The 53,974-nt window shown below is 54.4% G+C and carries 40 protein-coding genes; 18 read left to right on the top strand and 22 right to left on the bottom strand.

Features of this window, described 5'->3' with window-relative positions; all coding sequences use genetic code 11:
• The 3 genes from VFE46_00505 to VFE46_00495 all read right to left on the bottom strand — a co-directional run.
• Window positions 1–1,547 (bottom strand): DUF4340 domain-containing protein (locus tag VFE46_00505; GenBank protein ID HZZ26455.1); only part of this gene is annotated, 1,547 nt, incomplete at its 3' end.
• Between the two features lie 148 nt (window positions 1,548–1,695).
• Window positions 1,696–4,647 carry a Gldg family protein gene (locus tag VFE46_00500; protein ID HZZ26454.1) on the bottom strand — a complete coding sequence of 984 codons (2,952 nt, stop codon included), beginning with the start codon at window positions 4,645–4,647 and terminating at the stop codon, window positions 1,696–1,698.
• A 94-nt stretch (window positions 4,648–4,741) separates the two neighbouring features.
• On the bottom strand, window positions 4,742–5,482 hold the full coding sequence (locus VFE46_00495) for an ATP-binding cassette domain-containing protein (GenBank protein ID HZZ26453.1): 741 nt from the start codon (window positions 5,480–5,482) through the stop codon (window positions 4,742–4,744).
• A 333-nt stretch (window positions 5,483–5,815) separates the two neighbouring features.
• Here VFE46_00495 and VFE46_00490 point away from each other — a divergent pair, with 333 nt between their 5' ends.
• Together VFE46_00490 and VFE46_00485 are read left to right on the top strand one after the other, a co-directional pair.
• A complete protein-coding gene (locus VFE46_00490; protein ID HZZ26452.1) occupies window positions 5,816–6,427 on the top strand; it encodes a hypothetical protein in 612 nt (203 codons plus the stop codon).
• A gap of 125 nt (window positions 6,428–6,552) precedes the next feature.
• Entirely contained in the window at window positions 6,553–7,140 is a 588-nt protein-coding gene (locus VFE46_00485; protein ID HZZ26451.1) for a DNA-3-methyladenine glycosylase I, read from the top strand.
• A gap of 61 nt (window positions 7,141–7,201) precedes the next feature.
• On the opposite strand, the gene VFE46_00480 is transcribed toward VFE46_00485, so the two are convergent.
• Window positions 7,202–7,720 (bottom strand): GNAT family N-acetyltransferase, encoded by a 519-nt coding sequence (locus VFE46_00480; protein ID HZZ26450.1) that lies wholly within the window; start codon window positions 7,718–7,720, stop codon window positions 7,202–7,204.
• A 719-nt stretch (window positions 7,721–8,439) separates the two neighbouring features.
• Between VFE46_00480 and VFE46_00475 the strand changes: the two genes are divergently transcribed.
• Window positions 8,440–8,739: a hypothetical protein gene (locus VFE46_00475; GenBank protein ID HZZ26449.1), complete on the top strand. Its 300-nt coding sequence runs from the start codon at window positions 8,440–8,442 to the stop codon at window positions 8,737–8,739.
• 691 nt (window positions 8,740–9,430) lie between these two features.
• Here the strand turns inward: VFE46_00475 and nadB are convergent.
• The 6 genes from nadB to cyaB form a co-directional block, all read right to left on the bottom strand.
• The gene (gene nadB / locus VFE46_00470) at window positions 9,431–11,035 is read right to left on the bottom strand and encodes an L-aspartate oxidase (GenBank protein ID HZZ26448.1); all 1,605 of its coding nucleotides are present in this window, start codon (window positions 11,033–11,035) and stop codon (window positions 9,431–9,433) included.
• Between the two features lie 166 nt (window positions 11,036–11,201).
• Entirely contained in the window at window positions 11,202–15,857 is a 4,656-nt protein-coding gene (locus tag VFE46_00465; protein HZZ26447.1) for a hypothetical protein, read from the bottom strand.
• 191 nt (window positions 15,858–16,048) lie between these two features.
• Entirely contained in the window at window positions 16,049–20,209 is a 4,161-nt protein-coding gene (locus tag VFE46_00460; GenBank protein HZZ26446.1) for a CHAT domain-containing protein, read from the bottom strand.
• Window positions 20,202–21,932: a protein kinase gene (locus tag VFE46_00455; GenBank protein HZZ26445.1), complete on the bottom strand. Its 1,731-nt coding sequence runs from the start codon at window positions 21,930–21,932 to the stop codon at window positions 20,202–20,204. The genes VFE46_00460 and VFE46_00455 overlap by 8 nt, the downstream gene beginning before the upstream one ends.
• A gap of 135 nt (window positions 21,933–22,067) precedes the next feature.
• On the bottom strand, window positions 22,068–23,051 hold the full coding sequence (locus VFE46_00450) for a dockerin type I repeat-containing protein (GenBank protein HZZ26444.1): 984 nt from the start codon (window positions 23,049–23,051) through the stop codon (window positions 22,068–22,070).
• A gap of 186 nt (window positions 23,052–23,237) precedes the next feature.
• Window positions 23,238–23,789 carry a class IV adenylate cyclase gene (gene cyaB, locus VFE46_00445; GenBank protein HZZ26443.1) on the bottom strand — a complete coding sequence of 184 codons (552 nt, stop codon included), beginning with the start codon at window positions 23,787–23,789 and terminating at the stop codon, window positions 23,238–23,240.
• 141 nt (window positions 23,790–23,930) lie between these two features.
• Here cyaB and VFE46_00440 point away from each other — a divergent pair, with 141 nt between their 5' ends.
• Window positions 23,931–24,623, top strand: a complete 693-nt coding sequence (locus VFE46_00440) for a TlpA disulfide reductase family protein (protein ID HZZ26442.1) — start codon at window positions 23,931–23,933, stop codon at window positions 24,621–24,623.
• A gap of 6 nt (window positions 24,624–24,629) precedes the next feature.
• On the opposite strand, the gene VFE46_00435 is transcribed toward VFE46_00440, so the two are convergent.
• The 4 genes from VFE46_00435 to VFE46_00420 all read right to left on the bottom strand — a co-directional run bounded on the left by VFE46_00435 (window position 24,630) and on the right by VFE46_00420 (window position 27,329).
• Entirely contained in the window at window positions 24,630–25,736 is a 1,107-nt protein-coding gene (locus VFE46_00435; protein ID HZZ26441.1) for a thiamine phosphate synthase, read from the bottom strand.
• 113 nt (window positions 25,737–25,849) lie between these two features.
• Window positions 25,850–26,422, bottom strand: a complete 573-nt coding sequence (locus VFE46_00430; protein ID HZZ26440.1) for a hypothetical protein — start codon at window positions 26,420–26,422, stop codon at window positions 25,850–25,852.
• Between the two features lie 320 nt (window positions 26,423–26,742).
• Window positions 26,743–26,988: a hypothetical protein gene (locus VFE46_00425; GenBank protein HZZ26439.1), complete on the bottom strand. Its 246-nt coding sequence runs from the start codon at window positions 26,986–26,988 to the stop codon at window positions 26,743–26,745.
• 65 nt (window positions 26,989–27,053) lie between these two features.
• The gene (locus VFE46_00420; GenBank protein ID HZZ26438.1) at window positions 27,054–27,329 is read right to left on the bottom strand and encodes a hypothetical protein; all 276 of its coding nucleotides are present in this window, start codon (window positions 27,327–27,329) and stop codon (window positions 27,054–27,056) included.
• Between the two features lie 503 nt (window positions 27,330–27,832).
• On the opposite strand from VFE46_00420, the gene VFE46_00415 reads away from it, so the two are divergent.
• From VFE46_00415 to VFE46_00395, 5 genes are all read left to right on the top strand, one after another.
• Window positions 27,833–28,354 carry a hypothetical protein gene (locus tag VFE46_00415; GenBank protein ID HZZ26437.1) on the top strand — a complete coding sequence of 174 codons (522 nt, stop codon included), beginning with the start codon at window positions 27,833–27,835 and terminating at the stop codon, window positions 28,352–28,354.
• A gap of 154 nt (window positions 28,355–28,508) precedes the next feature.
• Entirely contained in the window at window positions 28,509–31,094 is a 2,586-nt protein-coding gene (locus VFE46_00410; protein HZZ26436.1) for an ATP-dependent Clp protease ATP-binding subunit, read from the top strand.
• Window positions 31,095–31,429: 335 nt separating this feature from the next.
• On the top strand, window positions 31,430–32,239 hold the full coding sequence (locus VFE46_00405; GenBank protein HZZ26435.1) for an ABC transporter permease: 810 nt from the start codon (window positions 31,430–31,432) through the stop codon (window positions 32,237–32,239).
• Between the two features lie 22 nt (window positions 32,240–32,261).
• Window positions 32,262–33,074 (top strand): ATP-binding cassette domain-containing protein, encoded by an 813-nt coding sequence (locus tag VFE46_00400; GenBank protein ID HZZ26434.1) that lies wholly within the window; start codon window positions 32,262–32,264, stop codon window positions 33,072–33,074.
• Window positions 33,075–33,137: 63 nt separating this feature from the next.
• Window positions 33,138–34,205, top strand: a complete 1,068-nt coding sequence (locus VFE46_00395) for an MlaD family protein (protein HZZ26433.1) — start codon at window positions 33,138–33,140, stop codon at window positions 34,203–34,205.
• Window positions 34,206–34,296: 91 nt separating this feature from the next.
• Here VFE46_00395 and VFE46_00390 read toward each other — a convergent pair whose 3' ends face one another.
• The gene (locus VFE46_00390) at window positions 34,297–35,010 is read right to left on the bottom strand and encodes a PEGA domain-containing protein (GenBank protein HZZ26432.1); all 714 of its coding nucleotides are present in this window, start codon (window positions 35,008–35,010) and stop codon (window positions 34,297–34,299) included.
• Window positions 35,011–35,514: 504 nt separating this feature from the next.
• Between VFE46_00390 and VFE46_00385 the strand changes: the two genes are divergently transcribed.
• Window positions 35,515–36,789 (top strand): protein phosphatase 2C domain-containing protein, encoded by a 1,275-nt coding sequence (locus VFE46_00385; protein HZZ26431.1) that lies wholly within the window; start codon window positions 35,515–35,517, stop codon window positions 36,787–36,789.
• A gap of 126 nt (window positions 36,790–36,915) precedes the next feature.
• Complete coding sequence (locus VFE46_00380; GenBank protein HZZ26430.1) at window positions 36,916–38,097, top strand: LptF/LptG family permease; 1,182 nt, start codon at window positions 36,916–36,918, stop codon at window positions 38,095–38,097.
• Between the two features lie 32 nt (window positions 38,098–38,129).
• Here the strand turns inward: VFE46_00380 and VFE46_00375 are convergent, their stop codons facing one another.
• Window positions 38,130–38,660: an isoprenylcysteine carboxylmethyltransferase family protein gene (locus tag VFE46_00375; protein HZZ26429.1), complete on the bottom strand. Its 531-nt coding sequence runs from the start codon at window positions 38,658–38,660 to the stop codon at window positions 38,130–38,132.
• A gap of 395 nt (window positions 38,661–39,055) precedes the next feature.
• Here VFE46_00375 and VFE46_00370 point away from each other — a divergent pair, with 395 nt between their 5' ends.
• Both VFE46_00370 and VFE46_00365 read left to right on the top strand, forming a co-directional pair.
• Window positions 39,056–40,783 (top strand): HAMP domain-containing sensor histidine kinase, encoded by a 1,728-nt coding sequence (locus VFE46_00370; protein ID HZZ26428.1) that lies wholly within the window; start codon window positions 39,056–39,058, stop codon window positions 40,781–40,783.
• Window positions 40,784–40,866: 83 nt separating this feature from the next.
• Window positions 40,867–42,408 carry a sigma-54 dependent transcriptional regulator gene (locus tag VFE46_00365; protein ID HZZ26427.1) on the top strand — a complete coding sequence of 514 codons (1,542 nt, stop codon included), beginning with the start codon at window positions 40,867–40,869 and terminating at the stop codon, window positions 42,406–42,408.
• 716 nt (window positions 42,409–43,124) lie between these two features.
• Here the strand turns inward: VFE46_00365 and VFE46_00360 are convergent.
• The 3 genes from VFE46_00360 to VFE46_00350 form a co-directional block, all read right to left on the bottom strand.
• Complete coding sequence (locus VFE46_00360; GenBank protein HZZ26426.1) at window positions 43,125–43,553, bottom strand: DUF1810 domain-containing protein; 429 nt, start codon at window positions 43,551–43,553, stop codon at window positions 43,125–43,127.
• Between the two features lie 33 nt (window positions 43,554–43,586).
• Window positions 43,587–44,531, bottom strand: coding sequence for a hypothetical protein (locus VFE46_00355; protein ID HZZ26425.1), 945 nt, complete (start codon window positions 44,529–44,531; stop codon window positions 43,587–43,589).
• A gap of 786 nt (window positions 44,532–45,317) precedes the next feature.
• On the bottom strand, window positions 45,318–45,608 hold the full coding sequence (locus tag VFE46_00350) for a hypothetical protein (GenBank protein HZZ26424.1): 291 nt from the start codon (window positions 45,606–45,608) through the stop codon (window positions 45,318–45,320).
• A gap of 463 nt (window positions 45,609–46,071) precedes the next feature.
• Here VFE46_00350 and proC point away from each other — a divergent pair, with 463 nt between their 5' ends.
• The 3 genes from proC to VFE46_00335 all read left to right on the top strand — a co-directional run bounded on the left by proC (window position 46,072) and on the right by VFE46_00335 (window position 47,708).
• On the top strand, window positions 46,072–46,884 hold the full coding sequence (gene proC, locus VFE46_00345; GenBank protein ID HZZ26423.1) for a pyrroline-5-carboxylate reductase: 813 nt from the start codon (window positions 46,072–46,074) through the stop codon (window positions 46,882–46,884).
• A 29-nt stretch (window positions 46,885–46,913) separates the two neighbouring features.
• A complete protein-coding gene (locus VFE46_00340) occupies window positions 46,914–47,156 on the top strand; it encodes a hypothetical protein (GenBank protein ID HZZ26422.1) in 243 nt (80 codons plus the stop codon).
• A gap of 69 nt (window positions 47,157–47,225) precedes the next feature.
• Window positions 47,226–47,708: a hypothetical protein gene (locus tag VFE46_00335; GenBank protein HZZ26421.1), complete on the top strand. Its 483-nt coding sequence runs from the start codon at window positions 47,226–47,228 to the stop codon at window positions 47,706–47,708.
• Between the two features lie 41 nt (window positions 47,709–47,749).
• Here VFE46_00335 and VFE46_00330 read toward each other — a convergent pair whose 3' ends face one another.
• The 3 genes from VFE46_00330 to VFE46_00320 all read right to left on the bottom strand — a co-directional run bounded on the left by VFE46_00330 (window position 47,750) and on the right by VFE46_00320 (window position 50,746).
• The gene (locus VFE46_00330; GenBank protein HZZ26420.1) at window positions 47,750–48,091 is read right to left on the bottom strand and encodes a DUF971 domain-containing protein; all 342 of its coding nucleotides are present in this window, start codon (window positions 48,089–48,091) and stop codon (window positions 47,750–47,752) included.
• Window positions 48,088–49,374: an AMP-binding protein gene (locus tag VFE46_00325; protein HZZ26419.1), complete on the bottom strand. Its 1,287-nt coding sequence runs from the start codon at window positions 49,372–49,374 to the stop codon at window positions 48,088–48,090. Before VFE46_00325 ends, VFE46_00330 begins: the two co-directional genes overlap by 4 nt.
• A gap of 109 nt (window positions 49,375–49,483) precedes the next feature.
• Entirely contained in the window at window positions 49,484–50,746 is a 1,263-nt protein-coding gene (locus VFE46_00320; GenBank protein ID HZZ26418.1) for a PQQ-binding-like beta-propeller repeat protein, read from the bottom strand.
• 196 nt (window positions 50,747–50,942) lie between these two features.
• Here VFE46_00320 and trpD point away from each other — a divergent pair, with 196 nt between their 5' ends.
• A complete protein-coding gene (trpD, locus tag VFE46_00315) occupies window positions 50,943–51,971 on the top strand; it encodes an anthranilate phosphoribosyltransferase (GenBank protein ID HZZ26417.1) in 1,029 nt (342 codons plus the stop codon).
• A partial coding sequence (locus VFE46_00310) for a heavy metal translocating P-type ATPase (protein HZZ26416.1) occupies window positions 51,952–53,974 on the top strand: 2,023 nt, incomplete at its 3' end. The genes trpD and VFE46_00310, both read left to right, overlap by 20 nt.

Genomic DNA, 53,974 nt, shown 5'->3' with positions numbered 1-53,974 from the left:
TCGTTTTCATCTTTGGCTGCCGCGCCCGATTTGGAATCATCCTTCTTGGCGTCTTTCTTGTCGTCTTTCTTGTCCTCGCTTTTGGCGTCCGATTTGCCGTCTCCTTTTTTGTCGGCCGATGCAGCTTTTGCCCCTTCGGTTTTTGTCGGCTCGGCGGTTTTGCCGGTGGTTGCTTTCTCGGGCGCTTTTTTGATTTCCGGCAACGGTTGCAATACGGGCTTAGGAATTAAATCGGGATTGAACTGGGCCATCACCATGATGTACCGACTCAGGCCGCCTGTCTTGCTCGATTTCTCCCCTCCGCTTTTGTCGGCCTCGTCGGCAATTGACGCCTCCGACTTCTCGCCAGCGGTTTCGCTCTTTTTGCCTTTCTCGTCTTTTTTGCCGTCCGACTTGGCATCGGCGGTTTTCTTTTTGTCGGCCTCGGCGCCGGAATCGATTCCCGCCACCTCGCCAAACCGCAGCACGTATTGCACGCCGTCCTTCATCGAAACAATGGCCTCGCCGTCATTCGAGACAAGCTGGAATTGATTGTGCACCATCGCCGGCAGAAAGCCGCGGCGCATTAAATCTTCCATCCCTTCGTCGCGTATCGCTCCCTTTTCCGTCTTTAAGTCGGCGCTCAGTTGCGGCGGTTTGCGGGCCACGTCGATAATTTTCAAATTGCTGAGCGCGGTTTTTAAATCGTTCAATTTGGTCGTGTTCAATTCCTCCGCGTCGGTCAGCTTCACTTCCTTGGGCTTGCTGTCTTTGTATTCTTCCAGTTGCTTAAGATTCCACTTGTTCGATTTATCGTCGAACGACAAATCGATGTCGGCCCGCGGCATCATCACCGGCGTCACTTCGCCCGTGGGAGTCAGCTTGTCGGCCACGGAGTAATCGTGGAGCTTGATATCCGTTACATCCCAGGGACTAAGCTTGAGCAGGTCGGTTTCGATCCAATCGGCAAAATTGGTGCTGAATTTATCGGCATTCATTTGCACCCGATACACCTGGTCCTGGCCCGGAATGCGGACAAACCGCAATTGCGTTTGCGAGCCGGCGAACTCGTCGCTGTGCGTGGGCTTATCTTCCTTGCCGATGATGATCCGCGCCAGTGGCTTGCTGTTTTCATCTTCAATGGTGACCAGCTTGCCCACTCCTTTTTGTCCGAACTGATCTTCGGAAGATTTTGGCTCGACCACGCCGTACAGTGCATGATCGCGGGCATCGTTGCTGACGGCGGCCAACACTTTCAGATCGACCAGCGACGCCGCGGCGGAAGCCATTTGGTCTTTGGCATCGGCCGGATAGTTTTTGTGCGACGGCAACGACCAGGCGCCGTTCACTTGCGCCACTTCGAAATCTCGAACCTGGCTGGTTCCCTCGTCGAAGGTGACAATTCGCATGCGCTTGGCCTTGAGCGGATCGTCCAGCGCGGGAAATAACGACTTGCCGACCAACGCGTCGGTTTGCACCGGCGGCGGGACAGGCCGAATCACCCAAGCCAAGAACAGCACGGCAACTGCGGTCATGACAAACGAGATGGTTTTGCTGGTTTCGTTCATAGTTTTCGTAGCAATTAGCAATTAGCGGCTAGCGATTAGCCAGATGGAAATATGGTTTGGTTTCATCGAAAGGTTTCACGCATCACGGTTCATGTCCGATTCAATTTTTGCGAATGAATGCCGCCAGTTGCTAACGGCTAACTGCTCGTTATCGGAGCCGCGCTTTGGCCACTCCTTCGCGCTCCTTCGTGCGGCGATAAAAATACACGAAAAAGGCCACCAGCAGCGGAGGCACGGGAGGCAAAATCACGCTCCATAATTTGTAAGTGTCTTGCACGCCGTGCACGGAGGCCACTAATTCGCTATTGGCTTTTTCAATTTGTTTTTGAGTTTCCTGCCGCAAATGCTCCTCGGTCACTTCCTTGCGCCGGCTGGCCACTTGCAGCTTGAGCGACAAATCGATTCCTTTCTCGCGCAGCACGTTGGGATCGGCGTTGTCCTGCTTCTGCAGCTCGGTTAACTGCTTGTTCAGCTCTTCCTTCGTATCGGTCAATTCTTTTTCCAACTGCTCCTCTTGTTCCTGGCTGGCTTTTTTGAACTGGTTGAGCGCTTTTTCCGTTTCTTTGCGCGCATCTTCCGTTTGCTTTACAATTTCCTCCAGCGGGCGGTGCATGGGCCGCTTGTTTCGCAGTTGCACAAAGCGCATGTCGCCGGCCAACACATCCAAGGCATTGAGCACGAACGTGACATTGTCGGTGTCGATTTGCAGCTCCGTATCGGGGGAACGCCGGGCACGGCTGTCGAAAAACAGTGCAGCCAGCATGTCGATATCGGCCACCAGCACCACATTCAATTGGGAATTGGCGTCTTCTTTGTGATCTGTGGCGGCATCGGACGATGCTCCTTTGGCATCCCCCTGCTTTTCGTCTTTTGCGCCGCTTTTGGCGTCTGTTTTTGCAGCGTCCATTTTTTTTGTGTCGTTCTTGGCGTCGTCCCCTTTTTTGCCGCCGGCTTTATCGCCATTATCCTTGGCGCTTGTTTTTGCGGCGTCTTCTTCGTCCTCAGTCGCTTTCGCCTTGCCTGTAATCCGCGCCGCTAAAACATATTCCTCGTTGGTCGGCGCGCCTTCGCGGCTGCGAATATCCAGCGACGCCCGCGCGCTTATCAAATCTTTCACCATAATCAGGCCGGTGTTGCTGCCGGTGTGCACCAGAGGCACAAAATCGGTGCTGGCGGCGTTGAGCTTGGTCAATCCACCGGGCAAAGGCAGAATCAACTCTTGCAGGCCGGCCGTGATTGGATTCTTTTCGTTGAACGGCTCAAAGGGCTCGCTGGTATGCGGCGCCTCGGCGCTAATGAACACGTACTCCGGTGTAAGCTGATCGATTCCCGAGAACCTTTCCGGCTTGAAATTTTGCCACACCACGGCGTAACCACTATCCAAATCGCCGAGCAGTCCGCTGCGGCGACTCTTTTGCACCAACTCCACTCCGAGCAAATCCCACAGTTCTTGGATGTTCCCCTTCGGCTCCGCTTGCGGCTGCTGGAAGGGCATCATCGGGTTTTGCCGTGAGCGGCGGGGCTCGCCGGTGCCGACGGCGCCGGCAATGTAAGCCGGCAACGGATCTTCAAAAATGGCCGTCGGCTGGCCTTTGCGCACGGCATCGATAAAGTTCGTCATTTGCGGCTGCGTCAGCGATGAAGGCTGCACTGCCAGCAGCACGTCGTAGCGCTCCGTGATGGGGTTGGTCGGATCCACGCGCACCACTTCGTATTGCTTGCCCAGTTCTTCAATCAACCGTTCGTTGGGGCGCTGCCGGGGCATGCCGCCGCTGAAATCGAATCCGCCGAATAATTCTGCATCGGTCTGCAGCACCCCCACGCGCTTTCGCTTTTGCTGCGTGATGGTCGCCAACGAGCGCACCAATTCGTACTCCACGGGCACGCCGCGCTCAAAAAACGGGATCACCATTTTCTCCAGCCCACAGGTGATCGCCGCGCCCAAATAGATGTTTTCATTTTTGAACACGCCCCGCGATTGCGTGAAGACTTCCTGCGGCGCGATGCCGAATTGTTGTTCGGCGCGTTGGGCTTCGTCGGTCAGCGGCTCCACGTCGGAATGCACGTTGGTGCGAATTTTTCCGCCGGAAAGCTGCTGGAATTCCCGCAGCAAATTCAGCAAATCGAGCCGGGTTTGCACAAATTCCTCCGGCACGTTCGCGCTGATGAAGGCTTCAATCACCACCGGATGTTGCGGATCGAGACCAGAAATTAGCTGCTTGGTTTCCGGCGCAATCGAATTCAGCCGTTCCTGGGTGACATCCGCCCGAATGTTCACGTTCTGCACCAGCAAATTCACTCCCACGGCCAGCGCCACCAGCGCCAGGGCGCGAATCACGTAATGGGGCCCCATCGATTTGCCGCCGCGGCCCCCTAGCCAATGCCGCCGGCCAATCAGCACCATGCACAAATAAAGCATGGCCACAACGATCATTAGAAAGTAGCAAATGGCGGGCAGGCTAATGACGCCGCGGCCAAAATCGCTCATTTGCTCTCCCACACTCCAACCCTTGGCAGTGGCGGTCCAGGCCGAGCCACGCACAATGACATCCAGCACATTCAAAAACACCAGCGGCGCGTTGAAGGCCACGCCCAAAATGAACGCCACCGTTAAATTGGACGTTAAAAACGACGCCACCATGCCAATGGCCAACATCGCCAAGCCCACCATCCAATAGCCGAAATACGTGCCCAAGAGCAAACCGACATCGGGAGCACCCAGCTTTCGCAACACCGACAAATTGCAAATCAGCGAGAACAGCAGCGACACGCTGAAAATTGCCACCGCGGCAAAATATTTTCCCAACACCACGTCAATATCGGCCGCCGGAATGGTCAGCAGCAGCTCGTCGGTCCCCTGCCGGCGCTCGTCGGCCCAAATGCTCATCGTGATGGCCGGTATAAACACCAGCATGATGTAGGGGAACCAATGATTCAGTTGCTCCAAGTTCGCCAGGTTGGCGTTGAAAAACTCGTCGGGCCAAAATGCTGAGAACGATCCCAGCAGCACAAACACGCAAATAAAGACGTAGCCCGTCGGGTTGCTGAAATAGCTGACAAAGTTCCGCCGGAAAATCGCGCGAATAACGTGGTAATTCATTGCAGATGGTAACGGTTCAAGTGTTGGGTGAATTTTTTATCGTATCGTTGTTCTGCTAATTGCTAGCCGCTAATTGCTAACCGCTCATCGCATTTCACGCTGGCGCCGTCGCGGTAAGCGCTCGAAAACGTTCATCCAGCGAGTAACCGTCTTTGGTCAATTCCGCGGGCGCGCCATCGTACACCAATCGACCTTCGTTAATGAACAACACCCGATTGGCAATCGCTTCCACTTCCTGCATGATATGGGTCGAAAGCAAAATGGTTTTTTCGCGCCCCAGCCGGCGAATGGTTTCCCGCACTTCGCGAATCTGGTTCGGATCCAATCCTGCCGTGGGTTCGTCAAGAATTAACACGTCGGGCTCGTGCAACAGCGTTTGCGCCATGCCTACACGTTGCCGATAACCTTTCGATAACTTGCCAATGGCCTTGCCAATCACTGCGCCTAAAGCGCACTGTTCCACGACGGCATCAATGCGCTGTTTTTTCCGCGCCGGCGACATGCCGCGCGCGTCGGCAAAAAATTCCAGTAGGCTGCGGGGAGTCATGTCGACATACAGCGGGCCGTTTTCCGGCAAATAACCCAACCGGGACGAGGCCGCCAAGCGATCGCGGGCCATGTCGTGCCCGGCAATGCGGGCGGAGCCGGCGGTGGGAGCCAAATATCCGGTCAGCAGTTTCATGGTGGTGCTTTTGCCGGCCCCGTTCGGCCCCAAAAACGCCACCACTTCCCCCTGGTTCACATGAAACGAGACATCATCAATGGCCGCGAAATCGCCGTAATATTTCGACAACCCGACCGCCTCGATCATTGCTTGCCCGTTGGTTTCACCCATGTTCCCTCAACTCCCTGTGGCTCGGAATGCGGTTGGCGCTGCAATTGCCAAAAAAACACAACTTTAGTTTTGGCAATAGTTTACGGCGTTACTTTCGAGGTTGCCAGGGTCCCCTAGAGTGTTGGCAGCTATTCACTCAACCACCATCTGCCCAAGAACTTACAACGCCAGGAACGAGTTTGTCCAGACCATCTCCCCTACGCAATAAACCAGCTCTTGGATCGCTGCCGGGCGTGATACAATTTCACAGCTTATCATGGCACAATGTAACTATGCTCGAATCCCAGCCAGAATTGCCAGTTCTCTCGATTTCCGCCGAAGAGATGCAGGAGTTTGAAGCTGCCGCCCGGCGGCCTTTGCGCGAGCGGTTTAAGTACGCTTTTATCCGCACGTACAAGCCAGTGCTCGACGACGCCACTTTCCGGGCCTTCGATACCATGGCCGACTATCGCGCCTGGTGTGAAAAAAATCTTCCCGATTGGCTCGGCTATGGGCGCATTTGAGTATCGCCAAGCGGAGGAAATCCGCGATGCCTTCGCACGGCATGGCGTAAGATATCTGTTCATCGGAAAATCGGGCGCCATTCTACTTGGCTTTCCCGACACAACGCAGGATGCCGATCTGTACGCGGCAAAGACCGAAGGGAATTGCAAAGCAATTAATTTGGCGCTCGCTGATTTAGGCTTCCAATTGTCCGAAAATCAACTTCGGGAAATAGAAAGTGGCAAGGACTTTGTGCAGTTGAAGAATGGACCATTTGATCTGGATCTAATTTTTGCCCGCGACGGGATAGAGCAATTTGACGACGCTTGGAAAAGACACGTCGATGTCGAAGGCTTTCCCGTTTGCCACATCGACGACATCATCGCCAGCAAGAGGCTGCCGGTCGGCAAAGAGATGTGGAATCGCTTCCCCGATTGCGGTCTTTCCGCGAATACTGGATAAAAAACCACCCGAGTTAATCACAATTTCGCTCTCACCCCATCACCCGCGCTCCCCCAGCGGGTCGCGGCTAAACCTCACCCCATCACCTTATCACCCGCTCACCTTATCACCTCATTATCCCTCCCATGCCCAAGCCCCTCCGTTGCCCCTGGCCGCCGCTGGATGATCCGCTTTACGTGGCTTACCACGATACCGAATGGGGTGTGCCGCTGCATGACGACCGCAAGCTGTTTGAGTTCTTGGTGCTGGAGGCGTTTCAAGCGGGCTTATCGTGGCGGTGCGTGCTGCACAAGCGCGAAAATTTTCGCCGGGCCTTCGCTAAATTCGACTATCGCCAAGTGGCCCGCTTCACCGCGCGCGACCTCCAGCGATTGGTGAACGATGCCGGCATTGTGCGCAATCGGGCCAAAATCAAGGCCACGGTGAATAACGCGCAGCGCTTTTTGGAAGTGCGCGAAGAGTTTGGCACGTTTGCCAAATACATGTGGAGCTGGGTCGAGGGCCGCCCCATCGTGAACCGATTTCGCAAGATGAAAGAGGTGCCCGCCTTCGACGACGTTGCCGCCCGCTGGTCAAAAGACCTCAAACAACGGGGCTTTCAATTTCTGGGCCCCACGGTGGTGTACGCCCACATGCAGGCGGTGGGCATGGTGAACGACCACACCATCGATTGCTTCCGCCACCGCGAAGTGCAAAAGCCCGCGCGCAAATGAAGCCGCTTGCTAACGCGCGCGGCTCTGTTTTTCACCCCTAACCCGTCACCCCATCACCTGCTCATCCATCCACAGGCTCCGCCGGCGTTTTCAAAATGAGCTGGTAGAAATCCAGATCGAGCCAGCGGCCGAACTTGAAGCCCGCCTGCTTCACGGTTCCGCAGTACGCGAAGCCGAACTGTTTGTGCAGCGCAATGCTCACGGCATTTTGCGAATCGATGCCGCCCACCAGCACGTGATAGTTTTGCGCTTCGGCCGCGGCAATCACTTCCCGCATCAATACTTTCCCCACGCCTTGCCCGCGAAATTGTGCGTCCACATACACCGAATGCTCCACGGTGTACTTGTAAGCCGGCCGCACCCGGAAGGTGCCGTACGTGCCAAACCCCATCAATTGGCCCGCCTCGTTGACCACGCCGATCACCGGGTAATTCCCCTTCCGCTTGTCGGCAAACCAACTGTGCATGGTCTGCAACGTGCGGGCATGATAATCGTACAGCGAAGTGGTGTTGGCGATGGCGTCGTTAAAAATCGCCAAAATCGGCTCAGCATGCGATTCGTCGCACTGGATAATTTTCATGGGCACAAACCCGGTGGCTGTATTGCAGAAGGCGGTCAATGATACCGCAAGCACGCAGCCGAATAAAGCAAGCGCGAATTATGATCGTCGTCTAATTTGAAAAATGTAGCGGCGGCTGTCCTCAGCCGCCGCCGTGTTCATCGAGAAAAAGTGGCTGGGGACAGCCATCGCTACATCTACTTCCGATCAAATTAGGCGACGACCCGAATTATTCACAATTTATGAGAATAATTGCGGCGCTGGGAGTCGTCGCCGGAATCGCATACATTGGGATTCCTTGAAACCGACGCCAGATGAATTGCGCGCAGCCATGGTCGCTTTGAGCAGCGAGGCCGCGCCAGCCAACGTGCTTTCACTATTTACATACAGCAGACGATCATTCGGGAGGACTGCATGCCAGACGACAGGGGAATTCTCAGTAGCGAAGAGCGCGAAAAATGCGCTGCGTGGTTTTTGGAACACGGGTCCGGCAGCGTCCAGTGCCCGATTTGCAAAACCAGCCAGTGGGAAATTGAGGACCATCTGATCAAGACCCACGTTTTAATTCCCGGTCGCAGAAGCATAGAGGGCGTGCCGATGTATTCGTTTTTCATGGTCTGTTGCCAAAAATGTCGGCACACCCTGTTCGTGAATGCCGTCGATGCACAGATCATTCCAAATCGACCCGCCGATCCTGCCTGACGGGCTAATTGCCGTACCGAATCAGGTATGATGCGGACATGATTATTCCACTGCTCGCCGACGATATTGGGCCGATCGTGGCGGTGGTGTTCGCATTGCCGATCATTCTCGGAATCGCCAGCCGGCTGGCAATGATTGCTTTGAAGCGGAAGCGAGGCCAGCGCCCATGGTGGGGCGTGACGATTGGCGCACTTTCCGTCCTCTGCGGCATCGCTGTGCTGCTCATGCTGGCGACTAAGCGCGGCGGCGCACCGTCGTTCTTCTATTTGGCCGGCCTCTTCCCGTTACTAACCGGCGCCGGCTGCCTCATCGTTTGGAATCAAAAGCCGAAAATGTAGATCGGCGAACCGCCGGCGCGATTGGATTGCTGCTGGCTCATCGAGAGCCGGTGCGCCGGGGGTTGGCAATTCGATAAAACATCTAGCATCGGACAGGCTCTCATCTGCCCGCCGCCTCCAGTTTCCGCCGCTCTTCCGATCTGCGTTCATTCCCGTTCATTCGCGGCTCATCTTGCCCGGTCGGGTGGCCGGGTCGAGGCTGCCGAGCCCCTGGATTCCCACGCCCGGGCCAGCCACCAGACCACACGTGTCTGACACACAGTGGCCCAAAAATTGGCTTGCATTTCTCGCGGCAATGTAATATACAAATGAACAGTATCAGCGGGTTGTGATTCGCTGACGGTTTACTCACAGGTTCCCGACTGGCACAGTCGGGCCATGTATGATGTGTCCGATCACAATAAAATTTCGCGACGATCCAAATTTTTCCAATCACGAAAATGATCGTCGGACGCTCAAACAAACAATCAACAATTCACCAACAATGAACATCGCGGGACGTAAATCGAATTGGTTTTGTCGTCTGCCGGCGCGCAGCGGGCTGCGAATTTGCCGTGCTGCGGCAAGCGCGGTCCTGACAAAACTGGTCGATTTTGCCCGGAAAATAAAAGGACGTGACAAAAACAATTACATCCCCGGCCTGCTTCTCGCCGCGGATCGGTCAGTGGAAAATGAAATTTTGACTGAAAAATCAGCCGGCACGCCCAAAGGACAGGTGGCGCTGCCAGTGGGCATCGTCGGTGGCGGGAAAATCGGTCCGCACATGCACGCCCCGGGTTTCTTGCCGCTGCACGGCGGCGCGAATCATCAGCCGCGAAATTTCCAGCATGTTCTGCAATTCCCAGCCCTTGGGATCGGTGAATTGCCGCGGCAACACGTAGCGGCACCAACGGTCGATATCTTCCGAGGCGGCGGTCAAGTGCTCCGCATCACGGCGCACGCCACAGGAACGCCACATCAGCGATTTGAGCGAATTGCGAATGTCGGCCAAATCGAGCGGCTCGCCCCCATCGACGACCGGCGGATTTTCCAGCGGCAGCACTTGGAACGAATCGGGCATGCGCGCCGCGGCCTCCGAAGCGCCGGTTCCGGCATACGTGCCAAACACCAACCCTTCCAGCAAACTGTTCGATGCCAACCGATTGGCACCGTGCAGCCCGCTGGACGTGACTTCGCCGGCCGCCCACAAGCCGGGGAGCGTGGTGTGGCCGGCCAAATCGACGGTGACGCCGCCAATCATGTAATGGGCTCCCGGGCGCACCGGGATGGGATCGCGCGTGATATCGAGCCCAAACTCGGCGCAAATGGCCGCCATGCCTGGGAAACGGGCCCGGACGGTGGCCGGATCGAGATGGCTCATATCCAAGTAGACATTCGGGTGGCGCGTTTTTTCCATCTGCGAAACGATGGCCCGGCTGACGACATCGCGTGGGGCCAGTTCGGCGCGCGGATCGTATTCGGGCATGAACCGATGACCATTGCGATCGGTCAGGCGGCCGCCGGCGCCGCGCATGGCTTCGGTAATAAGATTTCGGCTGCTCCCGGCAATGTACAACACCGTGGGATGGAATTGCATGAACTCCATGTCGCGCAGCTCGGCGCCGGCCCGCCAGGCAATGGCCAACCCATCGCCAGTGGCGACTTCGGGGTTGGTGGTTTCGCGAAATACTTGCCCGCAACCTCCGGTGCACAAAATAGTTTGCTTGGCCCAGACCATGGTTTTGCCGTGCTGGGCGTTCCAAACCAGTGCCCCGCGGCAGACGCCTTCGTGCGTCAAGAGATCGATGGTGAAGGTATCTTCCCACATTTGCACGTTGGGCAAGCCGGCCGTGTGCTCGATGACGGCCCGCATCACTTCTTTGCCGGTGGCGTCGCCCAGGGCATGCACAATGCGATCATGGCTGTGGCCTCCTTCGCGCCCCAGGGCCAGGCCGCCGGCTTCCAGATCGAAATGCGTACCCCACTCGATCAGTTCCCGAATTTTCTCGGGGGCATCGCGGACCACCAATTCCACCACGGCCCGATCGCACAGTTTGCCACCAGCGGTGAGGGTATCGGCGATGTGATCTTCAAAGCGATCTTCCGGATCCAAGACGCCGGCAATGCCCCCTTGGGCGTAAGCGCTGTTCGATTGCCGCGACGTTTCTTTGGTGATGACCAACACCGAGAGCCGCGGATCGACTGCGTTAGCGGCCCGCAACCCGGCCAGGCCGCCGCCGATAATGAGCACATCGGTAAAGTGGTGCGGGACCCGCTTGGGAAAGAAGGGAACCAGGTAGCGCGGCGAGGGATCCATCGGCAGTGGTCAGTGGTCGGTTGGCAGTGGTCAGTGGTTGACGCAGAGCAAATTTTCACAGAACCCGGGGCCACATTCCGCTTTCGGCTTAGCGACTCCTCTGCGTTTAACCGCTTGCTACTGTACACGGACAACTGACCATCGACCACTGGCCACTGACAACTTGTTACTTGTCGCTGCTGTTGATTCCTTGGCTGTATGCCTTGGACTGCTCCATATATTCCGGCGGCGGAGTGGTATGCCGGCCGCTGGCCATGCCGCGCTGGCTGTCGCTGGTGATGGTTTTGCCGGAGCGATCGGTACGATCGGGCCGCAATCCCAGGCTGCGCAAAGCATCTTCCGCTTCGCGCCGCGATTGATCGTTGGGATCGGAACGTTGAGCGTCGTGCAATCGCTGCTCCTGGCGTTTGATAAAATCTTCCGCTTCCGCCCGCGACCAGCCCAAATCTTTCAACATATTATCTCCCTCTTGGCCGTTTTTCATGGCGTTCTTCAGATAATCGAGCGCCAATCCGGTCGCTTTTTTGGCGTAGTCGAGATTGGCATTGTCGGGCTTGGATTGCGGACCCTCCATGAAGCCGCTGCCGTAACCGCTGGCCGATCCGCCCGTGCCATTGGCGGCGCCTTGCGACGGCGGCTGGGGATAGGGGGAGTTTTCCTGATTGGATGGGTTGGGCGTGGATTTGGAAAGCGGCGGTTGGGAGTTGTCCGACTTGGGTTGCTCGTTCGATTTTTGTTGATCGGGCCGATCGTTGCTGCGATGGTCGGCCGGACTGGCGTGCGAATTGGTGCTCGACTTGGCGTTGGACGGAGATGGCGAATCGGAATTGGAACTGGGCTTGCCACCGTCATGGGAATTCGGATTGGATTCGTTTTTGGAATCGGACTTCGAATCGCTCTTGGAATCCGAGCCGTCTTGAGTGCGGCTGGAAGAACCCTGACCCTTTTCGTTTCCCGACTGACCCGTGGGCTGGTCCGATTTTTGATCGCCGCCTGGCTTTTGCGACAACTCACCCTTGCCCGGCTCTTCCGACTTGCCGGCGCCTTGATCGGACGGAGTGTTTTGGCCGGCGCTTCCTTTTCCTTGGCTGTTGCCGCTTTGCCCGCCACCTTTGCCTCCGTTGCCGGACCGGTCGCCATCTTGTTGACCACGCGAGTTAGATGGGCGCTGGCTGTTGCTGGGCGACTGCGACTCTTGTGACTTGGAATCGTTCGGCTTGCCGGAGTTGTTCGAAGGTTTATCGCTAGGCTGCCCGTTTTGCTGCGGAGGAGGAGAACCGTGGGGATTATCTTTGTTGTCGCCCGATTCCGATTTGCCCTGTGGACTTCCAGAATTTTCCGATGGAAGTTGCTGCGAATGATCGGCGCTTTTATCGGACGGATTTAGCGACGGCTTTCCTTGCGGCTGGCCGTCGTGAGACTGTGATTTCGGATTTTCCGCAGACGGCTTGTGATCCGCTTTCGATTGCGGCATGCCGTTGGAATTCGGCTGGTTCTGGGTTTGATCGTTGTTGCCCGGCGGCGATTGATCGCCCGGATTCGATTCATGCGAATCGGATTTTTGCTCGTTGCCGGGTTGGCCATTCTCCGACTTTTCTCCTGGTTCCGACTTTCGATCGGACTTCTCATCGGATTTTTGGCCGGAAGCAGATTTCTGATTATCGGGCTTTCGGCCGTCGGATTTTCCATTCTCAGCCTTTCCATTCTCAGTCTTTCCATTCTCAGTCTTTCCATTGTCTGACTTTCCTTTGTCGGATTTCCCGTTGTCAGACTTCTGATTATTCACCGGCGGTTGCGACTTGCCCGGCTGATCGGGGGAATTCGAAGACCCATTCTCCTTCGAGGAATCGCCTTGGTTATTTGGCTGTCCAGCGTCCGACTTTTGGTCGCTGCCGGGAGAATGATCGTTACCGGAATTTCCTTTTTCGGCTTTGTCTTTGTCGGAAGTTCCATTCTCAGATTTTTCCTTGTCAGTTTTTCCGCTGTCAGATTTTCCTCGCTCGGTTTGATCACGATCCGATTTTCCACTATCGGATTTTCCATTATCCGATTTTTGCTTGGCAGATTCATTTCCCGACGGCTGCGTCCCACTCCCCTTTTCAGCGTTCTGGTCACGCTGGTTTTTTTCTCCGCTGTTGTCATTTCTCTCGCTGGCTGGACCTGACGATTGGTTGGCCGGCTGCTTGTCGGACGATTGAGCTTCCGGCGATTGCTGTCCAGACGGATGGGCATCTGCATTTCCACTTTTTTGCGAATTGCCCGATTGATTGTTTTGATTGCCGCTCGATTTCGACTCTTGCTGCTTGTGCTCCAGAATGCGTTCAACCCCTTTGCCATCGTCGCTGCCGTCGGAGGGGATGGGAGTGCTGTTATTTGGCTGGCCCGAAGATTGCGAGTGGACATCGTTGGAAGAAGAGCGATCGCCCGATTGGCTATGATTGTTGGGAGAATTGTTGTTTGATTGCGATCCGTTCTGCGTTCCGTTTTGATTTTTATTCTGATCTGACTGCGACTCGTTCTGAGAATTTTTCGAAGCGTTGGGATCCGACTGCTGTGACCCGCCCTTGCCACTTTGGTTGCCGTGGGAATTGCCGGATTGATTTCCTTGTTGCTTATCCGGGTTCCGCTGCTGACCGCTTTTGTTTTCTTGCTGCTGATCTTTGTTCGACAATGGTTGATTGTTATTTGGCGATTGCTTTCCAGGCTGATCTTGTGGTTGATTGCCGTTGCTTTTGTTCTGGTCAGACTTTTGATCCCCTGGGTTTTGCGGATTGCTGTGCTGCTCCTCGCTGCCTTGGGAGCGTTGGTCGTTTTTCGAATCGCTTTTGCCGTCGGGCTGCTTACCAGGTTGCGGCTTATCGGTCAGCGGAGGGGCGCTTTGGTCGCCTGGCAGCGATTTATCTCCGTTATTGGGCTGTGACAGATTATTCGGCTGCTTTTGGCTTCGATCTGCATCGTTTTCGCTGGGTTGATCGTTCGAGTTATTTTTCTGGTCCGCACTACGGTGCGGCTGCTTGTCATCTTTGCCGTCCGGAGGTTGAGAATCGTCGTTTTTGGAGCCGCGGTTTTCTTGACCTTGCTGTTGCGGCCTTCCCTCATTGCGCGAGTCGTGGGGCTGTGGATTATTTAGTTGATTCTTCGGCCCTTCATTTTGCGCCAGGGGATCAGCCTGCTGCCGCGTGTTTGAATTTTCCGGCGCAACAATGCGAATTCGCCGTTCCGGAGTCATCGTTTCGTTGGCCTCAGGCGACTTATTATCAGTGGCCTCGGCCAAATAACGCACCACATCTCCCACTTTCAAACCTAGTTTCTGTGGCGCAAATTGATACTTGCCATTGAAGGGGCCCACATGGACGCCATCGGGCAACAAAGGTTGATCAATCAATTTGCCCCGCTCGGTTTTCGCCCGCAGAACCACGCTGCTCAGCGCGAAATCAGGATCGATCGCCCGCACTTCCAATACGATTTGGCCATCCAACGGCACGGAAACTTCTTCCTGTTGTGGGGCCAAGAACGTTACTTCGGGCGGCAAATCGGGCACAACCTCAATGCGATGTTTAATTGGCTCCGGGTTTACCATCCCCTGCGTGTTGACAATTCGCAATTGATAACTGTCGTACAGAGGCCCGGTGCGGACATCATTAAGCGACAACACGAAGGACAGCGTGGCGTCATTGCCGTCGACTTTCATAGCTCCGTCAAGCTTGCCATCGCAATTGAAATCAATCGACGCCGATTTGACTGGCTGGTTGGCGACGCCATGAATGGTCACTTGCGTGCCTTCGAGTGCCTTCACATCGCCATGATGCGATACGGTGATGGGATTCAGGCCTGTATAGGCTGGATACTTGTAATCGATTCGGTCGACCATGATGGTTGGCGCCGGCACAATGTGCACGTGGTACACGCTGCTGATTGCATCGCCCGCTTCGATGCGATAATCCAAGTCCTGCTGAATTCCCTCCTTACCTTCCGGCAGCACCGCCACATGACGATAACCCTCGGGCACATGCATTGGGATCGCCCGATCAACGACTTGATGATCCGCTGTGCTATAGAAGAGCTTGACGACGTCATTGCCTCCCAAACCCTGAATTTCGGCAGATACTTGAACTGGTTGTCCGCGAAAAGCCGTGGAGTTACCTGGTCGAACATCAAGAATACTGACGCGCGATGGGGCGGGAACATCGACCCACGGGAGCACCACACGCTGGACCGTGGTAAACGGATCTTTCGGCGACAGCACAAAATAAAGCGCAAAGGCAGCTACAAAACCGAGGAACGCATAACCTAGGTGAATCAGCCGAGTGCGATCGACGGCACTCTCTACATGCGTGCCGGACAGGTCGGCAACCGCTTGCTCCTCCAGCGCGCTATAGACGACCTGGTGTATGGTTTCCCTTTGTTGGCGAAACAGCAAAAAATTGATCAGGCTGTTTTTAAGCGAAGGCTTGTTGCGCTCGATCGCATGCGCAGCGTAGATCGAATTCACCCGGCCAAACGCCGCAGGTAATACGACAGAGACTAACCAATAGCTCGCACCGATGACAAACATACCGAATAAAAAATACCGCTCCACAATACTCAAGCCGCCATGCAGCACCCAATGATCGATGAGCGCGGTCGCCAAGAAAAACGCCAGCGTGGATACAGCTAATATGGTCAATGCCGTCCCCACTTCGACCGCCTTTACCTGACTGCGGGTGCGACGGAGGCGTCGGTCGATTAAGTAGCCTCGGTCCGGAGACTTCCCGCCCCGGTGTTTACCATCGGGCTGGCTTTGTGTTGAACCAGGATCGGGCGGGGCAACGCCGATAGCCACTTGCATCTGCTCCTAAAACTGCAAATCAGACTGATCCGTTCCTGATGGCTAATTTCTATTTATATACAGCCTTGGACGGGAAAATTAGCTTCTCTTAGATTATAGACGCCTAATGAGCTTGTTTTAATCACTTGGGCCTAAAGAAGTGCCTTATTGAGCAGCGCAAAACGGGGATGGCAAGGTTCTAACGCCTATTTTGCCGGACCCATTAATACAAATGGCGCCCAAAAATAAGGCGACGACCATTTTGACTGTGCACGGACATATTTTTTTGCCTCTGCCAACGCCACTGCGTAATTGGGCGTTTGGCCAGCTCGGAGCGATTCGCCCAAGGCGGCTGCAAAAGAACCGATCAGTTCCGAAGTCGATTCATCGTCCACATCCCACTGACTGCAAACAACCCGCCGCGCACCGGCCGCCAAAAATGCCCGCGCCATCGTCGAACCGGCCTCTAATGGCCGATCCGGCCCAATATTCGTCTGGCACGCGCTGAGCACAACCAATTCGCAGCTGTCCAGTGGCAGATTGTGGATTTCGAACAACGAAAGAAAACCGTCATTTTCAGTAGTGACATTTTGGAAATTGTCTGGCTGCGTTAAAGCCAAGGCACCAAATAAATTCTGATACTGTTGATCGACTAGGCCATGCGCAGCCAAGTGCACGAATTGCCGGCCCGCCAAATGTGTGCGGACATTTCGTTCTGAAGCGTTCAGGTCTTCCAATGTGATTACATCTTTCAGACCAGCGGAGCGCAGGGAGGCAGCAACCTTGCGGCATTCGCTTGACGTGCCAGGAAGTGGCGACAGCGTGCCGCCTGCCGCGATGTAATCGGCCAATGCCACATCACTGGAAGATCGACTTATCGCCGGATCGATTTCCGGATAGCGCGGGTTACCCACGGTGAGTAAGGAAAAATCCTTTACGCTCTCTACCGATTTACGCTGCCCCAACGCCGCTAAAATCATCGCCGACGGCGCATAAGCGATGGGCGGCAATTCATCGAGCAAATAGCGCGGCGGATCGATAGATACACGCAGTGCTTCCATCGGTAGTTGATGCAATGCTCCATCCGGAACCAGAGCAATATAGCGCGGGCTTCGCCGGCGAAGTTCTTCACGCAGGGCCGGCGGAACAAAGATGTCCGTAATCATCAATTCTTCACTTGGGCCGATTGCATACTTGGCGCTAGTCACGGCCTTTTGGCCTAGCTCACGACTAGAATTGCGAGCATGTTCCGGTTCGCAAAGCGTTGCCACGAAACGGAACACTAACTGTGCCGCCGCCTGGCGAGATAATGGACCTGCTGGAATTCCCAGCCGTGACGATTGCTCAGCCGACACTACCAGGGGATAGTGCGTCACTTCCTGACTGCTGCTAAACGTTGCATTCCTATTGGAATCGCCGCCCGCATCGGAAGATGTATCAACGGCTGCAGAATTACGTGAGGCCACATTTCCATCGATTAAAAACAAATGCCCCCCGGTTTGACCCAGATAATAAAGCAGTATCACACTGTCGGAAGACAACACATGCGATTTTACGACGGGCCAAGCTTGCAGCTCACGATTCCCTAATAGTAACTCGCGATAAAATGGACTGGCGTCGCGAATGGCAGTTTGGATATCCGCATACTGACGACGCAAATCAGCCAAACGACCTGCTAGTTCAGCTGACAAGTCCGCAATTTTGCCGCTAGAATTCTTCCTGGTGGTATTAGTTTCATTGACGGACGCACCGGTTGCCGAATTCGCTACTGCATCCGATGGGCCATTGGAAACAAGCCACTCGATCGCCGAAGCCTGCAAGGCATGATATTGCGACAGAATTGTTTGTTCGTCGTCTATCAAATGCTCTTGTGGCGTGTTCCGCAACGATGCCTTCAAATCGATTCCAGCAGCTCGCACCTGGTCGAGAAAAGTACGGTTGCGGCCCGCTTCCGCATAGCTCAGAGCATCATCCCAATGATTCTCTTCCACGCTCCAATCAACCAATAAATCAAACGCTGCTGCGAACTGGGCAAAATAAACAGCTCGTTGTGCTTCACCGCCGGTGGTTTCGGCTCGCGGCGATTCAATTACGCGCACTGCCTCGTGCAAGCAATTCAGCGCGTCCTCTTTGCGTCCCAGCTTGCGGAGTATTTGAGCGCGGTTCACCAAAGCCATGTAATGCATTGCAGGATATGCTTGAATTACTTCTTGCAATTCAACAGCACTGCGCGAAAGAGTTTCCGCTTCATCAAAATTACTCTCTTTTGCTGCTAATTGACTCAAATAACTCAAACACCGAAACGCGATGGCGGTTTGCCCATTGAGCTGGGCAATTTGCAGCGCCGAGTGCCATGATTCTTTGGCAGCCTTTAGCTCGCCGCGACGATATTGCAATGTGGCGGTCAAATGCAACAGGTTTGCTCCGGTCGGTTTTTGCAATAATCCATGTTGTGTGCAAAGACTAAGCGCGGACTGGATATGAAAATCCGCTCGCTGGAGTGCAGCGTTCAACCCACGATTCTGAGACATGCTTTGAAAGTTGGCATTCGTCTCAGATGATACTGAAACCATCGATTCGTCTAGTGGTGAAATATCCTCGGCCAAATATAATGACGCTAGCGCAATGTGAAATGGCAGCAGCGCGATATCCGTATCCGATGGATGTCGTTTTTGCACTAGCGCCAAGGCTTGCTCACAGGTGGCGGCGGCGGAGTCAAATTGTCGCTGCGACTTGTAAAGCATCGACAAATTGAGCAGTGCCGTGCTATGCAACTCCTCTGATCGGCGATCGTCGATATTCGCCGGATCGCGACAAATGGACTCCACTTCCAGATAATTCGTTAGCGCCTCGTGAAATTGGCCACGAGCATTTTGAACTGCCGCCAAATTCGAAAGCGCATCCGCCAGTTTGACATCGTGGGAAGACAACACCGCTCGATAAGACAATAATGCCTCTTCCAAAAGCGATTGAGCTTGCGTGAAACTACCCGTTTGACGTGCGATTTCCGCTAAATTGACCAACGTGCCGGCCAAGTCTGCCGGGGCCAGCGGCACACGAGTGCGCCAATACGCGGCCGCTTCTTCTAAAATAGGCCGAGCTGCATTCCAATCCTCGTTTTTGGCTAAAAAAGCTCCCAGCATCGTTTTGGCACGTATGAAAGCAGGATCGTCTGCTCGTAATCGCGGTTCCAATCGCTGTAGCAAATCCTGCGATATGCTCACTCCGTCGGGCCAATTTCCTAACCGCATATCAATTTCCTGAAGTCCCTGGAGACATTGTAAATCGAGGAATTTAACTTCAGGTTTGGTTGCAGTATGAAGAGTCCCTTTGGCGGCAGGATCAAGAAGCTGACGATACAAATTCGCGGCGGATTTCCATCTATCCTCGGCCAACGTATCTGCACCAAGTGTTTGCAACACTACGGCCAAACGATTTAACAGCGCGGCCTGAGCCACGGTCGGTTCGTTGTGATCTACGTTTTGTTGCCACGAGAGCGCCTGTTCAAGAACCGTGCGCTCCGCCGCAAAATTTCCCTCTGCATGTCGACAGCGCGCCAGTTCATTGCTCAAATCCATCCGAGCTAAGTCATCCAGCTCAGGCGAACCGCTCTGCAATAATCGATCTATAAGCCCAGCCGCCTCGTCGGCACGGCCTAGTGCTAATAAGCATTCCTCTTGTAATTTTGCGGCCTGAACTAGTTGCTGCACTGTCATGTGGCCAGAAAGATAATGATCCACGATGTGTCGGGCGCAGTTCTCTGCCACGGTCCACTGTTTTGCAGCCTGCTGCTGAGCAACCTCTTGTCGATCGGCAAGCGCTGGAGCGGCAACCGCTCGGGCCAATTGAACTTGCGCATTGGCTTCCCATAATGGATCATCCAACCGCGCCCCTGCTGGAATTGCCAAAGCTCCGCGCAGTGTTTTCTCAGCTTCTTTGAATTCATCCAATGACATCTGCAAATCGGCGATTGTTAGCGCCATCGTCTGTCGATAAGTGTTTTGCTTAGCAGGCACGCCGTCGAATTGATGGTCCTGAAGTTGTTGTTGCTGAAGAGCACATCGCAAGGCCGCGTCGAAGCGTCCGGATGCCTGATTGACTTCTACCGCCAAATTCAAGCAGGAAATTGATGCTGGCACAGAAAGTTTGGCGGCCTTGCGGGGTTCAAGCAATTGGTCTAGCACTTCCACCGCTTGACGGTACTGGCCGGCGCGATACAAATCGTTAACCAAGCGCACGTCAACAGGCGGCCCTTGGTCTTCCGCCATAGCGTGGGTTAGACATGGTCCGCCCAGAAACAATGCCCAGACGGCATACGCTGCCAACGGCCAGTGTTCGCGCATTTGGTGTTCCAGCGGCCTAATCACGAATAGCTTCCTGGAAAAATAACCAACCGCGATAAGCTTTGAACCGAGAATTTAATTCTGGCTCTAATTCACGTACGACCCGTTTCGGAGATTCTATCGGGTTTTGCCCTAAACCTCGTGCTAATGAAGTCGGCGATAAATCAGGATGCACAAACTCAACGATTTGCCGTGGACGTGACAGTTCGTCCGCCAAGGCAAAGGTCTGTTTTTCAAACTGCAGGAGTTCGACAGCCGACAGCGGCTTATCAGCAACCGTCACCAAAGCCAATTGAGCGCCGGAGGTTCCTTCCACGGGCCACCATTTTGCTGTTCCTCCATTGCTTTTGGCCTCGGCCGGACTCCAAACTTCGCTCTCCGGTTGTTGCTGTTCCAAAGGCGCGCCTGGTTCGGGCCACAAACGCTTAGGTTTGCCTTCAGCATCGTACCAATACAAATAAATATAGCCCGGCCGATCAATTTTCGCGTGCAACTGTAATTTATCGCCTGGATGAATCGGCAGGTCAGCCTGATGGAGCTTGACGAAGTCGTTTACTTGCAACCGCCGCTGCAAAAATATTTCCAAGGTTGGCGGGTTATAGGATGATATATTCGTTTGTATTGTAGGACTAAGCGTAGTCGGCAAATTCACTGCTTTATCGGCTTTATCGAACAGCCGATCACGCCATGCCCACATTACGGCAGCCACTGCGAACACCATCCCAGCCAGCGCTACGATGAAAAATTGCCATCCGCGATTGCGGAGCGGCGGACCTGCCAGCACGGCACGCAACTCGGCGGCCATGTCGGCTGCTGTGGTGAACCGACCAGCCGGCTCTTTGGCCATGGCCCGTAAACAAATTTGCTCCAGCGGCTGGGGGATATCGTCGTGAATGGCGCGCGGTGGTGGCGCCGCACGGTACTTTACTTGCTCCAACAAATCGATCGAACTTTCCGCATTAAACGGGCGCCTGCCGCAAAGCAATTCGTATAAGACTACACCTAGCGAATAAATGTCCGATTGCGACGTTGCCCAATGCGATTTTCCGTCGGCTTGCTCCGGACTCATATAAGCCACGGTTCCCAACACCCGGCCGGTATCATCTGTGAAAAAGCGATCGTCGATCTTGGCCAAGCCGAAATCGGCCAAACGTGTATGGCCGGAATGATCGATCAAAATATTAGCCGGTTTAATATCCCGATGCACCAACCCTTGCAAATGCGCGTAGTGCAAAGCATCGGCCGTTTCAGAAATCCAGCGAATCGCGTCTTCGCGCGTAAAATCAGCCATTTCGATGCGCCGCTTCAGATCGTTTCCTGCTACATATTCATAAACGATGTAGCCACGACCATCTTCGGTGCAGCCCGTATCAAGCACCGCTACAATTCCAGGATGCCGCAAGCGGGCCACACTTTGCGCTTCGTGCAATAAATCCGTCGCGCCATTACCCAACGATGAGGTGTGCTCATGACGAAGTTTAATAGCGACATTCCGTTTCAATTGCGGATCAAAGCACAAATACACAGCACCAAATGTGCCCAAGCCAATTTGCCGACGACATTCATAACGGCCAATCTTAAGAGGCGGTTTCTCTGTGAAAATAACGGGTGATTGCCGATCGGTTCCATCACGATGTTGTGACACCGTCGGGCTGTGCATTGCTTCGTTCTTCGAGCCCGAAGGGTGTTTAACGTCGCTAGGCAAACGAACGTCGAGTTGCGTGGTTTCATCAGGTGTCGGCAACATGATGATTTCTCCAAACGATTTTGCGTTCTAGTGCAAGAATATCAAAGTGTCGTATCAAAAGCTGAATTGCCCGGGATTCCATCACGTGCATTGGTGTCGAAATACAGGCGGGTTGCCACACAGCTCAGCCCCAGCCTAAAGCCCCAAGCGACGAAATAATGTGCCCTTATTATCTTGCAGGCGCTGCCGATAAATCCACCAAGCGGCGGCAGCCATGCCTGCGCCCGCTGGTATTGCCAACCACATATAGTTTATCCAGGAAAATTCAGTGGGATTTCCGACCTCAGGCGTGAGTGCCTTGATTACTGTCTCAATCACCGGTGCCTCAACAGATTGCTGCGGCGCCACTTTTTTGTTTACCGTTACTTCTCGTCTTACAACTTCGTCGCCATATTCAATTGCTAACAATTGCGGCTCCTCGACGTCAGCCAATTTCATAAGCACGCCTTCCACAATATCGTCGCCTCCGGTGGATTGACGCGGAGCAAAGGCGATAAGAGCGATATCGCTCGTCTTCGTGCGGGTCGGCATGGGAGGACCGTTGTCCGACACCGTCTGCGCACCAGGCTGTGCATCGCCTCCCCCACCTGCCAACAGTGCTTCCGACGATTTCAATGGCGTGAAAGCGCCCGCCGTGCTACTTACAACCAACTGCGATACCACGGGCGCTCCTGATCCCGTAGACGAATTGACAAGTGAAACATTCGAAGGTGAATTGGATCCGGTCGGGACAATCGGTACGAATGCCTTATGAGCGGGCGGTGGCGGCGTCCCCTCGGATTTAATTAAATCGATCAAGGATTGCAAATCGAGATTGTTAACGTGGCCATCCTGATTAATATCCCCAACGGTCAATAGCTGTGAATCGCTGAGCTGGTTCGCAGTTTGGTACGCCTTCAAGTCGATCAATGCTCTGAGAAAGACGACAATGTCAGCTGCATCAACTTGGCCATTGCCACTTAGGTCCCCTCGCTCATAACGGGAGGAAGCCGTCGCTTTTGCAACTGCGGGGGTGGTTAATTTTGCTGCCTGTGCATGGATGGTCGCTGCCCCATTTGCAGAACTTACCGCTGCGTGCAAAGCAGTTGGAGCGGCTGCAAGAACTTGGGGCGCGACCATTGGGGATCCGGCCGCCAACATGGCGCGCAGTTCCAGCTGCTCAAACGCTACATGCACTTGGCGCGTTCTGGGCGGCCGCTCGCGCATATTCACCTGCCACCAAGTTTCAATACTGTTTTAGATCGCTGCCTCTCTTCACATGGCCACTAGCTCATTATCTTCCCTGAGCAGCCGAGGTTGCAATGGTCACTGCACCGCCAGGAGCATTTCCAGATAACTGCGGCGTTCGAAGCGGGATAAACCTAGCGCGGAAGCCAGAGAAGTCACAGAAGATTTAGCGGCGTCTATTTCCGCTTCCGTGGCCGATAATTCCAGTTCCAGGAACCGGCCCAAGCCCTCCACCTGGTCGATTACCACTTCGATCCTTTTAGCTTCCCAGTCGACAAATAACCGACGGCGAGTTTTACGCACTCTGGCCACTGACCGAAAACCCAGTGCCTCCAGCAGCCTAGCAAAGTCATTCAACACGGAAGGGCCAGCCGACAAAGCTATTTCGAGTTCGGGACGAGTCTTGGTCTCGGTGTCGAGTTTGGGCCCTTTGTAAGTTATGAGGTTCTGCTCTCCAGCACGGCGCAGCCGAAGGGCTTCATCGGTTTTAGCAAAGTCGCGAACCGGATGATTGAAATACTGATCCACCTGTTCGACGATGCCCGCTTCTTGCGCATCGAGTTCCAGAAGCCGCTGTTCGACCGCTGCAACATCGTCCAATGGGAATTTCTGTTCAACTTCAAAGTGCATAGAATTCTTGGCTTGACATTTCAAAGCTATTTGGCTTTTTACGCTAACCATCCGACCTGCCTGAACGACAGGAAAAATGTATTATTACCACAGCACTCCAACATTCTGCACACGGCCAGAGAGAAAGAGAATTTGTTTGCTATGACAAACGATCAACTTGATGAAAAGCTGCCGGTCCGACGTTCTCCTTGGGGAACCTGGGGCACCATTGCCGTAGGAGCGGTGCTGACTGTTGTGTGGGTGCTGTATCTAAAACCCCATATTCAACTACAAGACGCCCTTAATCAACCTGGCGTGGGAAAGCACCTACCGCTGTTGGAACTACAACCACTTACCGGCACAACGGACGGACTATCGCTGGAAGCGGTTCGCGGCAAGGTGACGCTGATTAATTACTGGGGAACCTGGTGTGGTTACTGCATGGATGAATTCCCGCACATGCTGGAGTTATGGGATAAATATCGCGGTAATCCAGAGTTTGCATTTGTGTCCGTTGCTGTTTCGGAAGGCGGTCCCGCCCACGAAGATATTCCCAAGTTGCAAGCAGATGTCGAAAAGTTTCTTAAATCTCGCGGGGCGACCTATCCCACCTATGTCGATCCTGACGCTGCCAGCCGCAAATTTCTGGCAAACGTGATCGACATGGAGGGCTTCGGCTATCCCACCTCGGTATTGCTCGATCGCAATGGAGTAATTCGCGCGCTGTGGTTAGGTTATCAACCCGGCTACGACCAGCAAATCGAACAAATGGTATCACAACTACTAACAGAAAAGGTCGATCTCAAAAAATCTATCGAAAAAAATGCAGCCACGCCTGTCGGGTCTACCGAGTGACGTATTCTATCGAAAAATCTGCGACTCATTGGAAGTTAACCGTTCTAAAAACCGGCGCACTTCGGCCGCCGGATCGTTCGCTTTAACCACTGCGATACTAACCGCAACGCGCCGGATTCCTGTGGCTTCTATTTGTGGAAAATTCTGCAAATTGATGCCCCCAATGGCAAAGGCGGGCAACGAAATCTCCGCCGCCACGCTGCGCAATAAATTCTCCCCGGCAAACGCTTCGAACGATTTAGTGGCGGACGGAAACGTTGGACCCGCGCCAATGTAATTGGCTCCGTCCAGTACGGCCCGCCGGGCTTGCTCAATATTGTGTGTGGAGATGCCCACGAACGCACGTGGCCCCATGATGGCCCGAGCGTCTTTTACCCCCAGTTCTTCCTGTCCCAGGTGCACGCCATCGGCTCCAGCAAGAACTGCCAGATCCGCGCGATCATTCATGATAAATAACGTCTCTGTGGACTTAGTGATGCTGCGCAGGAGACGAGCGCGCATCAACAAGTCCCGGTCGCAAAGTCGTTTGTCACGCAGCTGCAGTGCATGGACTCCAGCAGCAACTAGCAACTCAACTAAACTCGCAAATGCTCGTTCGTCGGTGCAACCATCGATTAGCACATATAACTGTGTTTTTGATAGTCGGCGAAGCGAATCCGCAGTAAGGCTCACTGCCCGTTCCAATGTGTATGAGCGAAATCGTAGCGACTCAATTTCTGCACCCGCGACGGGATTTAGCAATTTCACGTATTCTTCCAGACATCGCAATGCTTGCTGGACTCGTTTGAAGCTGGCAGCTACAACATTGGAAATGTTGGATCGGTGCGATTCTTGCGGAACCTCCAGGGCCATGCCCACATCGATCTGCGCTTCGCGTGACGCCAAACGATCGGTCGATGCTAGACCCCCCAGTACGGTAGTTAAATCGTGCCGTAGTCGTTTTGCTAGCCCGGTCAAATGTTGATCATCCAGTACAAATCGAACGTAATCTTCGACCACGCGCAATCCTTCGGCAGCTCGATTAACCTCCGCATCAATAATGCGCAGAACGCCCAGCTTATCGGCTGAGGTCAGCGGCAGTTCCACAGAATGATTTTCGTCGTTGCAAGGCATGAAAAGCTTGATTGCTGATGAAACTGCTCGCTCAACCGCCTTGTTGAAGGCGGTATTTGGCTTTTGCTACGCGCGCCGGATTCTTGGATCGCTATGAACCGCGAGGGTCGTATTTATTGGGTTATGAGCTCCAACGCTACCCCTCCCGAGGGAGACGCAACATATAAAGTGAAATCTAACGCCGGTTTGAAGTTGTATGCCAGAGTTTGATGTGAATGCATTGTGTGAAATGGCTCCATGCTGTCGGCAACTTTGCCCGATTCAAAAGCCAGGCGAAATGATTTTGTGACATCGCGAGCGCTAATTTTTAAGCTGTTAATGGCGGTTAGCGCCAAGCTATACTCCGTGTTGGCCGCACCGATGTTGATTGTATGAAACTCGGGTTGGCTCTGCACAGGCGGAGAAATACTCCCGGTAAAGACAACCCACCGAGTTTCATGCGAGCGCAGCTCGGCTTTCACGATCGTGTAAGTTTCGCCATTGCTGCGTAAAATGGTCGCTCTGATCGTGGGCACAGCATCGGATTCAACCATGAAAACAATTGCCGTATCCGGCAGTCCCGATCCGACGGATTCCGCGCGGGTAATTCTTCGGATGATTGCTTGATAAGGGCTCGAGCTATCGATATAGATTTCTTCCACACCGTCAGCCAAATTAAAAATGTCATCGTCAAATGGAGTTGTCATTGTTCGCAGGGGAGTTAATGTTTCGGCAGAATCCCCGTCGGGAATTCGTTCTGCCAAGATGTCCAATGTTCCGTTCAATACCAGGGGTATTGATTTGCAGCTAAATGAATGTCGCGTCGGTGGCAATTAGGGAGCCGGTGTGCTCAGCCGTTGTACGGACCGGCTTGCGGTCACAGCGGCCACTAGCAGTGTCAGCAAATGCTAAATTCGATGGCTTCGCCAGCGACTTTCGCGATGAGCAGTGTGGCAATGAATCGAAGCGCCGGAGAATCGTGCAATTCTTGAAAACTGACCCTGGCCCGACACTGGGCACGCCGCGCTCAAACGCCCCAAATCACATTGACCGATGCCCCTTCGCCTTCATTGATCCATAACAAGCTGGTGGCTTCAAGTGTATTGCCTTCGCTCGTATTCACGACGATCGACGTATTCTGAGGCAATGAAACTGCATCGCCATTTATTTCCAACGAGTTGTCGCCAAAATACGATTGGATTTGAAGATATCGACAAGGAGGCACGGTGATTTCGGTCTGATCGGTTTGCAAAGTGAAAGCATGGAGCTTCATGAGTTGGTACCTTTCTGTTTCGCGGTGTGAGTGTTATTTGGCCTATTGGTCTAAATTCGATTGAGCTATTTCGTTACGATTTCCGCCACGACGTTTGTCGTGTCGCTGGCGATATATAAAATGATGTCCATCGCCGGACTGAAGCTGAGCGATTGTTTACTGCTGTATTTCACCTCGAGGAAGGGCTCGCTACGCTCCGCAACGTACCCGCTTTGCAAGGCGATGCGGAGATTTCCGAGCTGCTCGCGACACCCAATCGTAAGATTGCTGATCGTCCCCAAATCAATCGAGTATTCCGTGTCCTCAGCGGTGATAGGAACAGTTTGAATGGCTGTCGACATGCTGTATTCCTCCAATGTGCTCTTCAACGGATGGTCAACTGACCGGGTAATGCGGTGAAAGCCTTCTGGGATGCAGAGGGCTACTTTAATAACTCATTGGATTCCCAAATTCCCGTAGCGAATTAGCAACAATTCGTGTTTGCTTCCAACGATTGTAACAATTGAGTGGCCCAATTCTGTGCATTTTTTTTAACAGCCTTGAAATTTGTAATCTGCCGGCACAGAAATCAGCGCCACCGGTGTGGTTGTACTGCAAGTTAATCGTGCGGCCTGAACATTCATGACTACCGGTAGCCGTCCTGAGAGCTTGCAGCGAAGATGCGCGAATGCCACATATTTGGCCACGGTTCGCCCCTACCCGAAGTTCAACAGCAACGCCGCTAACGACGCGCCAGCGGGGGGGCCCTATTTTCCCTTGCTGCAGCCGGAATCCGGGGTTAGAATTCCCCGGCATCATTTTGTGCTTAACCGGTCTTTCCTGCTCATCGGAAAAGGGTCAGCAAATGCGCTGGAAACGGTGGTTCACACCGCTTTGGCCTGGCTTTACACAGCTATGGTGTTCCGGCGCATGGTCGGGGCTGATGGTAGCATGCGGGTTCGCTTGGTTATTGAGTTTAGCCCTGACCTTTACCTTCGTGTGGGCCGATTGGGTCGAACCGGCGCAGCGGCTTGAGGTATGGCTTTTGCTTATAGTGGCCTGGATGGCTTCTATAGCTCTGTCGTTTCGGCAGTTACTGGGTTTCGACTCAGGGCAAGCCGCTAAAACCGTAGAAGACTTGTTTCGTGAGGCCCAATGCGAATACTTACATGGGAACTGGATCAAAGCCGAGCACCTACTTACCCGGTTAATTGGTCGCAATAAAAACGATGCCAATGCACAGATCATGTGGGCAGGATTGCTGCGTCGGACCGGACGAGTAGCCGAGGCTTATGAGTGCCTTCGCCAATTGGAGCGGAGGGACGCGTCGCACACTTGGCATGGCGAAATTCAACGTGAGCGGCAGCTTTTAGATGATTTGAGGTAATCAACTTCAAACAGATTGACACAAGACCAATTGAACAATCACGATCGGCCTAAGTAGAAAACTGCTCGATAACACCGAGTGGCTAGAATATCGAACCAGCTGAAAGATCCTGAAAGACGGCATGATATTGCCGGAGGAAAAGAGGACCTAACCTATGTACGAACGCTTCACTGATCGAGCTCGGAAAGTCATGCAATTGGCGAACCAAGAGGCTCAACGGTTCAACCATGAATACATCGGCACCGAGCATGTCCTTCTGGGCTTGATTAAAGAAGGTAGCGGGGTAGCCGCGAATGTCCTTAAAAATCTCGACATTGACCTGCGCAAAATCCGCTTGGAGGTGGAAAAGCTGGTTCAAAGCGGACCCGATATGGTCACCATGGGTAAATTGCCGCAAACCCCGCGCGCGAAAAAGGTCATCGAGTACGCCATGGAGGAGGCTCGCAATCTAAACCATAACTACGTGGGCACCGAACATATTCTGCTCGGTCTATTGCGAGAACAAGAAGGTGTGGCCGCCCAGGTGCTTATGAACTTGGGCTTGAAACTGGAAGACGTGCGCGAGGAGGTGCTTAGCCTATTGGGCCACGGCATGGAGAGCGAGGGAGGCGAACGAGGCGGCATGGAGCGCAGCGGTGGCGGTGGTGGCGGCGGTTCGGAACCGACCGGAAAAAGTGGAAAGTCCAAAACCCCTGCCCTCGATAGCTTCGGCCGCGATCTTACCGAGCTGGCACGCCAATCGAAGTTAGACCCTGTCATCGGTCGGGAACGGGAAATTGAACGTGCGATTCAAATTCTTTGCCGCCGCACGAAAAACAATCCGGTGCTTTTAGGCGAGGCCGGCGTCGGCAAAACGGCCATTGTGGAAGGGCTGGCCCAACGCGTTGTCGATGGCAACGTGCCCGAAATCATGACTGACAAGCGAATCGTAGTCCTCGATTTGGCAATGATGGTCGCCGGCACGAAATACCGTGGGCAATTCGAGGAACGCATTAAGGCCGTGATGAACGAAGTTCGGCGGGCCAAAAACACGATCTTATTTATTGACGAATTGCATACGCTCGTTGGCGCCGGTGGTGCGGAAGGCGCCATTGACGCTAGCAATGTGCTCAAGCCAGCCTTGGCTCGCGGCGAAATCCAATGCATTGGGGCGACCACGCTGGATGAATACCGCAAATACATCGAGAAGGATAGCGCCTTAGCCCGCCGGTTTCAGGAAATCGTCATCGAGCCATCGAACAAATCGGAAACGATCGAAATTCTGAAAGGCTTGCGCGATCGGTACGAAACGCATCACCGCGTTCAAATTACCGATAATGCAATCGACTCCGCCGTGGAGCTTTCGAGCCGTTACATCACGGGCCGCTGCTTGCCGGATAAGGCCATTGACGTGATCGATGAAGCCGGCGCGCGGGTGCGTTTGAAAGCCATGACCAAGCCCCCCGACCTGAAAGAAATCGACGACGAAATCGAGCGACTCAACAAAGAAAAGGAAGATGCGGTCGCCAATCAAGATTTTGAAAAGGCGGCTTCCCTTCGCGATTCCGCCGACAAGCTGAAAAAGAAAAAGCAGCAGATTACTCGCGACTGGCGCGAACGCAGCCGCGAAGCGGACGGCGTGGTTGACGAAGAAGTCATTGCGGAAGTCGTGTCCAAAATGACCGGCATTCCTCTTACTCGCATGACCACTGAAGATAGCATGCGACTGATGAAGATGGAGGAAGATTTGCACAATCGCGTCGTTAGTCAGGACGAAGCGATCAAAAGCATTTCGAAGGCCGTCCGCCGCAGTCGCAGTGGACTGAAGGATCCCAAACGGCCCACCGGCTGCTTCATCTTTGCCGGTCCTACAGGGGTTGGTAAAACCCTGCTCGCCAAGGCGCTGGCCGAGTTCATGTTCGGCGATGAGGAAGCCCTCGTGCAAATTGACATGAGCGAGTACATGGAAAAGCACAACGTCAGCCGCTTAATCGGCGCTCCGCCGGGCTATGTCGGTTACGAAGAGGGAGGCCAGCTTACCGAAAAAATCCGCCGGCGACCTTATGCGGTGGTCCTGCTTGATGAAATCGAAAAGGCCCATCCGGACGTATTCAATATGCTGTTGCAGGTCATGGAGGAAGGACGTTTAACCGACAGCTTCGGACGCCACGTTGATTTCCGCAACACGATTTTGATTATGACCACCAACGCAGGCGCCGAAGCCATCAAGAACGAATCCGATTTCGGCTTCCGCAAGGCCGACAGCGACAGTTCGTACGAGAGCATGAAGGAGCGCGTCACCGAGCGGATCGAAAAAGTTTTTCGTCCTGAATTCTTGAACCGCTTGGACGACTTAATTGTGTTCCGGCACTTGACCAAGGACGATTTGAAACACGTGATCGATATTGAACTGTCCAAGGTCCGTCACCGGCTTTCCGAGCGCGGATTGAAATTGATCCTGACCGATGCCGCGAAGGAATACGTGATTCGCAAGGGATCCAATTTGGACTTTGGCGCTCGTCCGCTCCGCCGTGAAATCGAACAACGGATCGAAGACCCGCTGTCCGAGGAATTGCTGAAGGGTGAGTTCCAGGGCAAAGACACCATCATTGTCGATGTGAAAAAAGACGATGAAGGCAAAGTCAAACATCTCACTTTTACTGGAACGGTAGGCGAGCCACAGCTCGTCGGCACCGTCGGCGGCACAGACATCGGCAGCCAGCCCTCTCAGGAAACGGACTCCGGAAGCGAAGGTTCGTAGGAGAGTTCAGGTAGGTACTCCAGCCCTGGGGGCAAATCCCCAGGGTTCTATGCCAGCAATGCAAGCGAGTTAGCCGATTTTCATTAATCGGAAATATCCTCTCAAGCGGCATGCTTCACTCAAGCGGCCAACCTTTCGCTGTCGAATGAAGTTGGACAGCGCAATCCGGCACGGCAGAAATGCCCCTGCGTCGGTGCCCTTGCCTCATCAGATGGGTCTTGATCGCCGCAGATTCCCCACAAAGCCTTCCCATAGGCCCAAAACACCTGTTCATCATGTCCACCGGCGCCAATATCCCGAAGCCTGCGTCTGAAGCGGCCCGTTTAGGGGGCGCGATGGATTGGATCGCCGATTTTGGCGAAGTGATTATCGGCTGGGTTGCGACCGTTGGCGATGCAGCCCTGTTCTTCTGGATGACTTTGCGGTGGATGATGACACGTTTGCCCCGCAAAGATACTCTGCTGCCGAATTTTTACCAGATTGGAGTTCTTAGCCTGCCCGTGGTGGCAATTACTGGCACCTTCATTGGGATGGTGTTGTCGGTGCAGAGCTACGATCAGTTCCGACAAATGCACCTCGAAAGCCGCTTAGGCGCCGTGATCAATGAATCGCTGGTCCGAGAATTGGGCCCGGTGTTGGCAGCAACGATGCTTGCCGGGCGCGTGGGCAGCGCCATCGCCGCTGAATTAGGCACCATGCGTGTCACCGAACAAATCGATGCCCTTTCCTCCATGGGCGCCAATCCCATTTACTATCTTGTGGTTCCGCGATTTCTAGGGTGCTTGCTTCTCATTCCTGCCCTGACGGTCATGGCCGATTTTATGGGCGTGGTAGGCGGAGCATTTTACAGCATCACCATATTAAAAATCGATTCGCATTTCTATTGGGAGAATTCACAGCGCTATGTCGGCAATTGGGATTTATTCATGGGAATTTTCAAAAGCTTGTTTTTTGGCGCCGCCATCGCGCAAATTAGCTGTCAGCGCGGCTTTCATTGTGATCCGGGCGCAGAAGGGGTAGGTCGTGCGGCCACCAATGCTTTTGTATATTCGTTCGTGCTGATTTTGATTATTGACCTCTTTCTTAACATTGGAATCAACGCACTTTCTGCCGCTCTGTGGCCGAACCAAGCGAAATTATTTTAAGACATGGCCCCATTGTTTTGAAATGCCCACGGAAAAAGCGCCGGCCTTAATTGAGACTCGTAATCTTAACGTCCGCTATGGACGGCAGGCGGTGTTGCGCAATATTAACATTGCGGTCCCGAGCGAACAAACGCTGGTGGTCATCGGAGAAAGCGGGTGTGGAAAAACAGTACTGCTAAAAATGCTGATCGGCCTCAGCCGGCCCACCAGCGGCGAAGTGCTGTTGGAAGGTCATAACCTGGCTCAAATGAATGACCAGGAAATCGCTCAGCAGCGCACGCGCTTTGGATTTTTATTTCAAGGCGCCGCCTTGTTCGATAGCCTTACCGTTTTACAAAACGTCGCCTTTCCGCTCAAAGAACACACCTCAATGTCCGTCGCCGAAATTCAACAGACGGTTAGGGACAAAATTGCGGAAGTGGGCTTGCCCAACGAGGTGCTCGAAAAACGGCCGGCAGAACTATCTGGGGGAATGCGCAAGCGCGTTGGCCTGGCCCGCGCGTTGGCGCTTAATCCAGGAATCATATTGTACGACGAGCCAACAACGGGTTTGGATCCAATTATGAGCGACGTCATTAATGAATTGATTTTGAACACTCGCAAGCTGCATTCGGTCACCAGCGTCATTGTTACGCATGACATGAACACGGTGCGCAAGACGGCCGATCGCGTGATTATGATGTTTCCGCTGGGAAGCCTAAAATCCGACGAGCCACAAATCATTTTCGATGGTTCTCCCGATGCTTTAGAGCGCAGCACGGATAAGCGAGTTTCGCAATTTGTCCGGGGCGAAGCCGGACTCCGAATTCGTGAAATGCAACGAGCCGCAAACTAAGTCCCCGATCGACAATTTACCTTAGGTCCACTTACTTTCACGTACTGATCCTGTAACTACATCATGGACGAACGCGTCGTACAGTTCCGCGTGGGTGTTACGGTGCTGGCCGCACTGATCATCACGGGAATTCTGATGCTGCTTTTCGGCGAAGCGCCGGCGCTTTTGCGCGGCACTTACGTGGTCTACATTAAGTTCGCATCGGCCCCTGGCGTCTCGCGAGATACTCCGATCGAAAAAAGTGGCATTCACATCGGCAAGGTGACCAAGGTGCAGTTTGCTCCAGATAATCAGGTGCTCATCACGGCCAGCATTGACGGCGAAATCGAGCTGTACCGTGACGAAGCCGTGCAGATTAAGCAAAGCCTGCTGGGAGACGCTCGGTTGGAATTTGTGCCCGGCCCACAAAAAGTGACCCAGCGCGTTCGTATTCAATCTGGCGATCTGCTGGCGGGCATGGTCGCCACCGATCCGTTGCAGGCATTTGCCAATATCGAAGGAAATTTAAGCCGCGCAGCGGAATCATTAACCGTCGCTGGCACAGAAGTGGGAAAGCTAGCTAAAAACCTGAACGACGTGCTCGGGAACAATCGGCAACAATTCGCCAAGATCATCGAAGACACGGATCAGACCATGCAGTTATTCCAAAAATCGCTGCGAGACATCAATGACGTCGTGGGAGATGAGAAGCTGAAACGTGATTTGAAGCAAACGATTGGCGAAATGCCTAAACTTTTGGGAGAAACCCGAGACACGATCAATGGCATGCAAAAGACCATCGCTTTGGCCAACGACAACCTCCAGAATATACAAACGGTTACGAAAGCAATGGACGAACAGGGCGAAGGCATGATCACCAACATTGCTCGCAGCGTGGAGCAATTGGAATCTTTACTTACCCAATTCAACAAATTCAGCCGAGCGCTGAATAGCAAGGAAGGTTCCCTGGGCCAACTCGTGAACAATCCCGAGTTGTATAACAACCTTAGTCAAGCCGCCACGAATGTAAACCGCTTGACCCGTGAGTTGGAACCTATCATCTGCAATGTGAACGTCATCACCGACAAGGTGGCTCGTCATCCCGGTGTGATTGTTACTGACGCGATCAGTCCTGGCCCAGGAATAAAGTAAAACGATCCACTCTCAAGAATGAACAACTGTTGTGCGGCGAGATGTATTTCTTCGTTCATCGCTCAGCACTCAGCGGTGCCTTGATGATTGTTCAGCGTTGCAGCGGCGTCTGGGCTTCTCCAATCGGTCGCCAGCCCGGAGGCACCACAGGCTGATTGAATAACGGCCCATTGCTGGGCGCCACACTCGGCGCCGGATACGCATTAGGGACAGGATAGGTGCCCGGTATTGAATTACTCGGCAGGCCATAACCGCCCGGTGGCGGATAGTTGCCCGGCGGCCCAAAGTTTCCCGGAGGACTCGTCGCCGGCAAGGCTTGCGGCCCCGCTGTCGATGGATAAAGCGGTCCGATTGGCGTGGCGTTCGCCGGCGGCGGCAAATTCTCCGGCGTCGGGGTTAAAGTTGGCGATCCTACCGCAGGCGGCATTGACGGTGCGATTCCCGGCGGCGAAGCTATCACCGGTGACTCGGCTGCGGCTTGCATAATACTGGCGCTGCGTAGTTGCTCGGCGCGACTTCTTAATTCCTCGGTAGGCACCATTACCAGTGGATTCATCTGGTAATCGAAGCTGCGCTCGTCACGAATCTTTCCCGGCCATAAATTCTCGCTGAAAAAATCCGCGCCAAACACATCATACCAAGGCGCCGGCATGGGCTGATAAACCGTCAGCGTTTCGTAACCATTCTTAACCAACCGGATTTTACGCGTGCCGTAAAATGTGTAGCCCGTCGAAACGGGCGTGGTGCCGATTAAATAATCGTCGACGTACACCTCAGCCCCGGGGGGAGCACTGCGAATGGTCATTCGCCGCTCGACACAACCCACTAGATTCGCTGTGATTGCGAACAGCAGCAGCGTAAAGCTCAAGCGGCAAAAGCAATTTAGATAGCGGAAAACCGACATGCCACGATCACACAGGAATAGAGCGAGGAAGGCTGAGACAAGAGAAAAGCGAAGAAGTATAAGCGGCGCGGTCCAGCAACAGCCAGCCCAATTCGTGCCTGCCGGCAAAGGCCTGAAACCATCGCCGCAATCACTACTATGATGCCCGATTTCAAGTTAGAATAAATCTTTGTGACATCTGCGCAAGCTGGATATGATGCTAGCATAACAAGTGGTTCTTGATCGGGTTGATTGCAGGCAATTGAAGGCCCAACTCGATTAGAAACAACTTCATGCCCGGGGAATTATTCGCGTGCTTCTGAGGTGCTTGGTAACGGCCCTGAAAACTATTGATAAGGCTCGCGCATGGCCTCGGTAGCAACCTGGAATGATTGCCTGGAATACGTCGCAATATCCGATGTCGGAATGCGACGCGCAAACAACCAGGATGCACATACCGAAGTTCTCGCGCCGGACATGGAAAGTTGGCTTCGCCGCGGTCACCTGTTTGTAGTTTGTGACGGCATGGGTGCGCATGCCGCTGGGGAACTCGCCAGCGAAATGGCCGCAGAAGGCATTCCGCACACGTACCTTAAATACCACGATCTTTCCGCCCCGGACGCCATTCGAAAAAGCATTGAGGAGGTCAACGGTCAAATTCATGGTCGTGGCCAAGCGAATCCGGATTTTCAGGGCATGGGAACTACCGCCAGTGCGCTGCTGCTGCTTCCTCAAGGAGCATTGGTAGCCCACGTGGGCGACAGCCGAGTGTATCGAATGCGCGGTCATCAACTCGAACAGCTTACATTCGATCACAGTCTGGTTTGGGAAATGTCGGCCGCAGGACAGGTTCCCAAAAGCGCCCTGCCGGGCTTCGTGCCAAAAAATATCATCACGCGATCGTTAGGCCCGCACGCTGATGTAAGGGTCGATTTGGAAGGTCCCTACCCGTTAGAAGCAGGCGACATATTTTTGCTCTGCAGCGATGGATTGACCGGGCAAGTATCTGACTCGGAAATTGGAGCTTTTTTGCAATCGTTGCCTTTGGCAGAAGTCGCGCAGGTGATGGTCGACATCGCCAACTTGCGCGGCGGGCCCGACAATGTTACGGCAATTGTCATCCGTGTCAAAAATACAACCCTGACGCCCGCCGGCGGATGGCAAGTTAAGCCGTTCGCTTTGTCCGACCAATCTGCCTCAATATCTCCGGCCCCCCCGCTTCAAAAACTGTGGTTGGCGTCTGCTGTTTGTTTTCTGCTGGCGGTCCTCTTGGGCGCGGCCCAGTTAAGTATTCCGGCTTTATGCGCGATCTTGGTTGGAATTGCTTTGGGCGTGGTCGGTTTGCTACTTCGAATTTCGCCACAAGAACAAGAAACTCGCTACCTTCCGGCCGGAATTCGGCTGGGCACTGGCCCGCATGCTACTTCCGATTGTTCTCCCACCGAAGAAGTTGTGCGGGAACTGTTGTCCATGATTGAGCAATTACGAGATGCTGCGACGGAAGAGCAGTGGGCAGTGAACTGGGACGAATTTAACTCGCGAGCGCTGATTGGCAAGCAAGCATTCGACGCTCGCAATTATCCGCTGGCCGTCCGCGAGTTTTCTACTGCACTGCGCCTGATGATGAATGAGTTGCGCAATCAGCAAGCACACGTGCGAACTGGAAGCTACCAGCCGCGGCCTTCTACTGAAAGCAGTTAGTTCTCAACCGGCTGGAAATAATCATTCGCTGGGGCGAATTTCTCTGTTTCGATCGGGCAAAATCTCCGCGGCGGAAGAATTGTCATTTCCGCGATTCCCGGAAATCGCTACATTTACTCACCTGTCATGCGAATTCTAACGCGCTATGTTTTGATCGAGCTGCTCAAGGTCTTCCTGGTATCGCTTGCCGGGATGACGCTGTTTTTTTTGCTGGTCGGCTTGGTAAAAGAAGCCTATCTCGAGGGGTTAGGCGTCAAACAAATTATTCTGCTGATACCTTTCGTGTTGCCGGACGCCCTACGCTTTGCCGTGCCAGCTACGATTTTGTTTGCCAGCTGCAATGTATTCGGACGGATGTCGTCAACGAATGAAATTATCGCGGTCAAAGCCAGTGGCATTTCTCCCTTGGTGTTGTTATGGCCGGCTTTCATTTTGGCATTTGTTATTAGCCTTTGGGCCGTGTGGTTGAACGATGTGGCCGTTTCCTGGGGATACAACGGCGCCGCACGCGTGGTGATTGATGGGGTTGAAGAAATTGCGTACGGTCGTTTGCGACAACAACATTCCTATAGCGCTAAGCAGTTTTTCATCAATGTCGCCGATGTCGTTGGCAAGCGCTTAATTCATCCTACCATCACGCTGCAGGGAGATGGCGATCAACCTACCCGAACCATCATTTGTGACGAAGCCACGATGAGAACCGATTTGGCGGCCCAGGTTCTTAACATTTCCTGCACCAACTGCACGGTGGAAATTGGCGACGGGCAGCTCGAGCTGCCAAGCTGGGAGCAAGCAATTCCTTTGAGCGAAGCGAGCCGCAAAAACGGTGGTGGCAGCAGTCCCTCTTATTTACCGATGAATGTCATCCCCCAAGAAAAAATTAATCAGGTAAGTCGTATTCAATCGCTTCAGCAACAACTCGCTGCAAAGGCCGCTTACCAACTCATTAGCGGCGATTTTTCCAGCTTGGCGAATGCTTCCTGGACTACCGATTCGTCAGAATTGAACGAAGCCCAGCAACGGCTTTACCGGTTAAACATGGAACCTTATCGCCGCTGGGCCAACGGCTTTAGCTGCTTGGGCTTCGTGCTGTTGGGCGTGCCGCTGGCCATTTACATGCGAAATGCCGACTTTCTCAGCAGTTTTTTTGTCTGCTTTCTACCAATCTTGCTTTGTTATTACCCGCTTCTCGTGTTAGGCGTTTCGAAAGCAAAATCAGGCGCAGTACCATGCTGGAGCGTATGGGCAGGTAATGTGATATTGGCCTTACTGGGTGCGCAGTGCATGCGACGAGTTTATCAACATTAGCAGAAACTGCTTTTTAGGCCGAAGGCCGGTTTTTACGGCAATCGCAGCAGATGCGGCCAGTTGGGCTGTGACCTCAATTGCACAATCAAAAGGCACAGAATGGGAATCCAAATCCAGCGGGCAGCCCGAATGGCTTCAGAAAATAAACCGCCGATGCGTACTTCAATGGTTGCCGCACTGCGAAAGCTGCTCAGTTGCGGCACAAATCGGGGCACCTTTCGGCAGTAGCTTGCATATTCTTCCCCAAAGCATTGGTGCAAGCGCCTTTCTTCAACAGGCACCGTGGTGAAAAGATAGATCCCGCTTGCCAACACCAACCCCAGCGCAAACGTCAAGCTTTCTAAAAAAATCGCTACCGAAAGCACCATCAAGAATGTGCCGACGTAAAGTGGATTACGGCACAGCGAATACGGACCTTCTTGGATTAAGCTCGCGGTTTTTCGACCGCCAATGTACAGCGTCGACCACCAGCGAAAAGCGGCGCCTGCGAAAAACATCATCCACGCCACTTGGTCAAAGATGAAGTCTTCCCAACTACCTTCCAAAGATCGTGGGGTAGACAACAAAACCAAAATGCTAAATGGCACTAATACAAAAACGCCGATCCATCCGCGCGATCGTGCGGCCCAAGCTTGAAAACCTGTCTCCTTGGCCATGTTCATTCGATGCCACCGATGCAATGAAAGCACTAGAATTGAGCAATAGAATAGCGGCGTTGCGTGATAGCGGCAAGACCGCCGTGGCGGTAGCCGTTACATTCCGCTCCGTATACTCATTTCGACTCCCGATAAACCTATAAAACAGGAAATCGCGAAAGCTTTCTAGGTCGGAAAGATCGCCATAAAGAATGCCTTCTGTCACGCGGCATCATTTGCTACACTTTCCGCCCCGCCTCACGACGCCAGCATGTTGTGAAGCTGCTAGCATCTCTCGACATCCAGCGACAAGGAGGTCGCGCGTGTTGTCTCGGTGGCCCATCCGGAACAAATTGTTGTTAGGCATTGCCTTGCTGCTGGTCATCATGCTTACGATGTCCACTAGCAGCTTCCAGGGCACCTATGCCTATCGCGAGCTAGTGCGCAGCATCAGCAGTCGCGCTCGCGAATTGCCGCCGGCTACGGCTCTGTCGGAACGAGTCAGTAATTTGCGCGTCTTTCTAGCCAATCTGGAGTTTTTGGGCCGCTATCCGCAATTGGAATTGCCCACGGTTTCGGAACAGCAGCTCAGCGACGATTTCCGGCACGAGTTTTCCAAGGCACAGGCTACGGCACAAGATTACGAGAACGCACTCAAGGAAACCGAGCGCTCCGAATTTCGCTTAGGCGACGCCAGCCAGGAGTTTGTGGCATTGGCCCAAGTCAAGCATCTGCTGGCGAATGTCGAAAAAGAAACGGCCGAGAACGATTGGTATCGCAACAAGCCGCTGGCCCAAAACGATGGAGGCGACGAACATAGCGTCGCCATCCAATACGACATCCCTAAGTCGGATGCAGCCGCCGACAACGCCGAATCGTATCGCACGCCGCACACCGATAACGTCAAAATCGATTTGGCGGATTTGCAATTTCTGGTTGCCAAGCTCCCCAGCTTTCTTCAGGAGCGCATGCAAGAGCTCAAGGACGAAGTCCACTCCCGCTATCGCGCTTGGATCATTCTCGCTTGGATCTGCGCGATCGCTGCCACGGTGTTTGTGGCCGTGTTCATTCGCTTGGGCTACCGCTGGATTTTTCGTCCCTTGCGACTGCTGGTAAAAGGCTCGCGCATTGTTGCCGCCGGCGATTTTAACTATCGCATCCAGTTGGAGTCGCACGACGAAATGGCCGAGCTCAGCGCCGCCATGAACGACATGACCACCCGCTTCTGCACCATCCGTGACGATCTCGATCGCCAGGTCCAACTCCGCACCAAGCAAGTCGTCCGCAGCGAGCAACTGGCCAGCGTGGGCTTCCTCGCGGCCGGCGTGGCTCATGAAATCAACAATCCGCTGGCTTCAATTGCCTTATGCGCCGAGTCGCTGGAAGGCCGGCTGATGGAAATGTGCCCTGTCGGCAACGACCAAGTCCAGGTCGTGCAGCGGTACCTAAAAATGATTCAGACCGAGGCCTTCCGCTGCAAGGAAATTACGGAGAAGCTGCTCGATTTTTCTCGCCTGGGCGAAGTCAAACGCCAAAGCACCGACCTGCGCGAGCTGATCCAAGGCGTCATCGATATGGTCCGCCATGTCGGCAAATACCAAAACCGAAAAATCGAATTCAATGCGGGCGAAGGCGTCTTCGCTCCGGTGAACGCTCAAGAAATCAAACAGGTGGTGCTCAACCTTGTCACCAATGCACTCGACAGCGTCGATGCCGGCGGCACGCTTACCATCCAACTGACCCGCAAGCCAGACTTCGCGGAAATGATTTTCACTGACGATGGCTGCGGCATGACCAGTGAAGTGCTTAAGCACCTGTTCGAGCCGTTCTTCACCCGCAAGCGCGGCGGTCAAGGCACTGGCCTGGGCCTTTCCATCGTCTATCGCATTGTCAGCGAGCATGGCGGACAGATCGAAGCCGTTAGCGCGGGTCCCGGCCGCGGCTCACAATTTCACGTCACGCTTCCCTTGTCAGAAGCCAAAAAATCGCCGCTCAACCATTTGCCGCCGAGCGCTCAGTCGGCGGGAGCCAAGAAGCAACTCGCAGCATAGCTTAACAACGAACTCGCTTAAATACTTTCCGACTGGCCGTCCACACAAGGAGCCGCATCATCGCTATCAAGCCGCGTAAACGATTGAAGTTGCTATTCGCCGATGACGAACGCTCGCTCCAGGAACTCATGCGCATCGAGCTGGATCGCATGGGCCACGAAGTCACCGTCTGTCCCGATGGTCTCACCGCCGTGGCCGCGCTGGAGCGCAACACCTACGATTGCATCATCGTCGATCTCGATATGCCCGGCCTCACCGGCATCCAAGTTATCGGCAAATGTAAGGAGCTCTCGCCCGATACCGAAGCCGTGGTCCTGACTGGCAAATCGTCGTTGGAATCGGCCGTGGCTGCCTTGCGTCATGGAGCGTTCGATTATCTCACCAAGCCGTGCAAGCTAGTGGAAATCGAATCGCTGCTGAACCGCGTCATCCAAAAGCGCGAGCTCACCCACAAATTCCGGGCACTCAAACGACGTCTGGAATCGGTCGAAGGCACTTCGCAGCTCATCGGCAATTCGCCGGAAATCGAACGAGTGAAAACGCTGATCGCCAAAGTCGCCCCCACCGATTCCACCGTTCTTATCACCGGCGAAACCGGCACCGGCAAGGAGTTGGTCGCCCGCGCCGTGCACGATCAAAGCGCCCGGGCCGAAATGCCCTTCGTGGCCATCAACTGCGGCGCTCTGCCGGAAAGCCTGATCGAAAGCGAACTGTTCGGCCACCGCAAAGGCAGCTTCACCGGCGCCGACGAGCACCGCGTGGGCCTGTTCGAAGTCGCCGATGGCGGCACGCTGTTTCTGGACGAAATTGGCGAACTTCCCAAACCCATGCAAGCCAAGCTGCTGCGTGTGCTGGAAAGCGGCGAAATTCGCCGCGTGGGCGAAAACCAATCGCTCACCGTCGACGTGCGTGTGGTTTGCGCCACCCATCGCCGCCTGGACGAAATGGTTTCGCAGGGCGATTTCCGCCAAGACCTGATGTTCCGCGTGAACACGTTTGAAATTCAACTGGCCCCGCTCCGCCAGCGTCTTGCCGATGTGCCTTTACTTGCTCTGCACTTACTGAAGCGGCTGCGCCCGCATCTGCGGTCCAGCGATCCGGCCTTCACGCCAGAAGCGATTGAAAAGCTGCAACACCACGATTGGCCCGGCAACGTGCGCGAGCTGGCCAACGTGGTGGAGCATGCTTCCATTCTGTGCGACGAGTTGCCGATCTCCAGCGAACACTTGCCGGAACAGTTCGGCGCCCGCCGCCTGCGCATCGACAGCGCTCACGGGCAAAAATCCGACCATGCTTCTCTCCCTTCTCCCCAGCAAACGAGCATGCTCGACGGGCGTCGAGCGGCGCAGGGCGGCAGTCGCGTCGAAAACGAAGCGCCGGGGATGAGGGGCGCCTCCGAGCCGGGCGCGACAGCAAGCAGTCTCCCCTCGCCCCTTGCGGGAGACGGTTCAGGGGTGAGGGCACCGGCTCCCATTTCGCTGCGCGACCTGGAAATGCAAGCCATTTACCAGGCCCTGGAACGCAACGCCGGCAACAAGCCCAAAACCGCAGAAGAACTCGGCATCAGTTTGAAAACGCTCTACAACAAACTGAACCAAAGCCAAAACCTGGAACGCAGCGCATGACTTTTTCCGTCGCTCATGCCGGCCTTCCATTTCGAGCCGCAGCTTAGCCCCGGCCTCTCGCCGGGGATTAACCGCCGCGCTTCGCCGCCACTTCTATTTCCGCCGCTACATGTTAAACGTTGTGTTAACACAATCGCCTGTGCACTTCTGGGCTCCGTGTGTCTTTGGCGAATGGTCGCAGCAGTGCTTGATTTTCTCGCCAACAACCCTTGCAGTTATTGAATCGCCACGACTCCGCTTGCACAGATTTTCTGCCGAAAAATTAGGCCACTTATTTGGTACAATGCCGCTGCAGAGCTAGCCTCTGGTCGTCGAGCTGGGATTTCCAGCAAGCGGCGAGATTGATCTTTGACAATTGAGAAAAACAACCAGACGTGAAAATTGTCACCAGCAGTGCCGCGATAATTTCCGATTGGATTTTTTTGTGGCGACGGAGAATTGCAAAAATCGCCGAGATTTCTCGGACCGATTTTTGAGCGTGGCCCAATTCAAGTGGAAAAATGGTGGAAAATAAGAAGGCCTAATTGGTGACAAAAAAACAGTCGCCGGAAAGTTGGACTGCAAGTTTCAAAGCAATCTGGCTTTGAATTTCCGAGGCGAAAAATTCCGTTTCATCCTAGGCCCAGACGATGCCCCAGAAGGCTCGGCGATCGCATTCGGCTGCTCGTCGCAGGTCAACGGACCGATACGATTGTCGATGTGCTACGGCGCAACTACTAACCGCACCTCAAGATGGCCAGTGTATGGTCGTCCGGCCTGCCGACAAAATACTTGTCGATGGCGCCGACAAACAGCGCGTTTTCGGCAGCAGCGACCATGAACAGCGTCATGCAGGAATGGAACTTTAGATTGTCGGGATACGGAAATATCTGCTCGATGGAGCGGCGGTCGATGTTGATGACCAACCCGGTACACTCTCGCAGCCGTGTGCCCAGCACCGCATGGGCCGCATAAGCTTGTGCTTCGGCCTGAGAAGCAATGGCAAATTTTTGCGCCGTCGGGCTGCGGCCCAGGCCCTTGATTTGGGGAAAAATGAACCACATCCAATGACTGCGCTTTTCGCCAGACTGCAGTTCTTCCACGACTTGTGGATAAACGTCCTGTTGCGCATTCAAAAAACGTTGCAACTCGAAGCGGTCTTCCATTGCGCCATCGATCCATCAGCAACGGGCATGGGCCTAAGAATGCTTGCGGGCCCGTTTGACTTGCCGGCGAGTGAGATTTTGGGGGTTGTTCTTGTCCCCGCTGGAATTGTCGGCGTTGTCGTCGTCATTGTCGACCACCCGATAGTCGACCAGTTCCAACGTGCTGCGACGGACCAGCCGGCCTTCGCTGTCGAATTCTTTCGACGTGCGAGCCACAATGCCGCCGGGCACGTCGACGGAAGTGACATCGAGCGTAACATTCGCGCCATGGTCGCTGCGCTGAATGGTACGTTCGTAGGCGGTCGATTTCATTTCGTGGAGCACTTTGTAAGGCATATCCAGCGCGATCACCTCGACGGTGGTTTGCGGATCCTGCGGCGATTTGCCGTCGGCAGTAAAAATTCGCGTTTCGCGCTTCAGCACATAAGGTTCCACGTCGTCCGATAGGAAAAACTGCGTGATTTCCTTATCGTGCCCGGTGTTGGCCACAAGCTGTTGAATGCGGCAGGAAACTTGCCGGCCATCGACCGTGAGCGGTTCCGAACCCAGCGATTTGAGTTCGGCCGGCTGGTTAGGCGACTCGCCGTAGTAGCCATATTCGACAATTTGCGCCGGGCTTTCGAACCGGCGGCCGCCAACTTCCACGATGGCCTCGATTCGCAACGTGAGACGTTTGGCATCGGCGCGGAGCAGCGTGGTTTTAATTTCTGTGGTGGTGGTGTCGACCACTTCGCCACGGCTGTTCAAAGCATCGGTAATCACGCGAACCTGCTTCCACGTGCCCGGATCGAAACGCCCCCAAACGTGTAAATCACGAGGAGTGAGCTCGGCGGCCGATGCCGTGGAGGAAGGAGGCGTGGCGGTCTCAGCATGCACAGTGGAGCTGCACGTTACGGTGCCGCTGATGCACAACAAAACGGCAATGCCTAGTACGGGCAGGGCCGAGTGCAAAAATCGCCAATGCAAAGTACGATTCATGGCCACGCACCGAAGAACCGAATAAACGGCCGCCAATTCTCAGCGAATCTTGCCAGCGGCCAAACTATAAGGAACACACACGATCTAGCAGACGAGCGGAGGACTGACAACTCGTGGGGTAGAGCAACGATGGTGGGTGCAGCGTTCTTTCGGCATCCAATTCCGGAAAAATTTCGTGTGCTGCCGACAGTCCTACGGGTCTGCTTTACAAACCATATTCATAGCAAAAATACGCTGACCTGAGAAGATAGCGAAGGGCGATTCGCACTTTTTGAATAGCCGCCGTCCCCGTAAGTGCCAATCTTCGTTTACTTTGTGGCCGATCCGGCGGGAACGCCTGTTGGCATCGGAGTGGGGAAATCGTTGGCAACCGCTGCGGCGTGACTGGGTTTGGGGATCGCAGCTGTTGGGCGTTGGTTGCTAGTGCAGCCGGCGGCAAGCGGTACCACGAGTCCCAGCCAACATAAGAAGAAGCAATTTGATTTCATGCTCTGGAAGATCCTGCGGTACACCCCCATTGTCAAACGGAGCTGTAATTGTTTGTGCGAATAAGAAATTTCCGACGGAGCAATGCCGTGCATCGAATTCGATCGATCAGTACGGCATTTAGGGCTGTATGCGTGGTTGAAGCATCCAGTCTTCAACGGTGAGCGGCTTTTTCGGCTGTTGGGGTTGGAACAGACTACAGCCGGTGGCAGCGGTCAGCGCCACGGTGAAGATCAGAATAACCAACGCCCTGATAAATCTTTCCATCCGGAACATACCTTCGCCTAATGTCTTTTGGGTTTACTTTTTCTTAGAAAACCACTGTGTCGGGTGAAAGACTTTGTTATCCCAGAATGATTTTTTCTTCTTTTTGGCGGCGGTGTCGACAATCGAAGCGTTGTCATCTGGACTGGCGTTCACAACCGTCAATTGCGAATCGTCTTTTTGTACACCCTGAGCAGCATCGGCCGAAGCCTCTTGCTTCGAGCTGGAAGCGGATGGTAGCCAGCTCACTCCTTGGGCATAAGCTGGAATGCCTATACTCAAAATTGCCAATAGGCACCCGGCGCCTAACATGCGACGCTTCGACATGGTCTGAGACCTCCGTGATATGGTTGATTGTTGTAAGCTTTAAATTTTTCGGACGATTCCGCACAATGGGCTGCAGATACTTTCCGGATTGAGCATCGGGCGCGATTGACGAATTGGAAAAGTGTCTGGTCAGGCGCAGACCGCTCAGGGTTGATTTCTCTCGACGGATTTCGCCAGCTGGACAGTCTGAAAAGGTCGCGAAGTGTCGCAAAAACGGTGCTTTTGGTCCAGACGTATTTGCCGGGGAATTTAGGGTCGGGAGACCATTGGCAGATAGCCCGACTGTATCAGTCGGGGGAACCGCCCTCGCATTTTCAGAATTGTTCTTGCAACCCAGTTTTGCTTCCGGTTGTCGGTTTCTGCCGCGTAACGTAGCATTGCAAGAAGCACGCTAGCAGCGATAGACCCTGCGGCAAGCCATAAGCGATCCCGGATACGCCATACGGCCGGAAAGCCTTTTTGTATGTTGAAGCAAACCATTGGTTTCATTGGCGCAGGACAAATGGCTCGGGCCATGGCGCGCGGATTTACCACTGCCGGTTTGCTAGCTGAGAGGCAAATTGTGGCGGCCGATCCGCTGGCGGATGCACTCGCAGAATTTCAGCGGGTACTTCCGGATTGCAGCATCGCTTCGGACAATACGATTGTCGCCCGTCGATGCGATATAGTTGTGCTGGCGGTTAAACCGCAGCAAGCAAAGGCGGCGCTGGCAGAACTGCATGGCGCCTTGGGAAATGAAAAATTAGTCATTTCGATTGTCACCGGCATCCGTTTGCAATCGCTCGCAGAAGTCCTGGGGGAGTGTCGGCTCGTGCGCGTGATGCCCAACACGCCATGTTTAGTGGGCCAAAGTGCAAGTGCGTACTGCCTGGGACCGGCCACGAACAAAGCAGACGCCGAACTAGTGGCACAATTATTCGGTTCCGTGGGGTTAGCGATTCAGGTGGAAGAAAAACTGTTGGACGCCGTCACCGGCTTGTCGGGCTCGGGTCCAGCCTTTGTATATCTGATGATTGAGGCCCTAGCCGACGGCGGCGTGCGACTGGGGCTGACTCGTGACGTCGCACTGAAACTTGCTGCTCAGACCATGAAAGGGGCAGCACAAATGGTCCTCTCCACGGGAGATCATCCCGGAGTGCTGAAAGACCGCGTGGCAAGTCCGGGCGGCACCACGATTGCAGGCTTACATGTATTGGAAAACCACGGCGTGCGAGGCGCATTAATTTCCGCTGTGGAAGCTGCCGCCCGTCGCGCGACGGAATTGGCGAACGGATAACTGAAGCGTATATATTGACAAAGTGAATTATGTCCATCTTTTGTATCGTCGACGACAAACATATTCCCTTGTACCGGATTGTGTGGATTGCGGCAGTTCCACACTTTTGCGGTCATGACGATTGCACGCAGGAAGGCAACTACGAAATTCGCCTGGAACAGGGCGAATCGGTCTGGGCCAAGCGTGAGGAGCGTGATGCGGTGTTGAATGCCTTGGAACAGTGGCAGGGGAGCGTAGGGGGCGAAGATGAAGAATGGGAAGAGCCTCAGTAATGCAGCCTTGCGGCGCGGAGATTGCGCAGGAGACCATCGCACGGCTGAGTGACAATTAAGAAATCAACGATGTCTACTTTCGAAAATCACGATTTTAAATGGCGCGAAACTTATTTTGTGCTATTTGATTCTGCGCGGCGGCCCATGCTGGAACAGGTTAAGCGCCGCTTACTGAAAATTAATCCCCGATTTGAACTGAGCAACGGCGAGGCGGATGACGCTGGCCATTTCGATTCCGTTTCGCTCCGCTCTCCGCAAGATTATGCTGCCATGGACATCAGCTATGTGTCGGGCGAGGAAGTCTCGGACCAAGTGGATGAACTGCAGCGCGACATGAAAGGCAACATTGATGCCTCGGATCGTCCGAAACTTGCGCAGCTTGGTCAGTGCGATGCGAAGTTCGATATTCTGCACTTCGAACAGGTTTCCGACAACGAGGGAGACGAGGAAAGCGAAATGCTGGATCCCAGCGCACTACTGAGCGTGATGGACGCGCTTATCGAATTGACCAAAGGCGTGGGCGTGGATCCGCAGTCGGGCAGCTTGATGTGAATGCGCCGGCTGCGATTGATTCGCTGGGTTGCTGGTAAACCTCAGGCCGATTTGCCGGGAGCCTCGTGGCCGAGTTGCCGGAGCAGGTCCAACGTGTAAATGCCCGTGTTGTGACCGTCGCTGAATTCGATGGAGTAAGCATAATTACCCACCGGCTCCATCTTGGCAATTTGCAGTGGTCGAGCTTCCGATGCCGACAACACCGGCAAGAGATTCGCCGCTTCCGGAACCGCAGAGCGCTTCTCGCGGCAGGTGGCACAGGGACAAGCATCGCGCAATTCGCGGAACGAATACTGACGCAGTCCGCCATCGCTCCAATGAATTACGATTGCATTGTCGCCCGAGCGAGAGAGCTGGATCGGCTGGGGTGACATGGAGCTCATCGTGGCAGTTCCCGGTTATCAATAAATCGCTTTCCCTTGCCTTCAAATCGGGGCAAAGAACCCAGTGGAACTGATTCCACTTCTACACGCAGGCCAATCCGTAGTTTGAATTCCTGCAAAATTCGATCCGGCTGCTCCAGGCGATCTTCAATTTCGATCCGCAAGCGATCCATCTCCGAAACTTTGTAAACCGTGGCCCGGTACTCCACCACTTCCGGAAAGCTTCGCAAAATATGGTCGATGCTGCTGGGAAACACATTGACGCCGCGAACCACCAGCATGTCGTCGTTCCGGCCCAGCACACCGCCAGCGAGGAACACAAATCGATTGGCTTCCGAGTGCAGCCAGGTGGGGCGCACGACGTCGCCCGTGCGGTAGCGCAACACCGGGCATCCAATCCGACCCAAGTTTGTGATCACCAACTCCGCTTCCTCGCCATCCTCGGCCGGTCCACCGGTCGCCAAGGATAAGAACTCGGCAATATATTCGGACTCAATCACATGTAGCCCTTGACCATGCGGTTCTCCAAAGCCCCAGGGACCTACTTCCGTTGCCCCGCAATGGTCATGCACCTGGGCATTCCACAATTGTTCCAATCTGCCGCGGACGGCGGGCACCGATCCACCGGGCTCGCCTGCCAAAACCAATATTCGCACGCCGCATTGCGCAATATCAATATCGTGCTGTCCCGCCACTTCAGCCAAATGCAGCGCATAGCTAGGGGTACAACACACCACGGTGGGCTCGTTGTGTCGGACCAATTCCAAGCGTTGCAGCGAGTTCATGCCGCCGGTGGGAATGACCAGCGCTCCCCGCTGGCAAAATGCTTCATAAGCGCCCCAGAACCCGATGTGCGGACCAAACGAAAAGGCCATCAGCACTCGATCGCCGGAATCCACGCCCGCCGCATCCAGCACGTATTGCCAACATTCCAGCACCCATTGCCAATCTTCCGGCATATCGAGCACCACCATCGGTCGCCCGCTGGCGCCGGAAGTTTGATGAAAGCGCGAATACCGTTCCCGCGGCCACGTGTGATTGTTCGCAGTGTCGCCCCCGCTTGCCGGACCCATCAACTCTTCTTTGAATGTGAATGGCCACTGCGCGAATTCTGCCAGCGACTCGATGGGCTGTTTCATCCGCGCCAATTTTTGCGCATAAAACTGGTTGGACGGCAATGCCTGGTTTAGTAATGCGTTCAACCGTCGCAGTTGATATTGCTCCAACTCTGCGCGCGGCAATGATTCCAAGCGGCGGCGTTCAGCGGCGGTAGTGGGTGTCATCACTCAAATTCTATGCTGCGCAGCGTTTTTTTGTAGTTGCACTCGGTCTGACCAAACATCTAAGAAATACAGCTTTCTCGGCATCGCAGCACCGGGCGAATAAGATAATTTATTTTCCGCCGATCGAAATCAGATGCGACAGGGTGCGCAGGTACATTTTGCCATCCGCAATGGCGGGCGTTGCCTGGCTGCCTTCGCCCAGCGGGTTGCGGGCCAGCAGTTTATATTCCGACGAGGCGGCGAGCACCACGACGTCGCCATCGAGCGAAATGCAATAAATGCGATCGCCCACTCGCACCGGCGAACCATAAAAAATTCCCCCCACTCGTTGACGCCAGTGAATCTTGCCGGTTGGTACATCAATGCAACTGACAATTCCGCCGTCGCCCCACAAGAAAGCCAAATCGCCTGCGGTGCAAATGGTGGTCACATACGGAGCCGACGATTTGGGGATGCTGTACGCCAATTCATATGGGGCACCCTCTTTGCTCCCGGGCTTGATGGCCACGACCATGTTATTTCCTTTGCCTTCTTGCCCCTCGCCGCAGTTGGCAAGAATCAAACCGTCAGCCAAGACGGGGGAACCCACCGGTCGCAGTTTGAACACGGGCGCTTCCCAATTTACGGCTCCGGTTTTCAAATCGTGGCTGGTAATGCCGTATGCCCAACTGCACACGATCAATTCGCGTCCAGCCTTTGTTTCCAAAATGCAAGGGGTGGCATAGGAAGCGTTCTGTCGGTTATCGGCATACTTGCGGGGAATTTTCCAACGTTCTTGTCCCGTGGCTGAGTCGACGGCAAGGAGGAACCGCTGATCGCCTTCTTGATCGTCGGTGATAATTACCTCATCGTCCACCACGATCGGCGATGTGCCAAAACCGTGCTGGCTGACAAATGGCCCCAAATCGATTTCCCAGACGGAATCGCCTGCATGCGTTAACGCCTGCAGCGTGAACTTATCGGCGGAAGCCCAGGCCAAATAAATGCGCTGCGCATCCAAAGCGGGCGTGCTGACGGCAAAGTTATTTTGCGTGTGGACGTGATATTTAGCTCCAGGAAAATCTCGCTGCCACAATTTTTGGCCTGTGGCGGTATTCAAACACAGCACGTGCCGTGCGGCGGTGTCTGGCTCAGCGCAGGTGATAAACACCTGATCGCCCCAAATGACCGGCGACGAATGCCCAACGCCCGGTAATGGCGCCTTCCAGTTGTAGTCGCTTTCGGTCCAGGTGATGGGGATGGTCGCAGCCGAATCGCTTTGTCCCTGTCCGTTTGGGCCTCGAAATCGCGTCCACTCTTGGGCACCCGCCGCCACGCTGGCAGCCCAGACGCTCAGGGCGACGACACCAATGATCGGGCGATAGATCAGCATTGGACCTTCCAATTCAATTCATGTGCAAACGGTGCTGCAAGTGGCCTCGATCCTAACCCAAGCCGCTTTCATATTCCAGCAGCGAAGAACGTCTGATATTTTCGCGAGGAATGCATTGATTTTCTCAACTCCCCATTCCCCAATTGCTGCGGGGCGATAGAATTTTTGGACCCATCCTTCTACGCAGCGCAACCATATGATTACTGCCGCACTCGGTCGTTTGGCGGCCGGAGAAAACCTGGCTCAGCCAGAAACAACCGCTGTTTTCGACGCGGTCATGGAGGGGCAATTGCCGGAAGAGCAAATCGCCCTGCTTCTAACAGCCTTGCGTGCCAAGGGCGAAACCGTGGAAGAAATTGCCGGCGCGGCCCTTTCGCTTCGCAAGCACATGCTGCCGATCCGCACTCGACATCGTACTGTGATCGATACGTGTGGCACCGGCGGTGTAGGCTCTCGATTGTTCAACATTAGCACGACGGCCGCCTTGGTTACGGCTGCTGCTGGCGTGCCGGTCGCAAAGCACGGCAATCGCGCGGTAACCAGCTGCACTGGCTCCGCCGACGTGCTGGCTGCTTTGGGGGTAAACGTTGCCGCCGATGTGCCCTGCGTTGAGCGTTGCCTGGACGAGTTGGGCATTTGTTTTTGTTTTGCACCACTGATGCATCCGACGATGAAGCGTGTGGCGGATGTTCGCCGCCGCTTGGGTGTGCCAACCATCTTCAATTTGCTGGGACCCTTATGTAACCCTGCCGGTGCGCCGTTTCAATTACTCGGTGTTGGCCGGGCGGAGTTGCGCCAAACCATGGCGAAAGCTTTGGCCCGTTTGGGGACGCAACATTCCGTGGTCGTTAGCGGCGACGGCGAATTGGGCGAAGTGACCCTGGCCGGCGAAACCCATGTTACAGAGGTCGTCCACGACGGCACACTGAATGAACTCCGCTGGACTGCGGCCGATTTCGGCTTGCCTCCGGCAGTTTCGCTCGAACCGTTGATCGTAGAAGATAGTGGGCAAAGTGCAAATTTAATCCAACGGTTGCTAGCAGGAGAAACTGGTCCGGCGCGCGAGATTGTAGCCGCCAATGCTGCCGCCGCATTATGGATCTCTGGCAAGGCAGGCTCATTGCCCGAGGGCGTCCAAATGGCGCACCAAGCGATTAATTCGGGCGCTGCACAACATTTGCTTACGCGGCTGGTGGAGTTGACCAATGAAAAAAATCAGCTCTGAGCATCAACACCTTCCTGCACCTGCTTCGGGGCTGGCCAAAGCTCGTGATCCTGTGTGTGGCATGCTCGTTGATCCGGCCCGCGCGGCAGGCCATTTTGAATACCAGGGTCACACGTATTATTTTTGCAGTCCTGGTTGCTTGAAAAAGTTCCAAGCGCAGCCGGAGGGGTATTTATCTTCTGTGCCGGTTGCATCTGGGCCGCAGTTGAAAGTGTTGTCGCCGGACAAACCGACGCTTGAACCAAAGCAGCCCGCAATTCCGGCGGCGCGCACTCAATGGGTTTGTCCCATGCATCCGCAGATTGTGCGCGATCAGTCTGGCAATTGCCCGATTTGCGGAATGGCGCTGGAACCGCAAACCATAACGGGCGCGGAAGAAGCAAACCCGGAACTGGTCGAGATGTCGCGCCGCTTTTGGATTAGTTTGGCGTTTAGCGGCCCGCTGCTGGTCCTGGCCATGCTCGACATGCTTCCTGGAATGCCGGTACAAAGTTGGATGGGTGCGACCACACTGCGATGGGTCGAATTCGCGCTAGCCACGCCGGTCGTGCTGTGGGCGGGTTTGCCGTTTTTTCAGCGCGGCTGGCAATCGATTGTGCATCGCTCGCCCAACATGTTTACGCTGATTGCCATGGGAACCGGCGCGGCTTACGGTTTCAGTGTGGTCGCTACTTTCGTACCGAATTTATTTCCCGAATCGCTGCGCGGGCACAGTGGGCAAGTCGAGGTGTACTTTGAAGCGGCAGCCGTGATCATCACGCTGGTGCTTTTGGGTCAAGTCCTGGAATTGCGTTCGCGCGGGCAAACTTCTAGTGCCCTGCGCGCTTTGTTGGGATTAGCGCCTAAAAATGCCCGGCGAATCAATGCCGATGGCAGCGAACACGATGTGCCGTTGGACCAGGTGCAACCCCAGGATCGATTGCGAGTACGGCCGGGCGAAAAAGTGCCGGTCGACGGCGAGGTGCTGGAAGGCGCTAGCAGCGTGGATGAATCGATGATCACCGGCGAGCCTCTTCCTGTGGAAAAGCAACCCGGCGATCACGTCACCGGCGGCACAGTCAACGGTACCGGCTCACTCGTGATGCAAGCCCAGCGGGTGGGCAGCGAAACATTGCTGGCCCAAATTGTGCGCATGGTTAGCCAAGCCCAGCGTAGCCGGGCTCCGATCCAGCGGTTGGCGGACGTGGTTGCCGCATGGTTTGTGCCGGCAGTAATCGTTGTGGCAATTCTGGCCTTTGCCATTTGGTTGATTGTGGGACCGGAACCACGCTTGGCGTACGCAGTGGTCAATGCGGTGGCGGTGTTAATTATCGCGTGTCCTTGTGCCCTCGGTTTGGCCACGCCAATGGCAATCATGGTGGGTACAGGCCGCGGCGCGCTGGCCGGTGTGCTCGTGAAAAATGCCGAAGCATTGGAAATGTTGGAAAAAGTTGATGTGTTGGTCGTCGATAAGACCGGCACTCTGACCGAAGGCAAGCCACGGCTAATTACGGTGGAACCCTCAATCGCCGGTTCTGCTCATGGAAACGACCATTCCAAATTCCTACGGTTGGCCGCTGCGCTGGAAAAGGCCAGCGAGCATCCCTTGGCTGCGGCAATTGTCGCCGGCGCGAAAGAAAAACAGCTGGTGCTGCCCGAGGTCGAAAACTTTCGATCTATTACCGGTAAAGGCGTGATTGGAAAAATCGAGGCTCAAGAAGTCGCCCTCGGCAATGCGAAGCTGTTGGAGGATTTGAAAATCGTGATGCCGCCACAGCAATTGGAGCGTGCCGAAGCGCTCCGGCGCGATGGCCAAACGGTGATGTTCGTTGCCGTAGATGGACAACTGAAAGGTTTGCTAGGGGTGGCCGATCCCATCAAGGCGAGTACCCCAGAGGCAATTGCGGCGCTGCATGCCGATGGCGTACGCATTGTGATGCTCACCGGCGATAGTCGCACTACGGCCCAAGCGGTAGCTCAAAAACTTGGCATCGACGAAGTTGAAGCCGAAGTTGCTCCCGGCG

It is taken from the genome of Pirellulales bacterium, assembly GCA_035656635.1.
Lineage (GTDB): Bacteria > Planctomycetota > Planctomycetia > Pirellulales > JADZDJ01 > DATJYL01.
The sequence above is the reverse complement of the archived record's forward strand: the minus strand, read 5'-3'. Positions and strand labels throughout refer to the sequence as shown.

Excerpts from the sequence above, each read along its gene's own strand:
- VFE46_00500 (HZZ26454.1), bottom strand. The coding sequence starts at position 4,647 with ATGAATTACCACGTTATTCGCGCGATTTTCCGGCGGAACTTTGTCAGC.
- VFE46_00495 (HZZ26453.1), bottom strand. The coding sequence starts at position 5,482 with ATGGGTGAAACCAACGGGCAAGCAATGATCGAGGCGGTCGGGTTGTCG.
- VFE46_00485 (HZZ26451.1), top strand. The coding sequence starts at position 6,553 with ATGCCCAAGCCCCTCCGTTGCCCCTGGCCGCCGCTGGATGATCCGCTT.
- VFE46_00480 (HZZ26450.1), bottom strand. The coding sequence starts at position 7,720 with ATGAAAATTATCCAGTGCGACGAATCGCATGCTGAGCCGATTTTGGCG.
- VFE46_00475 (HZZ26449.1), top strand. The coding sequence starts at position 8,440 with ATGATTATTCCACTGCTCGCCGACGATATTGGGCCGATCGTGGCGGTG.
- nadB (HZZ26448.1), bottom strand. The coding sequence starts at position 11,035 with ATGGATCCCTCGCCGCGCTACCTGGTTCCCTTCTTTCCCAAGCGGGTC.
- VFE46_00455 (HZZ26445.1), bottom strand. The coding sequence starts at position 21,932 with ATGTTGCCGACACCTGATGAAACCACGCAACTCGACGTTCGTTTGCCT.
- VFE46_00450 (HZZ26444.1), bottom strand. The coding sequence starts at position 23,051 with ATGGTCGCGCCCCAAGTTCTTGCAGCCGCTCCAACTGCTTTGCACGCA.
- cyaB (HZZ26443.1), bottom strand. The coding sequence starts at position 23,789 with ATGCACTTTGAAGTTGAACAGAAATTCCCATTGGACGATGTTGCAGCG.
- VFE46_00440 (HZZ26442.1), top strand. The coding sequence starts at position 23,931 with ATGACAAACGATCAACTTGATGAAAAGCTGCCGGTCCGACGTTCTCCT.
- VFE46_00435 (HZZ26441.1), bottom strand. The coding sequence starts at position 25,736 with ATGCCTTGCAACGACGAAAATCATTCTGTGGAACTGCCGCTGACCTCA.
- VFE46_00430 (HZZ26440.1), bottom strand. The coding sequence starts at position 26,422 with ATGACAACTCCATTTGACGATGACATTTTTAATTTGGCTGACGGTGTG.
- VFE46_00425 (HZZ26439.1), bottom strand. The coding sequence starts at position 26,988 with ATGAAGCTCCATGCTTTCACTTTGCAAACCGATCAGACCGAAATCACC.
- VFE46_00420 (HZZ26438.1), bottom strand. The coding sequence starts at position 27,329 with ATGTCGACAGCCATTCAAACTGTTCCTATCACCGCTGAGGACACGGAA.
- VFE46_00415 (HZZ26437.1), top strand. The coding sequence starts at position 27,833 with ATGCGCTGGAAACGGTGGTTCACACCGCTTTGGCCTGGCTTTACACAG.
- VFE46_00410 (HZZ26436.1), top strand. The coding sequence starts at position 28,509 with ATGTACGAACGCTTCACTGATCGAGCTCGGAAAGTCATGCAATTGGCG.
- VFE46_00405 (HZZ26435.1), top strand. The coding sequence starts at position 31,430 with ATGGATTGGATCGCCGATTTTGGCGAAGTGATTATCGGCTGGGTTGCG.
- VFE46_00400 (HZZ26434.1), top strand. The coding sequence starts at position 32,262 with ATGCCCACGGAAAAAGCGCCGGCCTTAATTGAGACTCGTAATCTTAAC.
- VFE46_00395 (HZZ26433.1), top strand. The coding sequence starts at position 33,138 with ATGGACGAACGCGTCGTACAGTTCCGCGTGGGTGTTACGGTGCTGGCC.
- VFE46_00390 (HZZ26432.1), bottom strand. The coding sequence starts at position 35,010 with ATGACCATTCGCAGTGCTCCCCCCGGGGCTGAGGTGTACGTCGACGAT.
- VFE46_00385 (HZZ26431.1), top strand. The coding sequence starts at position 35,515 with ATGCGACGCGCAAACAACCAGGATGCACATACCGAAGTTCTCGCGCCG.
- VFE46_00380 (HZZ26430.1), top strand. The coding sequence starts at position 36,916 with ATGCGAATTCTAACGCGCTATGTTTTGATCGAGCTGCTCAAGGTCTTC.
- VFE46_00360 (HZZ26426.1), bottom strand. The coding sequence starts at position 43,553 with ATGGAAGACCGCTTCGAGTTGCAACGTTTTTTGAATGCGCAACAGGAC.
- VFE46_00355 (HZZ26425.1), bottom strand. The coding sequence starts at position 44,531 with ATGAATCGTACTTTGCATTGGCGATTTTTGCACTCGGCCCTGCCCGTA.
- VFE46_00350 (HZZ26424.1), bottom strand. The coding sequence starts at position 45,608 with ATGTCGAAGCGTCGCATGTTAGGCGCCGGGTGCCTATTGGCAATTTTG.
- proC (HZZ26423.1), top strand. The coding sequence starts at position 46,072 with ATGTTGAAGCAAACCATTGGTTTCATTGGCGCAGGACAAATGGCTCGG.
- VFE46_00340 (HZZ26422.1), top strand. The coding sequence starts at position 46,914 with ATGTCCATCTTTTGTATCGTCGACGACAAACATATTCCCTTGTACCGG.
- VFE46_00335 (HZZ26421.1), top strand. The coding sequence starts at position 47,226 with ATGTCTACTTTCGAAAATCACGATTTTAAATGGCGCGAAACTTATTTT.
- VFE46_00330 (HZZ26420.1), bottom strand. The coding sequence starts at position 48,091 with ATGAGCTCCATGTCACCCCAGCCGATCCAGCTCTCTCGCTCGGGCGAC.
- VFE46_00325 (HZZ26419.1), bottom strand. The coding sequence starts at position 49,374 with ATGACACCCACTACCGCCGCTGAACGCCGCCGCTTGGAATCATTGCCG.
- VFE46_00320 (HZZ26418.1), bottom strand. The coding sequence starts at position 50,746 with ATGCTGATCTATCGCCCGATCATTGGTGTCGTCGCCCTGAGCGTCTGG.
- trpD (HZZ26417.1), top strand. The coding sequence starts at position 50,943 with ATGATTACTGCCGCACTCGGTCGTTTGGCGGCCGGAGAAAACCTGGCT.